Annotated in this window: 52 protein-coding genes and 1 pseudogene (1 of these 53 cut by a window edge); 23 read left to right on the top strand and 30 right to left on the bottom strand. The window is 65.8% G+C overall.

Features of this window, described 5'->3' with window-relative positions; genetic code table 11:
- From ugpC to G3O00_RS03820, 4 genes are all read left to right on the top strand, one after another.
- On the top strand, positions 1-1,021 hold the 3' portion of the coding sequence (ugpC, locus tag G3O00_RS03835) for a sn-glycerol-3-phosphate ABC transporter ATP-binding protein UgpC (RefSeq protein ID WP_206142113.1). The gene continues 173 nt to the left of window position 1, outside the view; the window shows 1,021 of its 1,194 coding nt (coding positions 174-1,194); its start codon lies beyond the left edge, outside the window; its stop codon occupies positions 1,019-1,021.
- A 30-nt stretch (positions 1,022-1,051) separates the two neighbouring features.
- The gene (locus G3O00_RS03830) at positions 1,052-1,987 is read left to right on the top strand and encodes an AraC family transcriptional regulator (protein WP_011356659.1); all 936 of its coding nucleotides are present in this window, start codon (positions 1,052-1,054) and stop codon (positions 1,985-1,987) included.
- The gene (gene xylB, locus G3O00_RS03825; protein WP_206142112.1) at positions 1,984-3,450 is read left to right on the top strand and encodes a xylulokinase; all 1,467 of its coding nucleotides are present in this window, start codon (positions 1,984-1,986) and stop codon (positions 3,448-3,450) included. The genes G3O00_RS03830 and xylB overlap by 4 nt, the downstream gene beginning before the upstream one ends.
- A gap of 130 nt (positions 3,451-3,580) precedes the next feature.
- Entirely contained in the window at positions 3,581-4,606 is a 1,026-nt protein-coding gene (locus tag G3O00_RS03820) for a MerR family transcriptional regulator (protein WP_206142111.1), read from the top strand.
- 139 nt (positions 4,607-4,745) lie between these two features.
- Here the strand turns inward: G3O00_RS03820 and G3O00_RS03815 are convergent, their stop codons facing one another.
- Together G3O00_RS03815 and G3O00_RS03810 are read right to left on the bottom strand one after the other, a co-directional pair.
- A complete protein-coding gene (locus tag G3O00_RS03815) occupies positions 4,746-6,161 on the bottom strand; it encodes a phosphatidylserine/phosphatidylglycerophosphate/cardiolipin synthase family protein (RefSeq protein WP_241024924.1) in 1,416 nt (471 codons plus the stop codon).
- Between the two features lie 522 nt (positions 6,162-6,683).
- Complete coding sequence (locus tag G3O00_RS03810) at positions 6,684-8,096, bottom strand: PLP-dependent aminotransferase family protein (protein WP_206142110.1); 1,413 nt, start codon at positions 8,094-8,096, stop codon at positions 6,684-6,686.
- Positions 8,097-8,180: 84 nt separating this feature from the next.
- Here G3O00_RS03810 and G3O00_RS03805 point away from each other — a divergent pair, with 84 nt between their 5' ends.
- Positions 8,181-8,630 (top strand): GNAT family N-acetyltransferase, encoded by a 450-nt coding sequence (locus tag G3O00_RS03805; RefSeq protein ID WP_174929805.1) that lies wholly within the window; start codon positions 8,181-8,183, stop codon positions 8,628-8,630.
- Positions 8,630-9,244: an NAD(P)H-dependent oxidoreductase gene (locus G3O00_RS03800; protein WP_206142109.1), complete on the top strand. Its 615-nt coding sequence runs from the start codon at positions 8,630-8,632 to the stop codon at positions 9,242-9,244. Before G3O00_RS03805 ends, G3O00_RS03800 begins: the two co-directional genes overlap by 1 nt.
- Before the next feature lie 87 nt (positions 9,245-9,331).
- Here the strand turns inward: G3O00_RS03800 and G3O00_RS03795 are convergent, their stop codons facing one another.
- On the bottom strand, positions 9,332-10,147 hold the full coding sequence (locus G3O00_RS03795; protein WP_011356666.1) for an alpha/beta fold hydrolase: 816 nt from the start codon (positions 10,145-10,147) through the stop codon (positions 9,332-9,334).
- A gap of 13 nt (positions 10,148-10,160) precedes the next feature.
- Entirely contained in the window at positions 10,161-11,456 is a 1,296-nt protein-coding gene (locus G3O00_RS03790; protein WP_174929803.1) for an MASE1 domain-containing protein, read from the bottom strand.
- Positions 11,457-11,805: 349 nt separating this feature from the next.
- Between G3O00_RS03790 and G3O00_RS03785 the strand changes: the two genes are divergently transcribed.
- Positions 11,806-12,762: a hypothetical protein gene (locus tag G3O00_RS03785; protein WP_206142108.1), complete on the top strand. Its 957-nt coding sequence runs from the start codon at positions 11,806-11,808 to the stop codon at positions 12,760-12,762.
- Between the two features lie 12 nt (positions 12,763-12,774).
- On the opposite strand, the gene G3O00_RS03780 is transcribed toward G3O00_RS03785, so the two are convergent.
- Positions 12,775-13,275 (bottom strand): lipocalin-like domain-containing protein, encoded by a 501-nt coding sequence (locus G3O00_RS03780; RefSeq protein ID WP_174929802.1) that lies wholly within the window; start codon positions 13,273-13,275, stop codon positions 12,775-12,777.
- Positions 13,276-13,437: 162 nt separating this feature from the next.
- Between G3O00_RS03780 and G3O00_RS03775 the strand changes: the two genes are divergently transcribed.
- Together G3O00_RS03775 and G3O00_RS03770 are read left to right on the top strand one after the other, a co-directional pair.
- Entirely contained in the window at positions 13,438-14,343 is a 906-nt protein-coding gene (locus tag G3O00_RS03775; protein WP_206142107.1) for a LysR substrate-binding domain-containing protein, read from the top strand.
- Positions 14,344-14,472: 129 nt separating this feature from the next.
- Positions 14,473-14,910, top strand: a complete 438-nt coding sequence (locus G3O00_RS03770) for a GNAT family N-acetyltransferase (RefSeq protein ID WP_206142106.1) — start codon at positions 14,473-14,475, stop codon at positions 14,908-14,910.
- A gap of 33 nt (positions 14,911-14,943) precedes the next feature.
- Here G3O00_RS03770 and G3O00_RS03765 read toward each other — a convergent pair whose 3' ends face one another.
- The 3 genes from G3O00_RS03765 to G3O00_RS03755 all read right to left on the bottom strand — a co-directional run bounded on the left by G3O00_RS03765 (position 14,944) and on the right by G3O00_RS03755 (position 19,934).
- Positions 14,944-15,783, bottom strand: coding sequence for a peptidylprolyl isomerase (locus G3O00_RS03765; RefSeq protein ID WP_206142105.1), 840 nt, complete (start codon positions 15,781-15,783; stop codon positions 14,944-14,946).
- A gap of 353 nt (positions 15,784-16,136) precedes the next feature.
- Positions 16,137-18,071, bottom strand: coding sequence for an SMP-30/gluconolactonase/LRE family protein (locus tag G3O00_RS03760; protein WP_206142104.1), 1,935 nt, complete (start codon positions 18,069-18,071; stop codon positions 16,137-16,139).
- A gap of 558 nt (positions 18,072-18,629) precedes the next feature.
- On the bottom strand, positions 18,630-19,934 hold the full coding sequence (locus G3O00_RS03755; RefSeq protein WP_011356675.1) for a dicarboxylate/amino acid:cation symporter: 1,305 nt from the start codon (positions 19,932-19,934) through the stop codon (positions 18,630-18,632).
- A gap of 605 nt (positions 19,935-20,539) precedes the next feature.
- On the opposite strand from G3O00_RS03755, the gene G3O00_RS03750 reads away from it, so the two are divergent.
- The 3 genes from G3O00_RS03750 to G3O00_RS03740 are packed head-to-tail and all read left to right on the top strand — an operon-like array spanning position 20,540 to position 23,009.
- Complete coding sequence (locus tag G3O00_RS03750; RefSeq protein WP_011356676.1) at positions 20,540-21,685, top strand: glycosyltransferase; 1,146 nt, start codon at positions 20,540-20,542, stop codon at positions 21,683-21,685.
- Positions 21,685-22,251 carry a hypothetical protein gene (locus G3O00_RS03745; RefSeq protein WP_241024923.1) on the top strand — a complete coding sequence of 189 codons (567 nt, stop codon included), beginning with the start codon at positions 21,685-21,687 and terminating at the stop codon, positions 22,249-22,251. The genes G3O00_RS03750 and G3O00_RS03745 overlap by 1 nt, the downstream gene beginning before the upstream one ends.
- A 23-nt stretch (positions 22,252-22,274) precedes the next feature.
- Positions 22,275-23,009, top strand: coding sequence for a polysaccharide deacetylase family protein (locus G3O00_RS03740; protein ID WP_241024922.1), 735 nt, complete (start codon positions 22,275-22,277; stop codon positions 23,007-23,009).
- Between the two features lie 27 nt (positions 23,010-23,036).
- On the opposite strand, the gene G3O00_RS43880 is transcribed toward G3O00_RS03740, so the two are convergent.
- The 4 genes from G3O00_RS43880 to G3O00_RS03725 form a co-directional block, all read right to left on the bottom strand.
- The gene (locus G3O00_RS43880) at positions 23,037-23,159 is read right to left on the bottom strand and encodes a hypothetical protein (RefSeq protein WP_277399244.1); all 123 of its coding nucleotides are present in this window, start codon (positions 23,157-23,159) and stop codon (positions 23,037-23,039) included.
- Between the two features lie 83 nt (positions 23,160-23,242).
- Positions 23,243-24,181 carry an alpha/beta hydrolase gene (locus G3O00_RS03735; RefSeq protein WP_206142103.1) on the bottom strand — a complete coding sequence of 313 codons (939 nt, stop codon included), beginning with the start codon at positions 24,179-24,181 and terminating at the stop codon, positions 23,243-23,245.
- 2 nt (positions 24,182-24,183) lie between these two features.
- Positions 24,184-25,068, bottom strand: a complete 885-nt coding sequence (locus G3O00_RS03730; RefSeq protein ID WP_206142102.1) for an alpha/beta hydrolase — start codon at positions 25,066-25,068, stop codon at positions 24,184-24,186.
- A 29-nt stretch (positions 25,069-25,097) separates the two neighbouring features.
- Complete coding sequence (locus tag G3O00_RS03725) at positions 25,098-26,153, bottom strand: sugar phosphate isomerase/epimerase family protein (RefSeq protein ID WP_206142101.1); 1,056 nt, start codon at positions 26,151-26,153, stop codon at positions 25,098-25,100.
- Between the two features lie 110 nt (positions 26,154-26,263).
- Between G3O00_RS03725 and G3O00_RS03720 the strand changes: the two genes are divergently transcribed.
- The 4 genes from G3O00_RS03720 (at position 26,264) to G3O00_RS03705 (ending at position 28,461) form a co-directional block, all read left to right on the top strand.
- The gene (locus G3O00_RS03720; RefSeq protein ID WP_206142128.1) at positions 26,264-26,869 is read left to right on the top strand and encodes a TetR/AcrR family transcriptional regulator; all 606 of its coding nucleotides are present in this window, start codon (positions 26,264-26,266) and stop codon (positions 26,867-26,869) included.
- A 57-nt stretch (positions 26,870-26,926) separates the two neighbouring features.
- On the top strand, positions 26,927-27,367 hold the full coding sequence (locus G3O00_RS03715) for a hypothetical protein (protein WP_206142100.1): 441 nt from the start codon (positions 26,927-26,929) through the stop codon (positions 27,365-27,367).
- 144 nt (positions 27,368-27,511) lie between these two features.
- Positions 27,512-27,910, top strand: a complete 399-nt coding sequence (locus G3O00_RS03710; RefSeq protein ID WP_206142099.1) for a hypothetical protein — start codon at positions 27,512-27,514, stop codon at positions 27,908-27,910.
- 53 nt (positions 27,911-27,963) lie between these two features.
- Positions 27,964-28,461: a hypothetical protein gene (locus G3O00_RS03705; protein WP_206142098.1), complete on the top strand. Its 498-nt coding sequence runs from the start codon at positions 27,964-27,966 to the stop codon at positions 28,459-28,461.
- 324 nt (positions 28,462-28,785) lie between these two features.
- On the opposite strand, the gene fabG is transcribed toward G3O00_RS03705, so the two are convergent.
- The 11 genes from fabG to G3O00_RS03650 all read right to left on the bottom strand — a co-directional run bounded on the left by fabG (position 28,786) and on the right by G3O00_RS03650 (position 41,646).
- On the bottom strand, positions 28,786-29,526 hold the full coding sequence (gene fabG, locus G3O00_RS03700) for a 3-oxoacyl-ACP reductase FabG (RefSeq protein ID WP_206142097.1): 741 nt from the start codon (positions 29,524-29,526) through the stop codon (positions 28,786-28,788).
- Between the two features lie 78 nt (positions 29,527-29,604).
- Positions 29,605-31,932, bottom strand: coding sequence for a hydantoinase B/oxoprolinase family protein (locus G3O00_RS03695; protein WP_206142096.1), 2,328 nt, complete (start codon positions 31,930-31,932; stop codon positions 29,605-29,607).
- A gap of 21 nt (positions 31,933-31,953) precedes the next feature.
- Positions 31,954-33,507 (bottom strand): hydantoinase/oxoprolinase family protein, encoded by a 1,554-nt coding sequence (locus tag G3O00_RS03690; RefSeq protein ID WP_206142095.1) that lies wholly within the window; start codon positions 33,505-33,507, stop codon positions 31,954-31,956.
- A 30-nt stretch (positions 33,508-33,537) separates the two neighbouring features.
- Positions 33,538-34,062 (bottom strand): hydantoinase/oxoprolinase N-terminal domain-containing protein, encoded by a 525-nt coding sequence (locus G3O00_RS03685; protein WP_206142094.1) that lies wholly within the window; start codon positions 34,060-34,062, stop codon positions 33,538-33,540.
- Positions 34,063-34,133: 71 nt separating this feature from the next.
- Entirely contained in the window at positions 34,134-35,318 is a 1,185-nt protein-coding gene (locus tag G3O00_RS03680; protein ID WP_206142093.1) for an acetyl-CoA C-acyltransferase, read from the bottom strand.
- A 72-nt stretch (positions 35,319-35,390) separates the two neighbouring features.
- Positions 35,391-36,149: an Asp/Glu racemase gene (locus G3O00_RS03675; protein WP_277399243.1), complete on the bottom strand. Its 759-nt coding sequence runs from the start codon at positions 36,147-36,149 to the stop codon at positions 35,391-35,393.
- The gene (locus G3O00_RS03670; protein ID WP_206142092.1) at positions 36,146-36,604 is read right to left on the bottom strand and encodes an acyl-CoA thioesterase; all 459 of its coding nucleotides are present in this window, start codon (positions 36,602-36,604) and stop codon (positions 36,146-36,148) included. Before G3O00_RS03670 ends, G3O00_RS03675 begins: the two co-directional genes overlap by 4 nt.
- Positions 36,601-37,755: an FAD-dependent monooxygenase gene (locus G3O00_RS03665; protein ID WP_206142091.1), complete on the bottom strand. Its 1,155-nt coding sequence runs from the start codon at positions 37,753-37,755 to the stop codon at positions 36,601-36,603. The genes G3O00_RS03670 and G3O00_RS03665 overlap by 4 nt, the downstream gene beginning before the upstream one ends.
- The gene (locus tag G3O00_RS03660; RefSeq protein WP_011356691.1) at positions 37,752-38,612 is read right to left on the bottom strand and encodes a VOC family protein; all 861 of its coding nucleotides are present in this window, start codon (positions 38,610-38,612) and stop codon (positions 37,752-37,754) included. Before G3O00_RS03660 ends, G3O00_RS03665 begins: the two co-directional genes overlap by 4 nt.
- Positions 38,613-38,641: 29 nt before the next feature.
- On the bottom strand, positions 38,642-40,360 hold the full coding sequence (locus G3O00_RS03655) for an AMP-binding protein (protein ID WP_206142090.1): 1,719 nt from the start codon (positions 40,358-40,360) through the stop codon (positions 38,642-38,644).
- A gap of 32 nt (positions 40,361-40,392) precedes the next feature.
- The gene (locus tag G3O00_RS03650; RefSeq protein ID WP_206142089.1) at positions 40,393-41,646 is read right to left on the bottom strand and encodes an alpha/beta hydrolase; all 1,254 of its coding nucleotides are present in this window, start codon (positions 41,644-41,646) and stop codon (positions 40,393-40,395) included.
- 131 nt (positions 41,647-41,777) lie between these two features.
- On the opposite strand from G3O00_RS03650, the gene G3O00_RS03645 reads away from it, so the two are divergent.
- On the top strand, positions 41,778-42,593 hold the full coding sequence (locus tag G3O00_RS03645; protein ID WP_174929779.1) for a TetR/AcrR family transcriptional regulator C-terminal domain-containing protein: 816 nt from the start codon (positions 41,778-41,780) through the stop codon (positions 42,591-42,593).
- A 95-nt stretch (positions 42,594-42,688) separates the two neighbouring features.
- On the opposite strand, the gene G3O00_RS03640 is transcribed toward G3O00_RS03645, so the two are convergent.
- On the bottom strand, positions 42,689-43,867 hold the full coding sequence (locus G3O00_RS03640; protein ID WP_174929996.1) for an outer membrane protein transport protein: 1,179 nt from the start codon (positions 43,865-43,867) through the stop codon (positions 42,689-42,691).
- A 926-nt stretch (positions 43,868-44,793) separates the two neighbouring features.
- On the opposite strand from G3O00_RS03640, the gene G3O00_RS03635 reads away from it, so the two are divergent.
- Entirely contained in the window at positions 44,794-45,828 is a 1,035-nt protein-coding gene (locus G3O00_RS03635) for a helix-turn-helix domain-containing protein (protein ID WP_206142088.1), read from the top strand.
- Between the two features lie 73 nt (positions 45,829-45,901).
- Here the strand turns inward: G3O00_RS03635 and G3O00_RS03630 are convergent, their stop codons facing one another.
- Positions 45,902-46,288, bottom strand: coding sequence for a nuclear transport factor 2 family protein (locus G3O00_RS03630; RefSeq protein ID WP_241024921.1), 387 nt, complete (start codon positions 46,286-46,288; stop codon positions 45,902-45,904).
- A 451-nt stretch (positions 46,289-46,739) separates the two neighbouring features.
- Between G3O00_RS03630 and G3O00_RS03625 the strand changes: the two genes are divergently transcribed.
- From G3O00_RS03625 to G3O00_RS03605, 5 genes and pseudogenes are all read left to right on the top strand, one after another.
- Positions 46,740-47,966: an MFS transporter gene (locus G3O00_RS03625; RefSeq protein ID WP_206142087.1), complete on the top strand. Its 1,227-nt coding sequence runs from the start codon at positions 46,740-46,742 to the stop codon at positions 47,964-47,966.
- Between the two features lie 36 nt (positions 47,967-48,002).
- Positions 48,003-48,230, top strand: a complete 228-nt coding sequence (locus G3O00_RS03620; protein WP_206142133.1) for a hypothetical protein — start codon at positions 48,003-48,005, stop codon at positions 48,228-48,230.
- Positions 48,227-48,733, top strand: coding sequence for a disulfide bond formation protein B (locus G3O00_RS03615; protein WP_206142086.1), 507 nt, complete (start codon positions 48,227-48,229; stop codon positions 48,731-48,733). Before G3O00_RS03620 ends, G3O00_RS03615 begins: the two co-directional genes overlap by 4 nt.
- A gap of 30 nt (positions 48,734-48,763) precedes the next feature.
- Positions 48,764-48,921, top strand: a pseudogene (locus G3O00_RS03610) (CDP-6-deoxy-delta-3,4-glucoseen reductase); the annotation flags it as partial.
- Positions 48,922-49,526: 605 nt separating this feature from the next.
- The gene (locus tag G3O00_RS03605; protein WP_174929774.1) at positions 49,527-50,450 is read left to right on the top strand and encodes a LysR family transcriptional regulator; all 924 of its coding nucleotides are present in this window, start codon (positions 49,527-49,529) and stop codon (positions 50,448-50,450) included.
- A gap of 163 nt (positions 50,451-50,613) precedes the next feature.
- Here G3O00_RS03605 and G3O00_RS03600 read toward each other — a convergent pair whose 3' ends face one another.
- From G3O00_RS03600 to metC, 5 genes are all read right to left on the bottom strand, one after another.
- Positions 50,614-51,774 carry a mandelate racemase/muconate lactonizing enzyme family protein gene (locus G3O00_RS03600; protein WP_174929773.1) on the bottom strand — a complete coding sequence of 387 codons (1,161 nt, stop codon included), beginning with the start codon at positions 51,772-51,774 and terminating at the stop codon, positions 50,614-50,616.
- A gap of 62 nt (positions 51,775-51,836) precedes the next feature.
- Positions 51,837-53,027: a benzoate/H(+) symporter BenE family transporter gene (locus G3O00_RS03595; RefSeq protein ID WP_206142085.1), complete on the bottom strand. Its 1,191-nt coding sequence runs from the start codon at positions 53,025-53,027 to the stop codon at positions 51,837-51,839.
- 37 nt (positions 53,028-53,064) lie between these two features.
- Entirely contained in the window at positions 53,065-54,699 is a 1,635-nt protein-coding gene (gene gshA / locus G3O00_RS03590) for a glutamate--cysteine ligase (protein WP_206142126.1), read from the bottom strand.
- 66 nt (positions 54,700-54,765) lie between these two features.
- The gene (locus tag G3O00_RS03585; protein ID WP_206142084.1) at positions 54,766-56,082 is read right to left on the bottom strand and encodes an LLM class flavin-dependent oxidoreductase; all 1,317 of its coding nucleotides are present in this window, start codon (positions 56,080-56,082) and stop codon (positions 54,766-54,768) included.
- A gap of 59 nt (positions 56,083-56,141) precedes the next feature.
- On the bottom strand, positions 56,142-57,343 hold a 1,202-nt coding region (metC, locus tag G3O00_RS03580), incomplete at its 5' end, for a cystathionine beta-lyase (protein WP_241024920.1).

Here is a 57,343-nt window from a genome sequence, read left to right as displayed (position 1 = left end):
CGGCGAGCTCGTGATCGGCGACGCGGTCGTCAACGACCTGCCGTCGCGCGAGCGCAATGTCGCGATGGTGTTCCAGAACTACGCGCTGTATCCACACATGACGGTGTACGACAACATCGCGTTCGGCCTGCGGCGCCTGAAGGTGCCGGCCGACGAGATCGACCGCCGCGTGCGCGACGTCGCGCGCATCCTGAGCCTCGACGCACTGCTCGACCGCCGCCCACGCGCGATGTCGGGCGGCCAGCAGCAGCGCGCGGCCATCGCGCGCGCGATGATCAAGACGCCGGCCGTGTTCCTGTTCGACGAGCCGTTGTCGAACCTCGACGCGAAGCTGCGCACGCAGTTGCGCGGTGACATCAAGCGGCTGCATCAACGGCTGAAGACGACCACGCTGTACGTCACGCACGACCAGCTCGAGGCGATGACGCTGGCCGACCGCGTCGTGCTGATGCGCGGCGGCCACATCGAGCAGATCGGCACGCCGGCCGAGCTGTACGGGCAGCCGCACACGCTCTTCGCCGCCGGCTTCGTCGGCACCCCGGCGATGAACTTCGCGGACGGCACGATCGAGCGCCTCGGCGCGAACGTGCTGCTCGACTGCAACGGCGCGCGCTGGCCGCTCGCGTCGCCGCGCTTCGCCCGGCTGCATGACGGCCAGAAGGTCAAGGCCGCGATCCGCCCGAACCATTTGCGGCTCGTCACCGAACCGGATCCGACCCCGGGCACGCTCGCGCTGACCGGCACCGTGGAACTCGTCGAGCTGCTCGGCGCCGAGGCGCTCGTCACGCTGGACTGGCGCGGCCAGCCGTGCGCGGCCCTCGTGCCGGCCCCGATGGCCCCCGCGCCGGGCGCCGTGGTAGCGTTCCGCTTCGACGAAGAAGCCCTGCATCTGTTCGACGCCGGCACCGAGCGCAACGTCACGCTGCCGGACGCGAACCCGATCGCGCACGCGGCGCCGCCGGCGGCCGCGACGCGCACCACGCCGCCCGCCGCGACGGGCTGGTCGATGTCCCGTTCGTAGCACGCCGGCACGCCCCCGACGGAGCACACGATGAACCCGGATCTCGAGATCGTTCCCACCCACCGCGACGAATCGTTCCGCGCGTGGATCCACGACTATCCGCATTCGGTCGCGAAGTGGCACTTCCATCCCGAGTACGAGATCCATCTGATCCAGTCGTCGCACGGCAAGATGTTCGTCGGCGATCACATCGGCGATTTCGGCCCCGGCAACCTGATCGTCACCGGGCCGAACCTGCCGCACAACTGGGTCAGCGAGCTCGCCGACGGCGAACGTGTGCCGTCGCGCGACGTCGTGCTGCAGTTCTCGCGCGATGCGATCGAGAAGATGGTCGGCGCGTTCAGCGAGCTGCAGCCGGTGATCGACCTGATCGACGATGCCGCGCGCGGCGTGCAGTTTCCCGACCGCGTCGGCCGCGACGTCGCGCCGCTGATGCTCGAACTCGCGAACGCGCACGGCTGCCGGCGCGTCGAGATCCTGATGTCGCTGTTCGACCGGCTGTCGTCGTGCCGCGAGCGGCGCGTGCTCGCCGGCCCCGGCTACCGCAGCGATGCGCAGCACTACATGTCGTCGACCATCAACCAGGTGCTGTCGTACCTGCAGCAGAACCTGCCCGGCATGCTGCGCGAGACCGATGTCGCCGCGTTCGCCGGGATGAGCGTCAGCACCTTCACGCGTTTTTTCCGCCGCCATACCGGCTCGTCGTTCGTGCGCTACCTGAACCGGCTGCGCATCAACGAGGCCTGCGAGCTGCTGATGTTTTCCGACCTGACGGTGACCGACATCTGCTACCGGGTTGGCTTCAACAACCTGTCGAATTTCAACCGTCAGTTTCTCGCGATGAAGCAGGTGCCGCCGTCGAGGTTCCGCGCGCTGCACCGGCTCAACGAACCGCACGGCCGCGACGACGCGCCGCCGCTTCGGCGTGCGCCGCCACGCGCCCCAGACAGGATGCTTCACACGTGACTTTTCTCGGCATCGATCTCGGCACGTCCGAGGTCAAGGTACTCCTCACCGATTCCCGTTCGGTTCCGCTCGCGACCGGCTCGGCCGCGCTATCGATCAGCCGCCCGCACCCGCACTGGTCGGAACAGAGTCCGCAGGCGTGGTGGCACGCGATGCTCGATGCGATCGCGGCGGTGCGCGCCGCGCATCCGGCCGGCTTCGCCGCGCTGCGCGGCATCGCGCTCTCGGGGCAGATGCACGGCGCGACGCTGATCGATCGCGCGGACCAGGTGCTGCGCCCCGCGATCCTGTGGAACGACACGCGCGCCGGCACCGAATGCGTCGAACTCGAGGCGCTGGTGCCGGAATCGCGCGCGATCACCGGCAACATGGCGATGCCCGGCTTCACCGCGCCGAAGCTGCTGTGGCTCGCGAAATACGAGCCCGCCGTGTTCCGCGCGGTGCACAAGGTGCTGCTGCCGAAGGATTACCTGATCTGGCGCCTGTCCGGCGAATTCGTGTCCGAGATGTCCGACGCGTCGGGCACGCTGTGGCTCGACTGCGCGCGCCGCGACTGGTCCGACCGCATGCTCGCCGCGACCGAGCTGTCGCGCGCGCAGATGCCGCGCCTCGTCGAAGGCAACGCACCCGCCGCGCAGCTGCGCGACACGCTGCGGCGCGAATGGGGCATCGCGGGGCCCGTGACGATCGCCGGCGGCGCCGGCGACAACGCGGCTTCGGCAATCGGCATGGGCGTCACGGGTGCGGGCAGCGGCTTCCTGTCGCTCGGTACGTCCGGCGTGCTGTTCGCCGGCAACGACCGCTTCGCGCCGAACCCGGATGCGGCCGTGCATACGTTCTGCCACTGCGTCGAAAGACGCTGGCACCAGATGAGCGTGATCCTGTCCGCCGCCGCGAGCCTCGACTGGCTCGCCCGTGCGCACGGCATCACCGCCGGTGAGCTGGCCGCGCGCGCCGAACGCGCGGAGCCGGCTCGCGCGCCGCTGTTCCTGCCGTATCTCGGCGGCGAACGCACGCCGCACAACGACGCGCATGCACGTGGCGTGTTCTTCGGGCTGTCCAACGAGCACGCCGCGGACGATCTCGCGTATGCGGTGATGGAAGGCGTCGCGTTCGCGATGGCTGACGGCTACGACGCGCTGCGTGCGGCCGGCACGACGCTCGATGCGGTGTCGTTCATCGGCGGCGGGTCGAAGAGTGCGTTCTGGGCGCGGCTGTGTGCGAATGCGACCGGGCTCGGGATGCGGCGTCATGCGGACGGTGCGGTGGGTGCTGCACTCGGCGCGGCGAGGCTGGCGCGTCTGGCCGCAACGGACGACACGCTTGGGGAAGTCTGCGTCGCGCCGCCCGTCACGGAGACGGTTACGCCCGATGCCGCCACGGTAGATCTGCTGGCGGGGCGACTCGCACGGTATCGGCGGCTGTATCGGGCGTTGCGGGAGGAGTTCGCGGCCGCCGACTGAGCGATGGCGCATGGTTCGCCACCATCGATCCCGCCTCGCACTCGGCCAGAACCTGCGGAAACCCGCTTGACCCGGCCCTTGGGATCGCCTTTATGCTGGTCGCAACGAATCGACGACCTGAAGGTGAGCCATGAGCGATGTCACACGCGGCCTGAGCGCATCGGAAGCCGCGATGCGGCTCGGCGTATCGGTCAAGGCGCTGCGGCTGTACGAGCGGCAAGGACTGGTCACGCCCGGGCGAACGGCGGCCGGATACCGGGCCTACGGTCCGGACGATCTGGCGCGTGCGGCCGACATAGCGGCGCTTCGCGCGCTAGGCTTGAGCCTGGCCCAGGTCGCGAGCGTGCTGGAGGGTGACGCCCGCAGCCTGAGCGACGCATTGGCCACGCATGAAGCGGCGCTCGAACGCGGCATTCAGGATCTGGTCGGCAAGGTCGACAGGGTTCGCTCGATCCGCGCCGATCTCGCGCGCGGCCGCCTGCCCGGCGACGGCGAATTGACGCGCCTGCTCGCTCCAGCCGCCGCGGGCGTTGCGTTCAGTCTCCCCTGGCCGTGGGACGGCGAATGGTTCGAATTTCGCGATATCCGTCCGCTGAACTACATCATCGGTTCGCTGGGCAGCGGCAAGACCCGACTCGCGCATCGGCTCGCCGACGCGTTGCCCGGCGCCGCGTTCATCGGGCTGGACCGGCTGGAAAACGACGGCGCGGCAGCCTTCGCTGCGTTGCAAGCCGATCCGGCGCTGAAGGCTCGGGTCGAACGCACGTCGGCCTGGCTCGCAGGCGAAGGCGCCACGTCATCTCCGGCGCTGACCGTGCTGCTCGCCGGCCTTGAGGCGGACGGCACCGGAGCTTTGGTCGTGGACATGATCGAACAGGATCTCGACCAGCTGACGCAGACGGCGCTGATCGCGTGGCTTCGCCAGCGCGTCCGGGACGGCGGCATGCGGCCGCTGTTCATGCTGACCCGCTCGTCGGCCGTGCTGGATCTGTCGGCCGTCGGCCCCGACGAAGCGATCATTCTGTGTCCCGCCAACCATAGCCCGCCGGCCCGCGTCGCACCGTATCCTGGCGCCCCCGGCTACGAAGCCGTGGCCACCTGTCTTGCGTCGCCGGCCACGCGCGCGCGGATCGCACGGCGGCCGGAGGCGGGGTAACGGCATCGCCCCGACTGGGCGTCATGGTCGGCGATCTGGAAGATCCAGTCGAAGAACCCTTCATGGCCGACTACTGCGCGACACGGTGCGGACGGCAACCCGAACTGGCCACGCAGCTTGGCGACAGGGCACGCCGCGCTCAGAGGAAGCGCCTGACCAGCATCGTCACCCACCGCCAGGCACCGCCGCAGCCGGCGGCCCGGCAGCGCGCGTCGGGATCCGCCAGAAGGCGGCCATTGGCGTCGCTCACCAAACTTGAGTTGCGCAGGAAGTACGCCACGCTGTCTTGCAAGGGATCGAGCCCATCCTCAGGGGTATCTATCCACAGGCCGTTTTCGGTATTCAAGCGGGCCGACAGCGAATCGAAATTGAAACTGCCGAGATAATATCGATGGCCGTCGATGAGGATCAGCTTGGCGTGCATCATGCGGTTCTCCCGGTCGGAATATTCGCGCACCTCGATTCCGGCATTGACCAAGCCGGGCAGATCGTCGGCATAGGCGCGCCCGACCGCGGGGAATTCCTGCGTGATGCTCGCCAGCGACGCGCTCACCAGGATCACGTGGACACCTTCGCGCCGCTTGCGCTCAAGCGCCTCGCGCAGTTCCGGCACCAGGATCAGGTAGGGGTTGATGATCAGGATCTCGTGCCGCGCCGTATCGAACGCCTGCAGCATGTCCTGCAACGTGCCTGGCGAGCGCTTGTCGGGCCAGTCGTGGACATAGCGCAGGCGCTCGCAGGCGATCGGCATCCAGGCGGGATCAAAATTCGCCCCGGGAGCGGCGGGATCATCGGGCGTATCGGAGGCAGTCGGTGTATCGGTAGATGCCAGGTCCGCCGCCCGGGCTGCAGCGTCGGGCGGAGCCATCAACCATTCTCGCCAATAATGGATGCGCACCGGGTCCAGCGTCGCATAACCCTGCGACACGCGATAAGGACTTGCGACTTCGAGGAATTTTTCCGGCTCGGGGCGAACCGCTTCCGGGCTATTCCAGAACAAGGCGAAATGCTGGTACATGGCGTGCAGGGAGGAAGCATCCTGGCCGGCGTCGCCCGACACCATCAGGTCGCGCTCGCTGAGCCAGTTGCGGAAGCTCGCATCCCAGATCGAGGTACTGCCGATCACGGCCGTGTCCCCGACCAGAAACAGCTTGTCGTGCATGCGATGCGAAATCCCGACGAGATCCGATCGTGGATGGAAGATTCGGAGTTCGATGCCGGGAGCCACCTCGTGCAGGGCGACGATGAGCTCGTCCTCGAACGGGTAGTGCGGCTCGGGGCCGATGCCGTCGATCAGCAGCTTGACCGGCACGCCTCGGCGCGCCGCCTCGACCAGATGACGCAACAGCAGGCCGCCGGTCTGATCGATTTCGAAGATGTAGGCGAGGATGCGGATCTGTTCGGCAGGCGTGGAACGGTCGACCAGCGCAATCCGCGACTGCATCAACTGACCGTCGTCGAGACTGGCGACCAGGTCGACACATTGCGCGTGGCCGTGCTGAGAAAAGGCAAATACGCATGCCAGAATGAGCGCCAGGCTTTTCGTTGTGGTCATGATGTGGCGAACGGGTTCGATGTGTCTCGGGCCCTACGTCCTTGAAAGTCTGGAGGGCTGTGTCGCGTTAGCACGGTCGAGTCGCTCACTGTTCTTCGAGAAGGTGAGCAGAACAGCGAGCCCAAGATTGTTACCGTGGACAAGCGCGGCGCGAATCCGGCCGCATCTCAAGCACGCAGTGGACAGGGCATCAGCGCAGTTGCAAGAACGGCTTTCCAGAAAGTCCGATTGTCGTCGATCCATGAGCACTATTCCAACGGCTGCTCATGGCCGGGAGCCGCCCTCGGAGATGCGAGCCAGGCCGGTTACTTCGACTCGGTCGAAAGTCGGAAAAGCATGGTGCCGGCCGTGCGCCCTACGCGAACACACGATCCATCGGACATAAATCCGGACGACGACATCATGGGGTGTTATCGACCATGCGTAGAACAGTCGCGGTAACTCAGTCACGCAATCGCAAAACCGTGGCGCCAGTCGCACGCACTCCGGCGCCCCACGGGTTCGTCATCCGCCACACTCGGTTCACGCGCGCACGAGCCGATACAGTCGTCGAACCAGCGTCAACGCCTGCTGCGCCGACGTCAGGTTCGTGAAGCCGAGCATCATGCCGGGCGGCATCCGGCCGCCCGGGCTCCAGTCGTTCAGCGGCTGGATGGAAAAGCCCTGCGCATCGGCCATACGTGCGACGTGGCGATCGTCGACCGCCGTGCGCCAGTAGGCCACGACATGCAGGCCACCCGCGCGAGGCGGAATGTACAGCGTCTCACCGAACACCTTGCCCAGCGCATCGATCAGCCACGCACGGCGGGTGGCATAAAGCGCACGCATTTTCTTCAGATGGCGCGCGAAATGCCCTTGTTCCATGAAGTCCGCGACGACCGATTGCATCAGCATCTGGCCGCTGCCGCCGAGCCATCCGGCGGTGTCGCGAAAGGCGGCGACCTGCTCCTCGGGCACGACGAGATAACCCAGCCGCAAGCCCGGATACAGCACCTTGCTGAACGATCCGGTGTAAAGCACGCGGTGGTGGCGATCCAGGCTCTTGAGCGCGGGCAGCGGGCGGCCGTGGTAACGGAACTCGCTGTCGTAGTCGTCCTCGACGATCCAGGCCCGCTGCTGGCGAGCCCAGTCGAGCAAGGCCAGGCGTCTCGGCAGCGACAGCGCGACACCGAGCGGGCTTTGATGAGTCGGCGTCACCACCGCAAAGCGCGCATCGGCCGCCCGGCGTCGCCCTGCTTCCACGCACAGGCCGTCGTCGTCGACCGGCACGGGCACGAGCCGCATGCCCGCGTGCTCGAGCACGCGGCGTGCGTGGATATAACCGGGATCCTCGAACCAGCCGGTGTCGCCCGGACGCAGCAGCGTCCGGCAGATCAGATCCAGTGCCCCGCGATACCCGGCGGTGATGAAGATCTGCCCGGCCGAACAATCGATGCCGCGCGACACACCGAGATAGGCGGACAGCGCACGCCTCAGCCCGTCGTGCCCTTGAGGCGGCGCGTAGTCCAGCGACGGGGTCGCCATCGCCCGCACATGACGCCCGGTGAGCCGTATCCACGGCATGCGCGGAAACGCATCGAGCGCGGGAATGCCCATCTGGAACGGCTTCGGCCCGCTCACCGCCGAATCGCCGCGCGGCGGTTCGTCCGGCCGGGGCGCGATGGCGCGCGGCTGCCGGCCATCCGGCAGTTGGGGTGAAACGACGGTGCCGGCCGGCCCGCGTGCGACCAGATACCCTTCGCCGATCAGGATCTGATAGGCCGCTTCGACGGTGCCCCGTGCCAGGTTGAGTTCGCTGGCCAGGCTCCGTACCGACGGCACGCGTTTGCCCGGGGTCAGCTTGCCGGTCTCGATCGCATCGCGGAACCGCCCGACCAGTTGCCGATAGACCGGCATGTCGAGATGACGGTCCGGCATCAGATCGTCGAATTTCATGTCCCAGTCAAATAGTCACTTTTTGGACCTTCAGGATACGCCATCCGATTCGTACAGTAGCGACATTACCGTGGAGCAATCGTGATGCCAGAGATCCATTTGAAACGCGCCGTGACGGACGAGGATTACCGGTCGGCGTTCGACGTGATGCGCGAGCTGCGCCCGCACCTGACCGATGCCGATGCGTTCGTGCGGCAGATGCGCCGCCAGGCCGAACAGGGTTACGTGCTGCTGACCGCGCGGCACGGCAGCCCGGACGGTGCGGTCGTCGCGCTGGCGGGCTACCGTCACCTTGAAAACACGCTGTACGGGCGCTTCGTCTATGTCGACGACCTGGTCGCAACCGAACACGCGCGCAGTCAACGGCTGGGCGAGCGGCTGCTCGATGCGGTGCGCGACGACGCGCGGCAACACGGCGGCCGGCACCTGGTACTCGATACCGGGCTGTCCAACGCACTCGCGCAGCGTTTCTATTTCCGCCAGGGGCTGTTGTCCCGCGGCATGCATTTCAGCCAGTCTCTGCAGGCACTCTGATGAACAACCTTCTTTTTGTCGATGCCAGTCCGCATGGCAGTCATTCGCTGGGCGCACGCATTGCGCACGAAGCCATCGCGCAATGGCAGGCGGCCCGCCCCGATGCGCGTGTCGTGTCGCGCAGTCTCGCTCAACCCGGATTGCCTTCGCTATCGGCCGCCTATGCGCATGCGGTGGTCGCGAGACAGCCGGATGCCGATCCCGCACTGGCGTACTCCGAACAACTGATCGCGGAAGTGGAACACAGCGACGGCGTGTTGATCAGCACACCAATGCACAACTTCACGGTCCCCGCCGCGCTGAAGTTGTGGATCGATTTCGTGCTGCGTATCGGCCGCACGTTCACGGCCACGCCGGAAGGCAAGTTCGGCCTGCTCGCCAATCGCCCCGTGCTCGTGCTGGTACGCTCGGGCGGCGTCTGCACGGGAGCAGCAGCCCGCCAGCCTGATTTCCTGACCCCGTACCTGAAGCAGGTGCTGGCCGTCATCGGCCTGTCGACTGTCGAATTCGTCTATCTCGAAGGCATTGCGCCGGACGACGCAGCCATCGATGCGGTGCGCGGCCAGTTGGCCGCATCGGCCCTGTTGGCTCGACGCACGACGGAAACGGTTTGAATTCGCCACGCCCCGGCACACGCATGCGTGACCCGATGCGTACCGGGAGCAGCGAATATCGGGCATCCCGAGCCGGGCACTTCGCCGTCACGACTCCAGCCGCCCCATCCTGCGCGCCATCGCCGGGCTCACCGCATGCACCGGATCGAACCCGAAGAAGTCGAGCACATGGCGCGCGACGTCGTCGCGATCGTTGTCCGCGCAGATCATGTGGTAGCTGTTCTCCAGCACGATCCCGCGCGCGTCGGGCATCTTCTCCAGCAGGAAATCGGCCGAGCGCAGGCTCGTCAGCTCGTCCTCGCGCGCATGCAGCACGAGCGTCGGGCACGGCGTGCCGGCCGCGGCCTCGAGCGCCCAGTCGCGCATCCGGTCGACCTGCCGCACGCACGCGAGCGGCACCCACGCATAGTGGAAACTGTCCTCGCGTTCGAACTTCTTCTTCACGATCGCGCGGATCGTCGCGTTCTTAATGCCGAACGGATCGCCTTCCTCCACACGCATCCGCTCGGCCACACCCGGCACGCGATACAGCACGTGCCGCAACGCGCGGTACCACGGCGTCGACCAGCCGTCGATGAACACCGGCGTGGCCAGCAGCGCGAGCCGGCCGCGCGCATGCTGCACGCGATGGCACAGCAGCAGCGCGACCAGCGCACCCATGCACATGCCCGCGACATGCAGCGTGTCGTACTCGTTTTCCAGCGCGCGATACTGTTCGGTCACCGCATCGAGCCACGCCTCCGCGCGCACGCCGACCAGATCCTCGGGGCGCGTGCCGTGCCCCGGCAGCGTGATCATGTGCGTATCGGCGCCCGCGCGCCGCATCGCCTTGTGCAGCGAACCGAGATCGTATTGCGTGCCGCCGAGCCCGTGGATCAGCAGGACGCCCGTGCGGCCTGTCATGACGCGCGTCCGCTCATTCGTCCGCCGCCGGCCACACGCGCTCGATCTGCCAGACGCCCGCGACCACCGTCACGTCGACATTCGAATCGAGCAGCGGCGCGCCGTGATCGGTGATCGTCTGCGTGCCGCCGTCGCGCTGCACGATGCGCAGCGACAGCGACGCGCGATCCTCGCCCGCGATCTCCGCATCCCAGTAGTCGCGCAGCGCATCGCGGTCGCCTGGCTGCACGCGTTCGAGCACGAGCGGCACGCTCGCGATCTGCGACGCATCGACGCCGACGCCGAACACACGCTCGACGTCGCCGCTCCAGTCGATCCGCCCCGACTCCGGATCGAGCACGTACGCGATCTGGCCGGCACTCGCGAGCGCGAGCTCCATGTTGTTCTGCAGGACTGCCGCATGTTCGTGCACGCGTTCGCGCGTCGTCTTCAGCGTGCTCACCGTCAGCACCAGCAGCGACGCGACCGCCAGATACAGCTGCGCTTCGAGCAGCGCACTGCCGTAGTGCTCGTGGAACGACGAGAACGGGCCGTCGCCCTGCGCGGTCTGCTCGATCACGATCAGCGCGAGCACCAGCACCGACGACGAGCCCGCGCGGCCGCCGAGCAGCAGCGTCACCGCGACGGTGAGGAACAACGGGATATACGTCAGCGCGAAGCCCGCGCCCGTGCCGAATCTCTGCGACGTGTCGCCGTCGAAGATCACGAGCGCGGCGCCCACGACCAGCACGAACGAGACCATCCCGAGCACCAGGTCGAAGCGCTCGTGGTCACCCGAGCGGTGCGCGCGAAAGCGCGACCATGACGCGAGCACCGGCGTGACCAGCAGCACGCCGACGAAATCGGACGCGGCCCACACCGACCACACGTCGAAGAACGGCGCGCCCTTGACTACCGTGTACCAGGCCGCGCCGCCGATCGCGCCGACCACGCCCGCGATCAGGCCGGCGAGGATCACCGAGCGCAGGAAGTACAGCCCTTCGAGCGAGAAGCGCACGCGCTGGACGAGCCACACCGCGAGCGCGGCCGCGCCGACCTCGTCGACCGTGAACAGCACCGCGTTGACCAGGTTGCCGTGTTCGATGCCGGTCAGCACAAGTTGCCCGACGAGGAACGCACCGGCCAGCGTCAGCCATTCGCGCATCGGCCGCAGCATGAACGCGCCGACCGTCACGCCGGCCGGCAGCCAGATATAGCCCGTCAGCCGGACGGGGCCGTTGAACTCATGCGAGATGTAGCCGGTCGCGAGATACAGCGCCGCCCAGAGCAGCGCGGCGACGAGGCCCGGCCGCGATCGTTTGGTGTCCATCGAGAATCCCTGTGTGCTGCGCAGTGCAGGCAAACGCATCGCCGCGTCGGAAGCGACGGCGCATGGGGCCAGCAGGTGCGCGATGTGCGAATGATATGCGGACAGGGCGGGCCGGGGAATACCGGGGGCCGGAAGCGCGTGCGGGGCGCCGGCGCGCCCGCAAGCTGGCGGTTGTGACCGGGCAACGATCGGAAAAGTTCGGCGTGGGCCGGGTACGGCCGGGACACGTCAGAACGTCGTCTTGGCCGGATGGCCAAAATCGCCCGTGGCCGGTGGATCGTATCTAGCATGAAAGACATCCGAAAGAATTTGCTTCCGGTATCGTCCACGTCATCCGCCCACTGTCCACATGACCCTACGCCATGAAAACCGTACCGGCCCGGCCGATCCCGGCCCCCTCTGCGCGATGAGCCGCTTTCGCGCCACCTACGACGGGCCCGCGCTCGAATCGTCCGAGATGGACGTGCGCGAACTCGCGCCCGCGCTGCTCGCCATCGGGGATCTGCTCGACGCGTCGACCCGCGCGCTCTGCGGCAATCAGGTGCGGCCGCAAGTGAACGTGCGCGGCAGCTTCAAGACCGGCAGCTTCGGCATCGACTTCACGCTCGCGACCTCGCTGCTCGGCCGCATGCGCGACATGCTGAGCGGCAACGAGGGCACGGCGCTCGCCGATGCGGTCACGATCCTGACCGCACTCGGCATCGCCGCGCCGAGGGCGGGAAAGGGGCTCTTCGCCGTCCTCAAATGGCTGCGCGGGCGCGAGATCCTGCAGGTGCAGATGCAGGACCACACCGCCATCCTGCACGTCGAAGGCGACGCACTCGAAATCGACCTGCCCGTCCTCACGCTGCTGCGCGACGTCGGCGTTCGCCGCGCCACCGAGCACGTGCTGGCACCGCTCGCGCGCGAAGGCATCGTGGTGTTCGCGGTCGGCACCGACACGGAAATCGTCGAAACGGTCGACCGAAGCGAAATCGCGTGGTTTCACGCGCCCGAACCCGCCAACTCGCTGATCCTCGACGAGCATTGCAGGATGGCGTTCTCGATCGTGTCGCTCGCATTCAAGGACGACAACAAGTGGCGGCTGCACGACGGCACGTCGACGATTCACGCGGCGATCACGGACGCCGGCTTCCTGTCGCGCGTGAACAACAGCCAGATCAGCTTCAGCAAGGGCGACGTGCTCGTGTGCAAAGTCCGCATGCAGCAGTGGCAAACCTCGGACGGAGCAAAAACCGAATACGAAGTCACGGATGTCCTCGAACATCGCCCGGCCGGCCTGCAGATTCAGTTGCCGGGGCTGTAACACCCTCCCGCCTCAATCCACCCGCCGCCACACCGAGATCGGTATGTCGCCGTTCGCACGCGGCGGCACGCGGTAGCTCAGCTCCCCATCCTTCAACTGATAGCGTCGCGTCTGCGTTTGCCCGATCCAGTTCGGGTACGACGCATTGACGATGTGAAACGCGAGCTTGTGATTCGCCGGATCGACGGTGAGCGTGCCGTAGTGGGTACTCGAGCCGAGCACGGCCTCCCGGAATTCGTCCGGCGTGCCGGTCGCCTTGTCGTTCGACACGAAGCGCGGGCGTTCCGACTTGAAGATCTGCAGCGAGTAGTTCCCGTGCATGTCGATCAGCAGCAGCCCCTTCGGATCGGCGCCATAGTCGCGGCCGACCGTGCCGTCCGGATGTTGTACGTCCGCCGCGACCAGCGTCCACGTCCCCGCGAGCGACGGCGCGGCCGATGCGTCGCCCGGAATCATCGATGCGGCCAGCAGCATGCCGGGAAAGCCTTGGCGGAATATCGAGCGGATGTTCATTCACTGTCCTCGTGAGAAAGAAGGGAAGCCACCTCACGGGGATCCGCAGCCGCATATCGCGCGCATCCCCGTGAACCGGAACGACCGGTTCAGTTGATGGTAGCGACGAGAATGTGCAATAAATACGATAATTCGAAATCGACTTATAAGAAAAACCGAATCATGACGCTCCCGAATCTCGACATGGATGCGCTGCGCACGCTGATCGCTGCGGATCGGCTCGGCAGCCTCAACCGCGCCGCCGACCGGATCGGCCGCTCGCAATCGGCGGTCAGCCAGCAGATGCGCAAGCTCGAAACGCAGATCGGCCAGCCGCTGTTTCGCCGCCAGGGGCGCGGCCTCGTGCCGACCGAGGCCGGCGAACTGATGCTGTCCTATGCGCGCCGCATTCTCGAACTGAACGACGAGGCGGTCGGCGCGATCCGCGGCGCGGCGATCGAGGGGGCCGTACGATTCGGGCTGCCCGGCGACTTCGCCGAATCGTGGCTGCCCGTCGCGCTCGGCCAGTTCAAGCGCACGCATCCGGGCGTGCGCGTCGACATCGTCGTCGACGGCAACGGCGCGTTGCTCGACCGGCTCGATGGCGGCGAACTCGACATCGTGCTCGCGATGGGCCGCGGGCATCGGGCCGACGCCGAGCATCTGGTCACGCTGCCGATGGCGTGGATCGGGCCGCAAGGCATCGACGTGCGTCCGCGCGCCGGCGTGCCGCTGGATCTTGCGCTGTACAAGCCGCCGTGCCTGTTTCGCAAGGCCGGCACCGATGCGCTCGACAAGGCCGGGATCCCGTGGCGGCTCGCTTACACGACCGGCAGCCTGCAGAGCCTGTGGGCAGGTGTTGCGGGCGGACTCGGCATTACGGCGCGGACGATGGTGGGTGTGCCGCCAGCACTGCGGCAACTCGGCGAGCGCGACGGCCTGCCGCCGCTGCCGTCAGTCGACGTGTGCCTTCATGCGGGCGAAGGCGATGCGCCTTCCGCGCTCGTGAGCCTGAAACGCGTGGTGGTCGACACGCTGATCGCCAATCTCGCGGATACGCAAAAGATATCCGGCCGGCACGCCGCATGATCGGCCACGCATGCGCACCGGCTTCGGCGCTGCGCCCTTTGACCGGCTGCCCACTATCGGGAATGATGCGCTGCGGGGTTCAACCTTCCCGTCGACGATCCCGCATTCCCGAACGAACGAGCCCGCCCGATGACACACGCAATCCGCCTGCGCCCGGCGTCTGCCGCCGACCTGCCGTTTCTGCTGACGCTCCGCCGCCTCACGATGACCGAGCACCTGCAACGCGTTGGCGCGCCGACCGATGACGACGCGCACGACCAGCGCATCCGCGCGCATTTCGACGATGCAATGATCGTCTGCGAAGGCGATGACGCCATCGGCTTGCTGAAGGTGACACGCGCCGCCGATGAGTGGCACGTGCACCAGATCCAGATCCTCCCCGCACACCAGGGCCGGGGTATCGGCGAAGCCGTGCTGAACGCAATACTGAACGACGCGGCACGCGCACACGTGCCGGTGTCGCTCAGCGTGCTGCATGGGAACCCGGCGCGGCGGCTCTACGAACGGCTCGGCTTCCGCAGCGAATCGGAAACCGAAACAAGCGCGAGCATGATCTGGCGCGCGTGACGTCCGGCGCTCCGACGCCGCCGCGTTACTGCATTACTGCGTGATCTTCGCGTCCTTCAGCAAGTTGCCGATCATCTGCGCACTCGCCTTCTCCACAGCCGCCGCCTGCAGTTGCTGCTGAAGCCCCGGCTTCGCGGTCGCGAAGCCCGGCACCTGCGTCGGCCGTTTCGCATCCAGCTTCACGATCGCCCGCACGCCGTCGACCGGGATCGAATCGCTCGTCACCGCACCGACCTTCAGTTTCTCGAGCGCCTGCGCGACCGGCAACGGCAGGCCGGACGTCTTGCCTTCCGTCACCGGCGTATGGAAGCTCACCCACGGCAGCTCGCCGCCGGTATCGCGGCTCGGCGCCATGCTGTATTGACGCGCCAGCCCTTCGAACGACTTGCCCGCCTTCAGCTCGCTCAGCACCGTCGCGGCCGTCACCGGATCCTGGACGATGATCAGGCGCGGCTTGTACTCGTTCTTGCCGAGCGCGGCCACGAGTTCGTCGTAGCGCGCCTTGACCTGTTCTTCGGTCACCGGCTCGGGCTTCACGTTGTCGCGCAGGTAAAGCTGCACTTCGGCATTCGCTTTCGCCTGCTGCACCGCCGCCTTGACCTCGGGCTTGTCGGCGTAGTTCGCCTTCTCGGCGGCCTGCTGAACCAGCACGCGTGTGATCAACTGATTCTTGATCGCCTGGCGGATCTGCGGCGAGTCGGGTTGCCCGGACGCGCGCAGCAACGTATCGACGTCGGCCTGCATGATCGGCGTACCGTTGACGGTCGCAACGGTTGCGGCGGCCGGTGCCGTCTCCGCGTGAGCAGTACCGCTCAATGCGCCAGCCAGCGCAGCGATCAGCAACAGGCGGTTCGGTGTGGTTTTCGTCTTCATCTTTTCGTCACTTCGGCTCAAAAAACGCGGCATGGGGAAGCCGCGCAGATTCACCGGCGCTGCAATGCGCCAGTGCAACCAGTCAGTCGATTCTGGTCATCGTCGTGCGCACGCGCAGTGCCGCCGATGCCGCTGTCATTGTGCACGGAACCGGTTTTCCGCGTCGGGAGGTTGAGGACAGCCGCCAAGGAGCGGTGAGGCGAGCGTTGCGCACGCCGGCCATTACGAGCGCGTGATGTGGAAATTCTGTGGAAGCGCCGTGGAAATCGCGCGAAACCGCGATGAATCACATCATGGCTTCGCGCGCCCGGCCGCCGAACGAGATCGAGGCGGCCAAGTGCGCATCGTCAAAGTCAGGGCGTCCACCGGTACACGGTGATGCTGTTGCCCTTCACGTTGTTCTTCATCACCACGTACTCGCCGTTCGATCGACGATACGCACGAATGCTGTACATCGCATCGATCGCGCTGCTGGTATCCACGGTCGCGGGGCTCGCGTTGACCAGCGTGGTGTCGAGATTGCCGGTGGTGAGGTTGAACGCGTCGACGTTCGGCCACAGCGGCCCGCTGCTGCTGAACCAGTAGCCGACGAACAGATGGTTGCCCACCGCGTCGATCGATTTCGCGCCGCTGTGCGGCAGCGTGATCACCGGGTCCGGCTTCGTCGTGTTGCCTGCGCTCCAGCCGTGATACACCTCGATGCGCGTGCCGATCGACGTCCAGTCGTTGCTCCCGATGGCGCCTTGCGCGAGCACCATCGTGTCGCTGTCCGCGAGATAGACGATGCGCGTGAGCGGCTGAATGCTGGCGGGCACCGGGGTAGCGACGCCCGGCCCCCACGACGGCTTGCCGCTCGCGTCGAAGCCGGTCAGCGGGTAATGGGTAATCGCGCCGGTCTTGTCGAGGCCGGCCCACACGCCGCCCTTGCTGTCGATGCTGAAGCCGCTCGTCACGCGCCGCGTCGTGTTGAACGCGGGGCCCGGGATCGCGCCGTCCGGAATCGCGATGTAGCCGTTCGCCGCGTTGAAGTGGAAGAAATAGAAAATCGGCGGGTTCTGGCCGGCCGCGACGAGAATCCGGTTCGCGCCCACCGACGTGAGCAGCCCGAAATGCTCGTCGCGCTGCGTGTCGCTCATGTTGATGCGCGGATCGGCCGGATACGCGAACGGATCGACCGTGTTCGCGACGAACTTGCCGCCCGCGCTGCCGCTGTATATGTGCGTGCCGCCATAGAACAGCGCGCCGTCCGTGACCGGGTCCGGCGCGGCGATCCCTTCGAAGTTCAGCGACTGCAGCGTCCACCGCAGGCTGCCGGTGCTGCTGTATGCATGGATGTCGGTCGCGCCGTTGCGGCCGAGGTCCCAACTGCCGCCCCATGGATTGTTGAGCACATAGAGATTGCCGCCGGTGTCCTTGCCGAGCCCGACGATGCGCGTGAAGCGCTGCGCACCGACCTGCCCCTTGATGCCCGTCGTCGTGTCGAGATAACCGCCGCGCACGCCGAACGTGCCCGCCAGCGCGGGCCGGCCCGCCACCGTATAGCGCTTGATGTTCTGGTCGGGGCCTTCGTCGCCCACCAGCAACTGTCCGGCCGCCGCATCGAAAACCAGCGCCGACGGCTGCGACCCGGCCGGCATCCGGATCGTGTTCAGCAGCGCACCGGCCGGGCTGAAGCCGACGATCGAGCCCGCGCTCTTCTGCGCGACCCACACGTTGCCCGCGCCGTCCACCGCGAGCGCGCCCGGCGCCGCTACGCCGAGGTCCCGCTGCCACACGCCGTCGGTGGTGAACACGCGCACGCGATTGCCGTAGAAATCGCTCGCATAGAGCAGCGAGCCGGCCGTCGCGAGCCCGGTGACGACGTCGATGCGCGGCTGGTTGGTCGCCGCACTGACCTGGATGACGCGGTCGCGATACCTCGTCGCGCGGTTGTAGCGCCCCACCGCGCCGCTGCCGTAGGTCTTGCCCGGCTGCAGCGCGACGAACAGCGAGGTCGCATTGCCCGTGATCGCGCTGCCCTGGAACTCCGAGTGCGTGCCGATCGAGCCGATGCTCTTGCCGTTCTGGTAGATCGCGACACCGCCCTCATCCTCGTCCCACATCGACGCCGTATAGATCACGCCTTCGGGTGCGACCCACATCGCGCGCGCAACGTTGCCGACGTGGGCCGCGAGCGTGCCATACGTGTTCGCGAGCCAGTCGGTGGTGTTGCCTGCGTGAGCGGAGGGGGTAATCGCGGCGATCGCTGCGGCGAGAAGCGCAGCCTGAAACCGTTGTCTGGCGACCATGACGGATGCTCTCCTGAATGGTGCGAACATTCACATGAAGGGCCGGCCGGATGGTTTGAAAACCGCAATGCGTAAATTCTTCCCCTGAATCATCCGGCGCAGTCGGTATTACGTGCAGCATGCGTTCGATAATGCGCAGCGCGAGAATAGCGTTATATAAATCGAAAAAAATTGCGAAGCGTTCGTGCTGTTGTGCTTTTCACGAGTTCGGCTTCGATGGCATTGCCCGTGGTGCCCATGCGCGCCGGCGGCGAGCGCGACGATGTGACTGCGCGACAGTGAATGGTCACTTACACGTCGAATCGGGGATCGGGAAAATCAGGTTTGTGGCTGTCTGCGGGAATATCGCCGTGCGTTCAACGACGACGGATTGAAACGGTGAGCGCCGGTGTCAATCAGGGATTCAGTGAATCAGGGAAAACCACCGCATTCAATACGGAATCACGGCCCCAAAACAAAATCGCCGGCCTGAATCCTTATCGAATCCAGGCCGGCGATCATCGATTACCGGGGAGCAGGCAACGCGCCACTACCGCTGCGCTGCCGCACTGCCGTGCATCATGCCGATGCCGAGGTCTCCGGCACCTTTACCTTCATCGCGCGTCCGTTGCCCGGATCGTTGTCGTCGCGCGGATCGTCGAGCTGCCCTTCCCACTTCGCGACCACGGCCGCCGCGATCGAGTTGCCGACCGCGTTGGTGGCCGAGCGCCCCATGTCGAGGAACATGTCGACGCCCATGATCAGCAGCAACCCGGCTTCCGGCATGTTGAACTGGTTGAGCGTCGCCGCGATCACGACCAGCGATGCACGCGGCACGCCCGCCATCCCCTTCGACGTGACCATCAGCATCAGCAGCATCGTGATCTGCGTACCCAGCGGCAGATGGATGCCGTACACCTGCGCGATGAACAGCACCGCGAACGTGCAGTACATCATCGAGCCGTCGAGGTTGAACGAATAGCCGATCGGCAGCACGAAGCTCGAGATCTTGCGGTTCACGCCGAAGCGGTCGAGCGCGTCCAGCAGCTTCGGATACGCGGCTTCGGAGCTCGCCGTCGCGAACGACAGCAGGAACGGCTCGCGAATCAGCCGGATCAGCGTGAACGCACGCTTGCCGAGGAACGCCACGCCGGCGAGCGTCAGCACGCCCCACAGCAGCGCCAGGGCCAGATAGAAGCTCGCCATGAACTTCGCGAACGTGAGCAGGATGCCGAGCCCCTGGGTGGTGATCGTCGACGCCAGCGCCGCGAACACCGCGACCGGCGCGAACCACATCACCGCGCCCGTCACCTTCAGCATCACCTGCGCGAGATCGTCGATCACGCCGGTCAGGCGCTTGCCCGACTCGCCGAGCGCGGACAGCGCGGTACCGAAGAAGATCGAGAAAACGACGATCTGCAGGATTTCGTTGTTCGCCATCGCCTCCGCGATCGACTTCGGCACCAGGTGGACCACGAAGTCCTTCAGCGTGAAGGCGCCCGTCTTCAGGCCGAGGGACGCATCGGACGCCGGCAGCGGCAGGCTCAGATGGCTGCCAGGTTGCAGGATTGTTGCGGTCAGCAGGCCGAGCAGCAACGACGTGAACGACGCGATGAAAAACCAGCCGAACGCCTTGACGCCGACGCGGCCCACGGCACTGCCGTCGCCCATCTGCGCAATGCCGACGGTCAGCGTCGCGAATACCAGCGGCGCGATGATCATCTTGATCAGGCGCAGGAACACGTCGGACAGCAACGACACGTAGCCGGCGACCTCCTTCGCCATGTTCGGGTCGGGAAACGCGCTATGACAGGCGTAACCCACTGCGATACCAAGAATCATCGCGACAACGATGTACTTGGTGATGTTGTGCTTCTTCTTCATTAGTAATCCAAATCACAAAGCGTATGTTGCTAACGGCTGGCACATCTTTCGCGCCCGGCTACGAATCGAAACCCACGTCTCTCTGGGTGCGACGAGCCCGCCCTGGCGGTCGCCATGGCGGACAAGGGGGGGCATTCTAACGCAAATGGCAGCCCGGCTTTCAAATCTGAAAGTCGAGCGGGTTGATCTGCGTCCGGATGGCGTCGAAAAGGAGGGTTTTGTCGCGATCCTGCCCGCTTCCTGCGCGACCACGCGGGCAATCGGGCCACATTGCCGGTCGTGCCGGGCTTGCCACGGTTCACGCGGCGGCGACAGGAACCGCATCGTCGGGCTCCCCCCCTCCTCCCCGGCGGCACCGCGCTGCGTGACAACACGGTGAACGATCGCGACACATTTCCACAAAGATGCGCAGACCTTGACACTACGGCGCGTAATGCGTCTGTAATATTTGGAAACGATTCGCAGTGGCGCCCGGCCCGGGCGTCGATGCGCGATCACGCATCGACAACGCGGGACCAGGTTCGAGTCATTGCTTTCGACAGGCGGACGCGCTCGTTTTTTCAGCAGTCCTGCCCAATGAATGATCGAGGAAAGGCGGCATCGTGATGAACATTCTGTATACCAACTTCCACGGCGACTACGGCGGCGGCCAGGACACCTACGTCCGCGATCTCGCCGCCGCGATGAGCCGGCACCATCGCGTGACGGTCGCGTCGCCGGAAGGCAGCCGCCTGTCGCGATTGTTGAAGGACAGCCCCGACGTGGCCATCTTCGACATGGAATTCAAGCCGCGCTGGAACCGGCTGTACCAGGAGATCGTCCGGCTGCGCCGGCAGATCGTCGCCGAGCGCTACGACGTCATCCACGTCAACGGGTCCGCCGATCACCGGCAGGTGATGCTCGCGCTGCTCGGCTGCCGGTATCGGCCGGCGGTCGTGCTCACCAAGCACAACACCTATCGCGCCGACAGCTTCGGCAACGTGCTGCGCGCGCGCCTCGCCACCGACCACACGATCGCGGTCAGCGACTACGTGGCGGGCATGCTCGCGCTCCGGTCGCCGTATGGAAACGTCACGGTCGTCAAGCACGGCGTGCGCCGGCAGGCCGCGGAACGACTGGCCAGCGACGAAATCCGCCGCCGCAAGATCGCGCTGTTCGGGCCGTCCGGCGCGGACGCGATCGTGCTCGGCAGCAGCGCCGGCACCGCGCCGGAGAAAGGCTGGATGGACCTGATCGCGGCGCTGGGCCGCCTGCCCGAACACGAGCGCGAGCGGTTTCGCGTGCTGCTGGTCGGCGCGGAGCCGACCGCCGAGCAACGCGAGCAGATCGCGCACCACCGCATGGCCGCGCGCACCGCGTTCACCGGCCGCCTCGACGACGTGCGGACGCCGTTCTCGATCATCGACGTGTCGTTCGTGCTGTCGTACCACGAGAGCCTGTCGTATGCGTGCCGCGAAGCAATGTCGCTCGGCTGCCCCGCGATCGTGACGCGCGTGGGCGGGCTGCCCGAGAACGTCGAGCCGGGCGTGGACGGCTGGGTCGTCCCGCCGCGCGAGCCCGAAGCGATCGAGGCCATCCTGCGCTCAATCATGCGCGAGCCCGGATGCGTGCGCGCGATGGGACGCAGCGCGCGGCTGAAGGGCAAGCGCGAATTCTCGTTCGAACGATTCATCGACGCGACGCTGTCCGTCTATCAGAAATCGATTCGCCACAACCCGTATCGTCGGGTGACATCCATGAGGTCCGTTTAATGGCAATGAACATCTGGAAGAAGTACTGGGACCTGCGCACGCAGGAGTGTCCGTGTGACGTGCACTTCGTCGAATGGCTGGAAACCGCGCGCCTCAACGGCATCCGCATCTATCACTTCGGCACCGGCGGCCACCACCATGTCGGCGTGGAATGCGCGCGGCCGCACCTGAACAACACCGTCTTCGGCGTGACGGCGTCGCCGAAGGAATACAAGTCGTACGTCGATCTCGTCACGCGGCAGCCGGAGGTGAGCAAGACCTACCTGGCCTATTTCGGCGACATCTATACGAGCAATTCGGACCTGCTGCCGGCGTTCGACGTCGTCACGCTGTTCCATCTGTGCGAATTCCGCGACGAGACGAACAGCCGCTACGGTGCGAAGACCGACGCCGACGTGCTCGACCTGTTCGCCCGCCATACCGCGCGCGACGGCCACCTGCTGTTCTACAAGGGCTCGTCGGCGTACCGGAAGGCCGAGCCGATCATCGAGCAATGGGCGGCGAATGCCGATTTCGTCGAAATCGGCGACTTCAAGACCCTGCGGATTTTCCGCAAGGCCGCGTAATTCCCCGTTCTCGCGACCCGCTCATGCTGCTGCCAGCCATGCGCTACCCGATCCTGATGTATCACCAGATCCGCACGCTGCCGCCGCCGACCGACCGGCTGCGCGGCCTGAGCGTCGCGCCCGATGCATTCCGCCGCCAGATGACGCTGTTCAGGCGGCTCGGCTATCGCGGCCTGAGCATGCGTGAGCTGCAGCCGTACCTGCGCGGCGAGCGCAGCGGGAAGGTCTTCGGCATTACGTTCGACGATGGCTTTCTCAACGTGCTGACGCATGCGATGCCCGTGCTCGATCAGCTCGGCTTCACCGCGACCTGCTACTTCGTCGCTGGCCGGTTCGGCCGCGAGAACGACTGGGATGCGGGTGCCGATACCGCACGCTCGCCACTGATGACGTGCGCGGACATGCTCGCCTGGCGCAATCATGGCCACGAAATCGGCTCGCATACGCTCGATCACGTCGCGCTGTCGCACGTGCCGGCACACGTGTCGGAGGTTCAGATCACCGAATCGAAGCAGCGGCTCGAAGCGTTCGGCGGCCAGCCCGTCGAATCGTTCTGCTACCCGTACGGCGACCTGGACCCGCGTGTGCGCGACCAGGTCGCGGCCGCCGGTTACCACAACGCGACCACGACCCGGCGCGGCTGCGCCGATGCGTACGACGACCGGTTCCTGTTGCCGCGGATTCCGGTCGCGGGCGGTGTCGGGGCGATGCGGCTGTGGTTCAAGTGTGCGAAGGCGCGGGTTCAGCGGCGCAAGTAGTTCACGCAGCCTCGACCGTCACCCCGGCTAATCCGGCCGCTGCCTGCAAAATGCCAGCAGACCGGCCAGCGCGATTCCCATAAACAGGATCCATCCCGGCGCAAGCATCGTCCAGCCTGCGGCGATGCTGCCGATGAAGTTGCCGAGCATCCCGCCGATCGCCCACGAAATCGCGCGGCTGCCGGCCCGTACGACCACGCACGCACGTCATACATCCCCCTTCGTCCACGCGCTCACTGCTGGAACGCCCGGCGCATCTGCGCGCCAGCCACATCGAACACCTGGCGGGCCGCCGGCGTCACGCCGACCATATGGATGCACGCATGGATCATCCCCGGCAGCACGACGCAGTCGACCGGCACACCGGCCTCCCGCAATCGCGCCGCATACGCGTGCGCGTCGTCGCGCACCGGATCGTACTCGCACGCCAGCAACGTGGCCGGTGGCAGACCCTCGAGCGAAGCCGCCCGCAACGGCGACACGCAGGGTGAGCTGCCGTCGGCAGGATCGGCCAGGTACAGGTCGAAGCAGTACTGCATGATCTCGTACGTCAGGTAGTAGCCCTGCCCGCAAGTCCGATAGGACGTCGTGCTCATCGACGCATCCAGCGGCGGGTACAGCAACAGCTGATGCGCGATCGACGGGCCGCCCCGCTCCCGTGCGACCAGGCAGGCAGCCGCGGCCAGGTTGCCTCCGGCACTGTCGCCGCCGACGGCGATGCGAGCCGGGTCCAGCCCCAGGCCGGCCGCCTCGCCGAACACCCAGTCCAGCGCATCGCAGAAATCCTCCAGCGGCACCGGGAACTTGTGCTCCGGCGCGAGCCGGTAATCGACCGACAGCACGACGCATTGCGTCGCGTTGGCCAGCGCACGGCAAGGATTGTCGTAAAGCTCGAGCGTGCCGAGGCACCACCCGCCGCCGTGGGCATAAACGATCGCCGGCTGCCGTGCCGCGCGCGCCGATGTGGCCGCCGGCCAATAGGCCCGCACGCGAATCTGCCGCCCGTCGCGCGTGGGCACCGCGAAGGTTTCCGTACGGTCGACCGCTTCCAGCGGTCCATGCCAGCCCGTCAGTGTCGTCTCGGTCGCCTGCCGCAACGCGTCGAGCGACGAAGGCGGCTCGGCCAGGGCCAGGCGCGCCAGCAGCGCGGCGATGTGGTCGTCGAGCGGCATGATCAGCGGCTCCGTTCCAGGAACGGCAGCAGATGGCCGATGAACGCGTCGGGCGCCTCTTCCATGATGAAGTGGCCGCAATCGGGCACGACCGCGCCCTGCAGATCCGTCGCGTTGTCGCGCATCGTGACCAGCGGTGCATCGCCGGTCGCATGTTCGGCACCGATCGCGAGCACGGGCATCGTCAGCTTGCGCTGCGCCCGCGCCTGGTTCTGCCGGATCGTCTCCGGAATCGCGCGGTAATAGGCGAAGCCGCCGCGCAGGCCGCCCGGTGCCGAATAGGCGTCGATATACACATCGACGGCCACGCAATCGCGCCGGAACGACCAGCGGTTGAACATGAACTCCAGATAGGCCCGTTCACGTCCGGCAATCAGCGTCTCGGGCAGATCGGCCAGCTGGTTGAACATGAAATGCCACAGGAAGATGTTCTCTTCCGGCGGAGCGAAGATCGATGGCGCGGGCGCCAGCCCGGGGATCACCGCCTCCGTGAGCGCCAGCGACTTCACCGCTTCGGGCCGATCGCTCGCGAGCGCATAGGCCACCCACATGCCGACGTCGTGGCCGGCCACCTGGTACACATCGAAGCCAAGCTGCACCATCACGCGATGCAACGTCGCCGCCGTGTGGCCCGTGTCGTAACTCGCCTGCGGCCGGTCGGAATAGCCGGTGCCGGGCGGATCGACCGCGATGGCCATGAAGCCGCGCGCGGCGAGCGCCTGCATCACATGACGCCAGGCGTACCAGGTTTGCGGCCACCCGGGAATCAGCAGGACCGGGGTGCCTGCGCCGGCCGTGACGCAATGAATGCGCTGGCCGTCGACGCGGACGTATTGATGGGAAAAACGTTGAGCGTCGACTGACGACGACTGAAGTTGAGCGGACATATCGATGATTCCTCGCAATGGGGGCCGGCTCAGGCGATGCCGAGCATGTCGTGGATTTGCCGTTGATCGACCGCGGCACCGGCGAAGTCGTCGAAGATGCGCTCCGTCACCCGGATGATGTGGTCGTTGATGAACGCGACGCCTTCGCGTGCGCCGTCCTCCTGGTCCTTGAGGCAGCATTCCCACTCGAGGGTCGCCCATCCTGTGTAGTCATACTGAGCAAGTTTCGAAAAAATCGCCTTGAAGTCGACCTGACCGTCGCCGAGCGAACGGAAACGGCCCGCACGCTCGAGCCATGAGCTATAGCCGCCGTAAATGCCCTGCCGGCCCGAAGGCAGGAACTCGGCATCCTTCACATGGAACATGCGGATGTGGTCGCGGTAGATATCGATGTACGCGAGATAGTCCAGCTGCTGCAGCACGAAATGGCTCGGATCGAACAGCATCTTGCAGCGCGCATGCTGGCCGACCAGCGCATGGAAGCGCTCGAAACTGACGCCATCGTGCAGGTCTTCGCTGGGATGGATCTCGTAGCAGAGGTTGACGCCGTTTTCATCGCAGACGTCGAGAATCGGCCGCCAGCGGCGCGCCAGCTCGTCGAAGGCCGTCTCGATCAGGCCGGCGGGTCGTTGCGGGAATGGAAACAGGTAAGGCCACGCGAACGAGCCGGAAAACGTACCCATGTCGGTCAGCCCCAGGCGGCGGGACGCCCGCGCCGCCAGCGTGAGCCGATCCAGTGCCCACGCGGTGCGCGCGGCCGGGTTGCCGCGCACGGCCTCGGGCGCGAAGTTGTCGCACATGGCGTCGTACGCCGGATGCACGGCGACCAGTTGCCCGAAGATGTGCGTGGTCAGTTCGCTGATCTCCAGCCCGTGGCCGGCCAGCATGCCCTTCACGTCATCGCAATAGGCCTGGCTTTCCGCGGCCGTCTCCACGTCGAACAGACGGTCGTCCCACGCGGGAATCTGCAGCGCCTTGAAGCCGACGCCGGCCGCCCATTGCGCGATATTCGGCAAGCTGTCGAACGGCACCGCATCGTCGGCGAACTGCGCGAGATGGAGACTGGGGCCCTTGAGGGTACGCATGATCAATTCCTATTGTTTGTTGATCGACAAAGAATAGAATAGCGGAACGGCGCGTGTCAACACGGCGCGCGATAAAATCGGCGCACGATGTGACGACGGACGAAAGGGATATGGCGGGACGACCGAGAGAATTTGATCGCGACATGGCGCTGAAACGCGCGATGCTGGCGTTCTGGCGACACGGCTACGAAGGCACGTCGATGTCCGACCTGGTCGAAGCGATGGGCATCGCGTCAGCGCGCATCTATGCCGCCTTCGGCAGCAAGGAAGCGCTGTTCCAGGAGGCCGTGGCGCTCTACGAGCAAGGCGAAGGCGGCTTCGCCGATCGCGCGTTCGCCGAGGAAACCGATGTCCGCGCGGCTGTCGAGCGGATGCTGCGCGATGCGGTCGCCGCCTATACCCGACGCGGCCAGCCGCACGGCTGCATGGTGGTGTCCGCCGCCACCAACTACTCGGCCGAAAACGAAAGGGTGATGGAATGGCTGGCCGCCCATCGGCGCGCACGCACGCAGTCGATCGTCGAGCGCCTGCAGCGCGCCGCCGAACAGGGGCAACTCGCGCGGGGCACCGACATCAAGGCGCTGGCCGATTTCTATGCGACGCAGTTGCACGGCATTTCCGTTCAAGCCCGCGACGGGGTATCGAAGGAGCGGCTGCTCGCCGCTATCGGGGCGGCGATGATGCCGCTTGCGATGGCGGTGCGTGATGGGGTGTGAGGCGGCACGACTGACGGGATAAGGGTTCTGAGATCGACAATCAGGTACACGACCGCAATGGACCACGATATTCAGACCATGCTCCGCCGCTATCGCGAACGAGAGATCGACCTGCATCGGTTACGCGCATGGCTTGACGGTGAAAGAACGCGTGTGGACGCACAAATCCCCCGCGGCGAATGGCTGAAACTCAGGCGAGGGAGTGAAGCGCAAAGCAACGGGGCGATCGCGCGCCTGCTTCCGGCCTGCATGCACTGTCTCGGTGTCGGCGAGCCCAAAGCGTTCGCATCGCATCAGGAGTATCAGCAATACGCCTATCGTCGCGACGTGGCCGTTGCAAACAACCTCCTCTCCGAAATTCCCCAGCCTCATTTTTCTTCCGAAGGCCCCGATTCGGCAGGTTCGGTCATGTACTGTCGCTGCACCTTCTGCCGCTCGATCTGGGCACTCGTCGAGCCCGAGAAAGCGGAATGCGGATCATGGAACCGAATCATCTAGGTGCGGAATCCGCAATCCGACATCTCCATCCAGGCGCTATCGCAGACGTGTATGCTAATCGTCGGTTGGGTCTCGGATCGCTTCCGATTCAGCACGCTTGTGTAGGTCGCAATTCTGCATTCAAGGAATGAGAGGCTGATATACGTGATCACCGTGCAAAGGATTCGATACCTCCCGGACATCACAGGTTTGATTGTTCTAGCAGTCCTCGTGGCGGTCCTGTCGATGTTCGTCCCGCCCGCTGAAATCCCTCGACCGCTATGGGTTCCAATCTACGCGGCCTGGGCTGTGTGTGCGATTTTCATTTGGCGCAAGGTTGAATCGACAAACAAGCTCTGGCTTTTGATCGGGTTGTATTCAGTAGGTGGCGCGGCTATCTGGTACGCCGTGACCCGGGCTATCAGTCGCTGGATTTTCGGGAGCGTCGAGGCCGAGCTTTCCCAAGTCTTCGATCTACTGGTTGCACTGACGATCTCCCCTGGCCTGACGTTTGTTGCGATCGCAGGCTGGGTTCGTGCACTGATACGGCGAAAGCAAGGCTGAGATCATCGGAGAAATGCTCGACACTGCACTCAACCAGCGGCAAAGGCGGGAAAATGCAAACAGCTGATGACGGACACCTGTTCATGAGACATCTGAGAGCAGCCTTCTCCGAACGCGTAAGGCCGACCTCAGTCGTTCCAGCCGTCTCATCCAACACGAATGACTACAGCGATGCATTGCACTTCTCAAACCTGTTCTGGGATGAGACGTCTGCTCACGACTGGACAACGTACGCGGATGCTATCTACAGATTCACGCCCGAAGCGTTCTGCTACTTTTTACCCGGCATCATGCGCGTTTCGGTCGAGGACAATCAGGTTGCACTGACAGTCGTCGAGAGTTTGATCGGGTCGCTGGACAGGTCGCCGGTTGCGGAATACTGGGACGACTATTTTCTGCAGCGCTGGCCCAAACTGACAGACATCGAGTGTGATGCCGTGATCGAGTGGATTGGGTGGCTAAACGAACATCCGCTGTCACCATTCGCGAAAGACACGATTCTCCGAGCGTGTGAAACCTTGGAACTGGTGAAGATGCACCGGACGGCGTAGCCGCTACACGAAGGTATTGCTCGCACGAACGATCTGACGGACCACGGCAGCAATATGCCGGACGGCTTACCGGGGGCACCAACCTGAGTGGCAAACCGGCTGCCAGACTTTGCCATATAGCGAATTGTCCGCGATGCCGCGGCATATAGACGAGCGTATCGATTAACGACCTCCGCCCAACGCTCATCCGCCGCGGCTTCCCTCGCTTCATCCAGAAGCTTGAGCATCACCTCCCGTAGGGACAAAGGCAGCGAGCTTGCCCCGACGTTGTCATCGGTCGTTTCAATCCCGCTCAAAACAACAACGCCCGCCCCGCGCTTGCTCCTACACCGACAACCCGCCCGACACCTCGATCGCCGTCCCGTTCACGAAACTGGCTTCGTCCGACGCGAGGAACGCGTAGACGCTCGCAATCTCGCTCGGCGTACCCAGCCGCCGCTGCCAGCATGCGTCCCGAAACCCGTCGAGCACCTTGTCCGGCATCGTCTTGAGGATGTCCGTCTCGATGAAACCCGGGCACACCGCATTGACGCGAATGCCCTTGGGACCGAGCTCCCTGGCCCACGTCTTGGTGAAGCCGATCACGCCGAATTTGCTGGCCGCGTAGTTCGTCTGGCCGAAATTCCCGTAGATGCCGACGACGCTCGACGCGTTGAGCACCACGCCGCGCTTCTGCTCGATCATCGTGTCGACGACCGCCTGCGTGCAGTTGAACACGCCCTTCAGGTTGACGTCGATGACCTTGTCGAACTGTTCCTCGCTCATGTTCACGAGCCGCGCATCCTGCGTGATGCCCGCGTTGTTGACGAGAATGTCGATCCGGCCGAATTGCGCCTTCACGTTCGCGATCACCGCGTCGATGCCGGCCCGGTCGGTCACGTCGAGCGTATGCGCGACCGCCGAATGGCCGCGCTCGCTCAGGTGCCGCGCCTCGTGTCGCACCGCGTCTGCGGAACGGTCGCACAACACGACGATCGCCCCTTCGCTCGCGAACGTCCTGGCCGTTGCCTGCCCGATCCCCGCCGCGGCGCCCGTGATGATCGCCACCTTGTCCTTGAGTTTCATTTACTTTGCCTCGTTACCCGAAAGAGTCGCGTCGCGCGGCCGCCGCCTGCCGGCAGGCCGCGCGACGCCCTGTAGCACCTATGCCGACGCCGTATCCGCCGCACCGAGCGTGGTCATCCCGCTGATCACGTCGACGTGATCCTTCGGTACCAGGCCGGAGTGCACCGTCGTCCAGCAGCTCGGGCAGAAGTGTTCGCGGAACACGACCTCCGAATCGACGTAATACGACGGATCGACACGCACGTTCGAGCTGCCGGAGACCGGATCGGAATCGCGGCACGCCAGCGACAGCTGCTTGTCGTGATCGCTCAGTTGATGCCCGCAGTGCCGGCAGACCACCACCGATCCGCCCGCCACCGCCGCAAGGCCGAGGTTGTCGTCGATCGCGCGCGCCTTCTCCGGATCGAAACGGCCCGTCAGCTGCTTCGGCGCCGGCTCCGCATATTTCTGGCGCTCGCCGAGAATCGCCGCGCGCCGGTGCTCCGTTCCGCCGACGTCGACCTGACCCGCCGCGTCGACGATCACGCCGTAGACGAGTTCGGCCGCACCAGCGCCGATCTTGCCGTTGCGCAGGTCGGTCGCGACCGCCTGCGCCTCGCGGCGAATCGGGTCGCCGTAGCCGCCACCACCCTGGCAATGCAGATACAGGACGTCGCCTTGCTTCAGCTCGCCTGCCGTCATGCACTGTGCAGTCGTCAGCTCGCCGCCGAGCGCGAACAGGTCGGTCGGCACCTCGCCCTTTGCAAACATGGCTTCGAGCGGCACGTCGCGCACCACGACGTTGTGCCCGGTATTGCCTGGATGGCCGCCGGCGAGCCCCTGGTTCTGCGCAGTCGCCATCCCCGAGCTCGAGAGCACCATCGCCATCGGCAACGACGAGCCGTACGGCGTGATCGCGACCGACGCGCTGACGCCGCCGCGATGCCGGCCCGGGCCGCCCGAGTCCGGTTCCTCGCGACGCCAGAGCACGACCAGCGGATACAGCAACTCGGTCATTTCGACGTCGGGCAGCTTGCCCATCGGGATGCAGAACAGACCGCCCGTATCGATGCCGTCTGCAGCCGGACGCGCGCCGTAGCCGCCGGCCATCGACTCCATCACGACATCGACGAACGGCGCATGGTGCTTGCCACGCTGGTCGACACCGGCGAGCACCGCCGTGTTCCAGGTGCCGCAACAGGTCGCCTGCACGTTCGCCTTCATGTCGACCGTGCAGTCGAGCATCTGCGACAGGCACTGCGCGGCCAGGTTGCCGATCGCCCACGCGGTCGCGATCGGCGCCTTGTTGATCGCCGCGGGGAACGTCGCGTTGTTCATCGTCCCTTCCGGCGTGACGATGTCGAAGCAGCGCATCAGGCCGCCGGCCGCCCACGGAATATTGCCGGCCAGCGTCGGCAGCAGCGCGAGCATCACGCCGCCGCGCGACCCTGCATACGTGCAGTTGATGACGCCGGCCTGCGGTGCGGTGCCGGTGAAATCGAACGTCAGGTGATCGTCGCGCTTCGTCATCGACAGCGTCAGCTTGTGCGGACGCCGGTCGCCGGCCTCGGACTGATCCATGTAGCTCGTCGCCTGCCACGTCCCGTCCGGCGCGTTGCGAAGCTTGTCGCGCAGACGTCGCTCCGCGTCGTTCATCATCCGCTTCATCACCGCCTTGACCGTGTCGGGGCCGTACTGCTCGATCAGCGCGAGGATGCGCTTGCGCCCGACCAGATTCGCACCGATCTTCGCGCGCAGATCGAGGCCGATGAGTTGCGGCACGCGCGAGCGACGCACCCACATGTCGGCCACGTCGCGTTGCAGCTCGAAGTTCCGGACGATCTTGATCGGCGGCGTCGGCAGCGATTCCGAAAACACGTCGGGCGCGGCGATCGGCATCGAGCCGGGCGCCACCCCGCCGAGATCCGGCTCGTGGCAAATCGCGCTCGTCCAGCCGAACAGCTTGCCGTCATGGAAGATCGGCGAAAAAACCAGCACGTCGCTCTGGTGCAAGCCGCCGCCGATCCACGGGTCGTTGCACAGGAACATGTCGCCGTCCTGGATGCCCGGATTGTCGGCCCGGTTCTGCAGCGTCCAGTAGATCGCGAGATCGATCGCGCCGGCCAGCATCGTGTTGTAGAGGCCGATCTGCACCTCCTGTCCCGCTTCGTCGTTGATCGTGAAGTCGTAGTCGTTCGCTTCCGAGACGACCGGACTGCCCGACATGCGCTTCAGCGTCTCGCCCATCTCGTCGGTGATCGACCAGAGGCGATGGCGGATCACCTCGTAAGTCAGCGGATGCAGCGCGTCGATCACATCGTCCGACACGGTGTGCGCCTTCAGCGACGGCGGCAGCGACCGCAGCAGCACCTCCGGTGCAACGGGCCGGCTGACGAAAATTTCGGAACCCGGAATCGTGGATTGCATGACAGTTCTCCTATTCGCGGGTCACGCCGCGTTCATCTTGATCGACAGGTTGCCCAGGTGGTCGATGACGCCCCGCATCCCGTTCGGGACCACGACCGTCGTCGTCGGCACCTGGATCACGGCCGGCCCCTCCACCACATGCCCGGCACGCAGCAGCGTGTAGTCGTAGGCCGGGGTATCGACGAATCCGTCGTGTGCATCGAGGCAGATCGGGCGCCGTTCGATCACCGCATGCTCGACCGGCATGCCGTTCGCGGCTTCGATCTCCGGGAGTTCCGGCGAGATCGGCAGGATGCCTTCGCCGCGAACCCGGTAGGTCAGGACCTGAATGCCTGCATCGCGGAAGCCGGAACCGGCGCCGAACAGCTGCGCGTAGAGTTCCTCGAACTTGTCGACGGCATCCTGCAGCGATTCGACGGTGATCGGGCCCGACGCCAGCGGCGTCGACACCTCGCCCATCTGCATGCCGTAGCGCATGTCGATCTCGCGATAGAGCTTGGTCTCGACGAACTTGATGCCCTGTCGCTCGAGCACCGTGCTGACTTCCTCTTCGAGCCGCCTGAAATTCTCGGCGACGCGCACCGGATCGATCGGCGCGACCGCGGGATCGGACAGCTCGCGGATCACGTTGACCTTCGAAGCCGCCAGCCCGAATGCGGAGAATGCCGACGCAACCGGACCGAGCGGCACCAGCACTTCGCTCGCGCCGACCGCGAACGTGTACGCCGCACAGTGAGCCGGCCCCGCACCGCCGAACGCGTAGACGACGAAGTCGCGCGGATCATGCCCGGCTTCCACCGCGATCTTGCGGAGCAGGTCGCCGGTCTGCGCGTTCTGCACCGCGTAAATCGCCGCGGCCGCTTCCTCGACGCTCAGCCCGAGCGGCTCCGCGATCCGGCGCCGGATCGCATCGCGCGCCAGTTCGATCGACAGCGGGCGCTTGCCGCCCAGCAGCCCGCGCGACGGCAGGATGCCCAGCACGAGGTTCGCATCGGTGATCGTCGGCTCCATGCCGCCGGCGCCGTAGCATGCCGGCCCGGGCGCAGCCTGCGCGCTCAGCGGGCCGACCCGCAGATTGCCGCCCGCGTCGATCCACGCAATCGCACCGCCGCCGGAACCGATCGCCTCGACGCGCAGCGTCGGCACGTTGACCGGCGACTGGTTGATGATGGTCTGCGCCGCGCGCACCGGCTCGCCGTCGACGATCAGGCCCGCGAGGAACGTCGTACCGCCCACGTCGGTTGCCATCACGTTGCGATGGCCGAGCTGGCCCGCGAGCTGCATCGCGCCGACCACGCCGCCGGTCAGCACCGAGCCGACCGTCGTGATCGCGGTGGCCGGTGCTTCGGCCGCCGTGATTGCCCCGCCCGAGCTCTGCATCACGAGCAGCGGCCCGACGAGCCCTTCGCTGCGCAGCCCCGCTTCGAGATTCGTCAGGTAATCGCGCAGGCCCGGGCCGATCTGCGTGCTCATGATCGTCGTCGCGTGGCGTGCATACTCGCGGATCCGCGGGCTCACGTCCGACGACAGCGCGACGTAGATATCCGGCGCTTCTTCCCGGATGATGTCGCGCACACGCTGCTCGTGCGACGGATTCCGGAACGATCAGAGCAGCGACACGGCGATCGCCGACACTCCTTGTGCCACGCAGTCACGCACCGCTTCGCGCACTTCCGGATCGTCGAGCTCGACCAGCACGTTCCCCTCGCGATCCATCCGCTGCGTCACTTCCTTGATCAGGCGCTTGGCGACGAGCGGCGCGGGCTTGGCATGGCCGAGCACGTTCTGCAGTTCCATCGACGAGCGGCCGAGGTAGCGCCCCTCGACGTTCATGATCGCGATCGAATCGCCGTGCCCGCGCGTCGTGATGAACCCGACGGGCGGCACCTTGCCCATCACGAGTGCATTCAGCGACGACGTCGTGCCGTGTGCGATGTGATCCGTGTGCTGGAGAAACTCGGCGCGCGACATCGAGAATTGCTCGGCCAGCAGGCCCAGCACGTTGAAGACACCGGCCGAATAGTCGGGCGGCGTGGAAGGCGTCTTGGCCGACACGATGACGCCGCGGTCGTCGACCGCTACACCATCGGTGAAGGTTCCGCCTACATCGACTCCTACTACGAATCCCATTTCACGTCTCCTTTGAATACCTTGTGAATCGCGCCGGGGCGGAACGCGATCTGCTTGTTTGCACTGCCGGTTCAACACACCTCGAACAACGCGGCGGCCCCCATCCCGCCACCGACGCACATCGCGACCACGACATGCTTCACCCGCCGGCGCCGCCCTTCGAGCAACGCGTGCCCGACCAGCCGCGAACCCGTCATCCCGTACGGATGCCCGATCGCGATCGCTCCGCCGTTGACGTTGTAGCGGTTCGGATCGATACCGAGCCGGTCCCGGCAATAGAGCACCTGGCACGCGAACGCCTCGTTCAGCTCCCACAGGCCGATATCGTCGATCGTCAGGCCATGCTGCTTGAGCAGCTTCGGAATCGCGTAGACCGGGCCAATGCCCATCTCTTCCGGTGCGGTCCCGGCAACGGCCATTCCTCGGTAGATGCCTAGCGGGGCGAGCCCGGCACGCTCGGCCGAGCGCGCATCCATCAGCACGCACGCGCTCGCGCCGTCGGACAGCTGGCTCGCGTTGCCTGCCGTCACCGCGCCGCCGGCCAGCACCGCCTTCAGCGACTGAAGCCCCTGTAACGTCGTGTCCGGACGGTTGCCTTCGTCTTTCGACAGCGTGATCTCGCGCACGTCGATCGCACCGGTCTGCTTGTCCGTCACCCGCGTCGAGACCGTGATCGGGACGATCTCGTCGTCGAACAGGCCGTCGCGCTGCGCCGCCGCCGTCCGTTGCTGCGATGCCAGCGCATACGCATCCTGCTGCTCGCGCGTAATGCCATAGCGCGTCGACACGCACTCCGCGGTCTCGAGCATCGGCATATAGGCGTGCGGCGCATGGCGCAGCACTTCGGCGTCTTTCTCCGCGTACACCCAGTCGTAGTACCGATCCTGGATCGCGGAGATGTTTTCCTGCCCGCCGGCCACGACGACGTCCATGCCGTCCACGACGATCTGCTTCGCGCCGGTTGCGATCGCCATCAGGCCCGATGCACACTGGCGATCGATCGACTGCGCGGCAACGGTATGCGGAAGCCCGGCCGCGAACAACGCGTTGCGCGCGATATTCGACCCTGCGGTGCCCGCCGCCAGTACCGTGCCGACAATGACGTCCTCGATTCGCCCCGGCTCGACGCCGGCACGCGCCACCGCATGACGAATCGCGTGCCCCATGAGACTCGGCGACTTCGTTGCGTTGAACGCGCCGCGATAGGCTCGACCGATGGGCGTTCTGGCCGTCGAGACGATGACTGCTTCCCTCATTTCATCCACTCCTGCAAATAGGATTCCGTACTATGCGGCGGGCTATGTCCAGATGATTCGAACGCGATTCGTCTATCGATAAGCGCCGCTCAGCAGCGCACCGGCATTCGGCACGACCGGTTCGAGCCCCAGGTGATCGAGCATCCGTCGTGTCGTGCAGATGGCGGTGGACGTCACCGGAACACCGAGGGCATCCTCGACGATCTGGATCGACGGCAGCGACTGCATCTGGACACAGGCGGACAGCACGACGACATCGGCATTCGCGATGTTCAGCTTCTTCACGTCGTCGACCAGGCGTGCCGGGTCGCGCAGGCCGACCTCGAGGTTGTCCGGAATCTCGAACGCGAGCGAATCGATCACTTCGATGCCCTCGTTCTCGACGTACTCGACAACCCGATCGCACAGCGGGCGCATATACGGCGCCAGCAACGAGATCTTCTTCGCGCCCATGATCTTCAGCCCTTCCACCAACGCGCCGGCCGACGTCATGACGGGCGATTGGCAGTGATTCTCGCGGGCCACCGCCGTCAGCTCGCGCTCGACTTCGCGGTGGTAGCCGTTGCCCATCGCCATGATCGCGACCAGGCAGGCCGTGCTCATCACGTCGACCCGCGCATCGGCCAGTTCCGCCGCGCAGCGCAGCCCTTCGCGGTTCATCGCCTCGAGTTCCTCGCGCGTCACCTTGTGCATCCGCATCCGGCTGCTGTGAAACGTGAAGCGCTCGGGGCGAATGCCTTCGCGCGCACGCAGCATCGCGGGAATTTCGGTTTCCATCGTCGTATTCGAACTCGGGACGATCTGGCCGATTCGATAGGTTCTTACGGTCATGCGGGTTCCTTGGAAGTCAGATACGGTTCGAGCGCCGCACGCAATGTGGACGGAATCTCGATGCTCTCCCGAACGCCCTCGCGGATGGCAATCGGCGTGAACTTGCCTTCGAACGCGAGGCGGCCGTCAGCGAGAAAAGCGCGCGCAACCAGGTCGAACGTGCGCGTGCGGATCTCGCCCACTTCGACACGGATATCGACGACGTCTTCGGGATAGAGCGACGCGTGAAACGTCAGGCTCATGTGCTTGCACGGCAAGCCGACCCCGCTCTCGCGCCCTTCCTGCCCGCCGGCCCCGTAGCCAATGCGTCGATAGAAATGCATGACGGCGCCGAGCAGGTAGTCGGTGAAGCGGCCCGTGAACACGACGCCGGCCGGATCGCAGTCGGACCAGCGCGCGATGCGCCTCACCGTGAACGGCAGGTCGGCCACCACGATTTCGGAGCTTTCGTTCACAGGACCCCCGCACTGCCGGCCAGCCGCTGCACGAGTTCGGGAAACTCGCTGCGCAGGCGCGCATCGTCGATCCGCCCGGTGCGCGTCATGAACTGGTAGACGAATTCCTCGGGCGTGTAGTTGTCCATCCACGTCGCGACGTCCTCGTACCACATGTACGAACGTTCGGACGCATCGATCAGCTTGTTCTTCTGCGGCTTGTGATCCTGCTCGAACGCAGCGAGCCCGCGTGCCGCATCGCCGTCGCATTCGAGCAGCGCCCGTGCCAGCGCGATCGCATCCGTCATCGCGATGCGCGTGCCCGAGCCGATCGAGAAATGCGCGCTCGCGAGTGCGTCGCCGATCAGCACATGGCGGCCGCTGACCCACTTTTCGTTGCGGATGACCGGGAACTGGCGCCACACGGATTTGTTCGAGATCAGCGGCAAGCCGCCGAGCTCGGGTGCGAAAATCTCCTCGAACAGGTGCTGGCGATCGTCGTCGGTCAATTCGCCCAGGCGGAGACGATGCCACGTTGCGTCGTCGCACTCCGCGACGAACGTGCTCATGTCGTCGCTATACGCGTAGTAGTGCGCAACAAAATGGCCACCATTGAAGGTCCGGAAGACCAGTGCAGGCGCCTCGAACACGCGCTTCGTGCCGTACCACGCAAAGTGGTTGCTCAGCGAGCGCTGCGTGGTGCCGAAGGCATCCGGATACTGCCGGCGCACCACCGAGTTGATGCCGTCCGCGCCCACCACGACATCCGCATCGTCAAGGCCGAACGTCGCGAGATCGAGGGTCGTCTCGATCCGGCGGCCGAAATGGATGCGAACGCCCGCTTCTTCCGCTTCGCGCTGAAGGACCTGCAGCAACGCGAGGCGCGGAATGGCACCGCCCTTCACGTTCAGCTTGATCTCGATCGGCTCCTCGCGCTGGACGATGATTTGCCGATCGTTGTAGCGCATCGCATCGCACAGCGCGTGGTAGGAGCGCTCGTCGGCTTCCTGCAACTGCAGCATGCCGGTATCCGCGAGCACGACACCGAACCCGAACGTGGCGTCGGCGACGTTCTGCTCGATCACATCGACCTGCCAGTCGGGGGCCGTTCGTTTCAGCAGGAGCCCAAGATAAAGCCCGGACGGGCCGCCCCCTACGATCGCGATCTTCATTGCTGCCCCCGCGGCGTGATTTCGAGCGTATAGCGGTCGAAGGTCTTGACGTTCCCGTCGAATCCGCCCGTCAGCGACGCGTTCCAGAGTGCCGGCACGAACCCCAGTGCCTTGCGGTCGAACACGATCGCATCGGGCGAGCAGATCTTCCAGTAGCCGTGGGTCGGGCCGTCGACGTGGTAGCGCGGGTTGTTCTTGCTCGATTCGACGAGCGGTTCGAACTCGGGCACGTCGAGCACATAGAGCACCGCTTCCGTGCCGTCGTTCTCGCCGTTCGATTCGCCGATCCCGTGCGCCTTGTCGCGCCAGACCTGGTCGATCGACTTGAATTCGCCGGTGCCCGCGAGCATCGCGTCCTCAGCCTTCATCGCAGCGTCGAGCGTGCGTTTCGCATCGTCCGCGTCAAGCAGGTTCATCGGGCGCTGCTGCAGCGTGATCTCGAGGTAGTACCCGTTCGGGTCGCTGAAATAGATCGACTCGATCAGTTCGTGGCGAATCTGGTAGATCAGCGGAATGCCGTGCGCCTCGAGCCGGTCGCGCCACTCGATCAATTCCTCGTACGTGTCGACCGCCCACGCGGTATGCGTCGCTTCGAAGCGATAGTCGGCGACGGCGCGCGTGTAATCCGGCTGCTCCGTGTCGATGTAGTAGAAGAACGCGATGGTGCTCCCCTTGCCGCTTTCGAAGAAAAAGTGGAGGAAGTCCGGATGGTTTGCCGGCCCCCAGCCGCGCGCCGAAATCGCGTGAACGAGCGGCAGCCCGAGCTTGTCGCGGTAGAACTCGACGGTTTCCCGAAGTTTCCAGGTAGGCCGGGCGGTATGGTGCACGCCCTTCAGAACCGGTTGCGTGGAAGTCACTGTGTTCTCCAGTAATGGGTCAATCAGATTCACGAGCTTTTTTCGGAACCGACGACTTGCCGCGCGACCATGTCGCGCAGCGACTGACGGCTGAGCTTGCCCGACGCGGTCAACGGGAATGCGTCGACCACCTCGATGCGCTCCGGCCACTTGAATTTCGCGAGGCCGTATTCCTTCAGGTAGGCGCCGAGCTCCGGAAGCGTGGGCGCGGCATGCCCGTCACGCAGGATCAGCACGGCACACAGGCGTTCGTCGAATACCGGATCGGGATACGGCACGGCGACGACCTGTGCGATCGACGGGTGTCCGGCCACGGCCATTTCCACTTCTTCGCAGTTGATCTTTTCGCCGCCACGGCTCACGAGATCCTTGAAGCGGCCGCGGAACACGTAGTAGGTCTTGCCGTCGATGACACGCGCCTCCATCAGGTCGCCCGACCGGTAGTAGCCGTCGCGCGTGAAGGTTTCCTTGTTGCGCTCTTCGGCGCGGAAATAGCCGTGGATCGTGTACGGCCCCTTGAACGCCGGTTCGCCGATTTCGCCGGGCCGGACCGATTCTTCCGTGCCGGGGCCAAGCAGGCGGATACGGTCCCACGCGCTGACGGGGCGGCCGTTGGTCGTGTCGAGCGCTTCCTGGGAATCGTCCGGGTGCGTGAACATGATCACGCCCTCGGTGATGCCGAAGATGTGGAAGACGGGCACGCCCAGCAGCGCGCGCAGCTTCGGCGCGCTGTTGGCCGCAATGACGCCGCGTGCGTTCGACAGGTCGATGCGCCCCGACTGAATCGCCGTCTCGATGCGCGCGATGATCGGCCCGCCGAGCATCAGCCAGGTCGGCCGCGTCGTCTCGATCAACGCGATCAGCGTCTCCGGTGCCAGATCCGGCGGCACGGTCACCGTGCCGCCCGTCATCAGGAACGGGCCGAAGCAGCAGCCCATGTTCAGGTTGTGCACCATCGGCTGCGGCATGAACAACACGTCATCCGGCTGGAAGCTGAGCCATTCCGCCACCGCACGCATGTTGTAGAGATATTCGTTGTTGAAACGCGGGATGATCTTCGGCACGCCCGTCGTGCCGCCGGAAAGCTGGAACACGGCCACCTGGAACGGATCGAGCCGGACTTCCGCCAGCCGCGCCGCGGCCGCTTCATCGTCGATCGAGTCGATCAGCTGCTCGAGATGCAGCACGCCGTCACGCGGCTCGCCACGCGCCTGCAGGATCAGTTTCATCGTCGGTGCGCGAGACTGGATGTCCCGTGCAAACGCGATATCGTCGAATTTCGGATCGTCGCCCTGGACGAAATGGAGCTTCGCTTCGGCCAGGTTCGCGAGATAGCCGATCTCGTGCTCCCGATGCGCCGCCAGCGTACAGATCGGGATCAGGCCGGCCTTCACGCAGGCGAGGAACATCACGACGAGCTGGGCGCTGTTCCCGAGCTGGAACACCACGCGATCGAGCGGTTCGAGGCCTTGCGCCAGCAGGGCCGCGCCGAGCCGGTTCGACTTCGAGTCGAGTTCGGCATACGTCATGCTCAATGCCGGCCCGACGAGCGCGAGGTTGTCGGGATAGCGTGCGGCAGTCGCGCGAAACCCGTCCGCGAGTGTTTCGAATCCGAGCACGCCTTCCGCCACGTAGCGGTCAAGATCGTCCTGAGCCGGATACACGACACCCGGAATCGGGTTGAGCACGTGCGCCGCACGGGTGGCCGACGAAGTGCCTGTTTCCTGAGGATTACGTACCGAGTCCATCCTTACCGTCTCCATGATTTTGTAGTGTCTTGTCAGAACTTCGCGTTGAGCCAGGCCTGCAGGTGCTGGCCCGCCAGCACCTGGCCCGACACTTCGCCGTCGTCCAGCGGCAATCCGTGGTGATTGCCGCGTACACGGTGACGCGCCTTGTCGGCAGTCGCGAACGACGCGAACATCGCATCGACGTCGCCCGGGAACACGCAGTTGTCACCGGTGTATTCGATCAACAGGGTCGGCTGCACGATCGACGGCGCGCACTTCGCGAGCGATGCATTCGACGACAGGCCGGACCAGGTCGACAGCCACGATTCCGGCGTCACCAGCCGGCCGAAGCCGACGCTGCCCAGGTTGGATACCGACGGATCGGCGCCCCACAGCGAGCCGACCAGGCGATCGGACGGTTCGAGCGACGTGTCCCAGCAGCGGAGATCGGCGTCGGTGCGCCACACCGTCAGGATCGGGCCGTGACTCGCGAGTTGCTTGTCGGGTCGCGTGGGGGCCTCTTTCAGTCGCGTGCGCGCCGATTGCCGGCGCTCGACCAGTTCACGCGCGCGCTCGTCGAGCCGCGCGACACGCTCGCGTTGCGCACGCCGGTAACGCTCGATGAATTCGGGCGTATAGCGGGAGGATTCGGGGGGCCGGCGAAAGCCGTTTGCCGCGCTGAACGGGTCGAGCTCCGCAGCACACGAGAACGGATCGTTCTCGTCCGTGACCGACGGGTCCAGCGCATTCATCAGCAACACGCCTTGCCCCGGGTGGGGCGACACGAACGCGATGCCGTCCGCGACCGGCATGACCGCGGTGTCGAGGCCCGTCGGACGACCCGCCGGCGTACGGCGAATGCGCTGCTCTGCCGGGAGTTGCGATTGCTGGTTGTAGAACGCGAACAGCCCGGCACCGCCCGAGTTGCCAGCCAGCACGATCGTCTCGAAACCCAGTTCGCGAAGCTGGCGCATGCCCGCCGCGACATCGTGCAGCGCAATCTCGTGCTCGAGGCGCAGATCGCTGCCGATCGAGCGTGGCGCCTGCACCCAGCAGGCCCATCCGGCATCCAGCGCTTCAGGCACCAGGTAGTGCGTCATCACGAATTCGCGGGGGTGCATGATGAATACGACCTTCCGTACGGGGGCTCGGGAGAAGAGCACGCCCAGCGTCGCCTGCCCGTCCTGCGTCGTCAACGGGAAAGGTGTCGTGGTATAGGGAGCCTGCATCCGCGCAGGCGTCCACGACGCCCCCCGCAACCCGGCAGTCACGGCGACTTTTCCGTTCGAACCCTGCTGTTTCATGGGTGCTCCGTCTTCCTGTTTCGATGATCCGATCTTATTTGAGATAGTCTCAATTTAAGATTAATTGAGACCACCTCAAATATCCACGAGCTAAGAATAGTGCTAGAGTTGAGACGGTGTCAATTTAAAGCGTGCGGCCCGGGCGCTATCGTTTACCCTGCTCTATGAAATCAACCAAAATCGCGCCAGAAGAAGCCGCTCCGTCCACGCCCCGGCGCTCCGGCAGACGCCCGAAAAGCGACACGCCGGGTTCAGGGCTGTCGCGCGACGCCGTCATCCGCAGTGCAATCGAACTCGCACAGAAGGAGTCGATCTTCGACGTGTCGATGGTTCGCGTGGCGCGCGAAATGGGCGTTGCGCCGGGGCTGGTTCACTACTACGTCGGCAGCAAGGACGACTTGCTCAGCGCCGTGCTGAACACGGCTTTCCACGAGCGCGTCCTCGCACTTCCGGCCGTGACGGGCGACTGGCGCGTCGACCTGGAAGGCGTCTGCCGTTCGTCGCTGGAAGTCCTCGCACGCTGGCCGGGCATCGCGAACTACATCGCGACGCAAAACCGGTTCAGGCTGTTTCAGCGCGTACAGCCGGGCGAGACGGATTACGGCCTCGCGTACTTCGATCACCTCGGGCGAATTCTCGAACACGCCGGCTTTGCGCCCGAGCAAGCGGCACTCGCGTACGACTTGACGATGATGTTCATGACGAGCATCAGCGTCGAATTCGCCAACCGGCAGGCGCCTGGCGAACACAAGGAATTCATCGTCCGTCACGTCTCCCAGTTCGACCGGACGACCATTCCGGGCGCCGCCTTCCTCGTCGAGCCCTTCGCGAACATCGACAGCGAGAAACGGCTCGACGCCGGCCTGAAGCTCATGCTGGACGGATTCGAAACGTGGCTGTCGAAGCCGGCGGGCGAATCCCGGGCGCCCCGCAACGCGCGCCGGTAACGACGAGACGCCGGGCCGATCAAACCGGCCGCGGCGTCTCGTCCCGTGTCTGCTCCCGCACCGTCACACGCGGTGCCGGGCGTCGACGCGGAGGCTCAGAACTTGTGCGTGTAGCCGATCGTGTATCCCTGGTAACTTGCCCGGATGTTCGTTCCCTGGCTCGGCCCCGTGCCGATGATCGTCGTCGGGATGTCGTACTCGAAAGCGGCGGTCACCAGGTTGTTCTTGTCGATGGCGTAGGTCGCGCCGAGCGTCACGGCGCGCGAGCTGATGCCCGGGCCATACATGTTCGCAATCGTATGGTCGGAATCCACGTTGTTGTTCGCGAAGCTGTACCCGGCCCGAACCGTCCATTTCGGGTTGAGCTCGTAGGAAACGCCGATGCGGCCGACGTTCTGGCTGCGATAACCCCACGAGTTCGTGCTGTTGTAGCCCGCGGCCCCCGACCACTGGATCCGGAGATAGTCCATCGCCAGCGTCAACCCGGGAAGCGGCCGAATCGCCACGCCGGCGCCGTACCGCGCCGGGCTGTCGATGTGCCCTCCGCTGGAAGCGAGCACATCGTCCTTGTAACCCGACAGCGGCGTAAACCACGTCTTCGTGAAATAGGAGGCGCCTACCGACACCATCGGCACCGGTGTCCAGAGCACACCCACGCCCGCACCGATACCCAGTGCATTGGCATTGCCGTGACTGGGCACGGGTTGCAGCGCACCGTCCGCGCCCGGTGCGACGAGGCCGTTCAGGCGCAACTGCTCGACACCCACCACCAGCGACGCACCGATCGAGAGATCGGACCGCGGCTTGTACGTAATCGTCGGGCTGGTATTGACGATGACGAGGCTCGCTTTCGCATTGCCGGCGCCCGGAACGGGCAGGACGGGCCGGCCATAATTCGACGCGGCGCCCGCGCCCGTCATGGCCACGCCGAACGTCCACTGCGGCGCGATCTGGTAGTTGAAACCGAAGCCCGGCGATACGACGATCTTGCGGGAAAACAGGTGATTGTCCGGCGAACCGAACGTCGAGTTCGCGGACACCGGTAACGCCACCATGTAGAAATCGACTCGCGAGCCCAGCTCCGCGAGCCCCGCAGGGTTGTCCACCGCCGACGCGACATCCTGCGGGAACGCAATCGCGGCCCCGCCCATGCCCGACGACGACGCGCCGTTCCCGGTGAAATACGTGCCGTCGGTCGCAAACGCGCTCGTTGCCGCAGCCAGTGCGGTAGCCGACAACGCCAGACCTACATTCCGTCGTGCAAGACTGCTCATCCTTGTCTCCATACCTCGATATGTTTCTGTTGTGGTTCGGTCAATAGCAAGCACTACTGAATGGATCGCCCATTGCACCGCCGCGGGCTCATCTCGTTGTCATGCCTCTGCTCTGCCGGATCGTGGACTCGACGAACCTCACGCCGTCACGATCGGGGCACGCTCCCTTGCGCTGAAATTTGACTGGGTATCAATTTTCTCGAAATGTAGCAGAATTGATAGGGGTGTCAAATACTATCGAGGTCGGCACAAACCCTTACGCCGTTCCGGATTCGTGCAGGGAATCGGCGCGGCCGGCCGTCAACCGCCCGGCGCGCTCATCGCATGTTGTCCGGGATGACTCGCCCTCTGGCGAACCGATGCGCGTGGGTCGCCGTATTCAAGCGAAGCTGAACCGACAGTGGCGGAAGGGAGGCGGATGCGGTATCTGTCCCTCGAGCCGTTGCGTCACTTCCAGCAGTCGGCAAGGGAATCCAGATGTGAGAAAGCAAAGTTTTCGCAGCTGGCCCGATTGCAGACATCTATCGAGCACGCAATTTTCAATATCAGAGAGTTTGTTCCGGCACATGTCCGGAGATACAGCGGAAAGCCCACTACCCCGATTCTTCAACGTGCGCCACGCATCCGACGAAAGATAATCGAAAGAAACATCAATTCTCAATAGCTCTTAAAAATAAAAAAATCGTAATCGCCCTTTCACCACCGGGCTCTATCGAAGGCCAGGGCTGCTCCTCAAGCTATCTCATACGATTGAACCCCATTACGAATGGTACAAAAAACCTCAATCCCGTCGCAATTAAAACCTCCAAAGAAATTATATGGATAGAAGAAAATACATATAACCAACCACCCCTCCACCCATCACACTCCTTTAATGAACCCCTCTATAATTCAGCAAACCAAAGTGCGATATTGAGGGCCACAAGATGAGCAGCTCGACCCATCCGCCTTTCCGTTTCTCCCTGCAGGATTATTCACCTGCCGAACGTCTCGACGCATGGCAGACCCAGTATTCGATTTCAGAGTTTGCTTTAACTGCGCCGATTGACCCGAAAATCGACTACCAGTTTATCGGCTACACGCTTGGCAACATCTCGATCGGCAAGTGGACCTACCATCATCCGGGGAGCGCGGCTGTGCCGCTCTCGTACACGCTCAACCGTTCGGCGGCGTTCATTCGGCGAGACGGGGTGGACAACTATTCGTTCAACCTGCGGGATGCGGGAAGCGTGCGCGGGGAGATCGATGGACGGCCGGTGTTCGTCCAGCCCGGAGATATCCTCGTCGTCGACCAGGCGCGTCCTTATCACCGTGAAATCCAGGCAGGCGACGCAGTCACGCTGCTGGTCGCGCGCGACATGCTGCCGGACCTGCCGTCGAGCGTTCACGGCACCCTCTTCAACGGCGGAATCAGCCAGCTCCTCGACAGCTTTCTGAGGAGCCTGCTCGACAGGATCGGCACGCTGTCGCAGTCGGAAGCGCTGCATGTCGAGCAGGCGACGCTGAGCCTGGTGAAGGCGATGCTCAGCCCGACCGCTCAAGAGATCTCGAATGCACGCAACGAGTTGCTGTCGACCCTGTACGTGAAGATCAAGGCGTACATCCGGCAGAACCTCGAATCACCGGACCTGTCGCCGGATCGAATCTGCAAGGAAATCGGCATCTCGCGCTCGAGTCTGTACCGGCTATTCGAGCAGGATGGCGGTGTCGCGAATTACATCCGCAAGCGCCGCCTGCTCGCGATTCACCGCGCGCTGATGTCGCCCGAGAGCCCTCGTCACCGGATCGGCGATCTCGCGTACCGGTACGGCTTCAACAGCAACACGCAGCTCAGCCGCGCGTTCAAGCTGGAGTTCGGTCACGCGCCGAGCGAGACGCGTATCGTTGCAGGGAACCCGCAGCATCGCTTGCAACGACACACGGATATCGACTACAGCGGCTGGCTCGCGCAGATTCGCTGAACCGCGTGGCGAACCCGGCGCACGACGGCCCGGCGTGCGGTGCACCGGGCCGTACGCGCCTCCTGCCGGGCGATCAGGCGAACGCTTCCACGGCCGCAGCCGTGTCCTCGAAGATCCGGTAGTGGCGGATCACGTTGCCCTCGATGCGTGCAACGACGGCAAATTCGCTCTTGAAGGTCCGGCCCGTCTTGCGCACACGATGTTGCATGTAGCCGTATGCGAACACGGTGTCGTCGGCTTCGGCCCATTTGCGGATCTCGAACTGCTCGGTCTCGAATTGCTCGACCAGCGTGCCGAGCAGGCGTTCGACACCGGCCTTGCCGACGAAGCGCCCATAGATCGGCAGGCTCTCGGGGCCCTGCGGCTCGAACACCGTCGCATCGTCGATGACCTCGAGCGCGCCCGGTACGTCACCGGCGCCGACCTTCGAGAAGAACTGTTGCAGCGGATTGAGTGCCATACGCACCTCCATGAATGGTGAACGGCAAAGCGGGATTGCCGAGACTGGCGCCCACCGCGACGCCGGAATGTCGTCGTGTCGCCGGCCAGGATTCGCGCAGCGCGAACTCGCCGTCGAGATGCGCCCGGCGGGCCGCGTCGACAGGCGAGTGCCGGCTGCATGTGATCGTATGAACAGTGCGGCCGCAACCGTTAGCGGTTTTGTCCCAACAAACCGACGATCCGTTTCTGTGCGTTCGTCCGCACCGCGCGTCGCGCAGGTGGGACGCACTGTCAATCCATTAAGACGCACCGGCTAACCGTCGCGCCTCGCGTTCGGTAGATTTCCCTCCATCGCCGACTTCACGGCGCGGGCCACCTCACGTGCGTTGCCGTTGCCCGGGGCGGGCCGCGCGACCCGCGTGCGCCGCGCCGCCTGCTGTCTTCATGCCGGTTCGCTACCCGTCACCATCATGAGCCTCGAACAACTGTCTCCGCTACAGCACGCCCCGCAGGCCCACGCGGCACCCGCCCACGCCACGCTGACGCGTCCCGTCACGCTGCTGTTCGCGACGACGGCGGGATTCGCCGTCGCCAACGTCTACTACGCGCAGCCGTTGCTCGACACGCTCGCGCACCAGTTCGACATCTCGCGCGCCGCCATCGGCGGCGTCATGACGACCACGAGCATCTGCTACGGGCTCGGCCTCGTGCTCCTCGTACCGCTCGGCGATCTGTGGGATCGGCGCAGGATGATCCTGATCCAGTCGGTCGTCTGCGCGCTCGCGCTGCTGTCGATCGCCACCGCCACGCGCGCATCCGTGCTGTTCGCCGGCATGGCGCTGATCGGCTTTCTGAGCGTCGTCACCCAGGTGCTCGTGTCGTTCGCGGCCGGGCTCGCCGAACCGGCGGAACGCGGGCAGGTGGTCGGCACCGTGACGAGCGGCATCGTGCTCGGCATCCTGCTCGCGCGCACGTTCTCGGGTGCGATCGCCGACCTCGCGGGATGGCGCGCGGTGTATTTCACGTCGGCCGGCGTCATGCTGCTGCTCGCCGTCGTCCTGTCGCGCGTCCTCCCGCACCATCGTCTTCCGGGTGTCGCCGAACCGTATCCGCGGCTGATCGCGTCGGTATTCGCCCTCTTCGTGCAGGAGCGCGTGCTACGTGTGCGTGCCTTCATCGCCTTCCTGCATTTCGCGGCCGCGATGACGCTCTGGACGCCGATGGTGCTGCCGCTCAGCGCACCGCCGCTATCGCTGTCCCACACGGAGATCGGGCTGTTCGGGCTCGCAGGCGCGGCCGGTGCGCTCGGCGCCGCACGCGCCGGCCGTCTCGCCGATCGCGGCTTTGCGCAATGGACGTCCGGGATCGGGCTCGCGCTGATGCTCGTGTCATGGCTGCCCACCGCGCTCATGAGGCATTCGCTCGTGGCGCTCGTCGTGGGCGTGGTCGCGTTCGACCTCGGCCTGCAAGCGGTGCACGTGACCAACCAGAGCCTGATCTACGGCATGCGCCCCGACGCGCGCAGCCGCCTGACGGCCGGCTACATGCTGTTCTACGCCGCCGGCTGCGCGTGCGGCTCGATCGCATCGACCACCGTGTATGCGCGCGTCGGCTGGGCCGGCGTCTGTACGCTCGGCGCCGCGTTCAGCGCGATCGCGCTGCTGTTCTGGTATGCGACATTGCGCCCGCATGCGTGATGTCCGTTTCTTTCCTCCACCCACCCCACTGACAGCATGGACGCCAAACTCTCACACGACTTCATCGGCATCGAAGCGGTTCCGCAGCGTTTCGAGGGCGAACCGGCGATCGTCGTCGCGCACTCCGGCACGGTCAATACCGTCGACGACGACGCGTTGCAGGCGATCGGTGCGCGCCGCTCACGCTATCCGTTCCGGCTCCAGGTCGACGCGGCATCCGGCGCGTGCGCGGCGCGGGTCAGCACACTCGGAGCAGTGCGATGAGCGCCCCGATCGACGCCACGCGTGCGGAACGGTGGACACTGCTGGCGATCGGCGTGGCCAGCTTCGAACTCGTCGCCGGCGCACTGTGGATCCAGCTGGCGTGGCAGGAGGATCCATGCCCGCTGTGCATCATCCAGCGCTACCTGTTTCTGCTGATCGCACTATTCACATTCGTGGCGGCAGCGGGCGGACGCCGCGTCGCGCTGCTGCGTGTTCTTTCGTTGACCACGGCACTGGCCGGCGCGGCGGTCGCCGTACGGCACATCTACGTGCAGGCTCACCCGGGCTTCAGTTGCGGCTTCGATGCATTGCAGCCGGTGATCGACAGCCTGCCGCCGGCCCACTGGCTGCCGCCGGTCTTCAAGGTGGGCGGGTTGTGCGAAACGCTGTATCCCCCGATTCTCGGGCTGTCATTGCCGATGTGGGCGCTGTTGGGATTTTCCGCGATTGCGGTAGCGCTCGGCTGGCGGATACGGGCGCAAGCGGTCATCCGCGCCGCCTGATTCCTCCCCCCGACGTGCGGACGCGCGGAGATCGAGGGCTTGCCCGATCTGTCGGGCCACCAGGTGTACGCGTGCGGCGCTCCGGTGATGGTCGAATCCGCGCAGCGCGATTTCATTCGACATCATCGGCCGGCGGACGCGAGTTTCTGGCGGATGCGTTCTCGACATCGATACCGATGCCGGTGTAACGGGTTTGAGGTGCCGGTCAGCACCGCCACTGAAATCTATAAGAAGGTGGGCGGCCAAGCGCTCGAAGTGAAGTGGCGATCGAGTCGGGTACCTTTCATGCGACTACGACGACATCGGGATGTCGATCGAACGTTGTGTCAATTGCCTCCACGTTCCAGCATTGATCCCTTCTTTCCATCAAGGCGACTCAAATTTCGTCATTGATTCGCGGAATCCCGTCGTTAAATCAAAAACAACCAATCAGACAACCGATAACATCCTGTTGCCGGTCAATAGCGCTCGTGAACACGGTAATCCGCGCTTCCCGGAAATAGATAAAATCCGCTTGAAGAGCTAGGTAAAATCCCACTTGTGTCTGCTCACTCGCCACCTCAAGGTGAGGAAAAATAATCGAACAGACCGACGGGTGTTCCATCCGAATGACAAAGCGATACATGGCTGCTACGCGGCCACCGTTCGCGAGATGACAGAGTGAAGGAGATACCGGCAGCCCTCAACAGGCGGCTCGGCCCATCGTCGACATGCGGGCCGGCAAGCCCATGCGCTACATCCCGCTTGCCCAATAAATCGTTCATCGCTATTGGTCGCATTTCAAATAAAGAGAATGTCCAATTCCCCCCCCGATCTACGCCAGTGGTACTACTTCGTGGCCGTTGCCGAGGAGCGACACTTCGGCCGGGCTGCCGTGCGCCTTTCAATTACCCAACCCCCGCTCTCGCAGGCGATCCGTTCCCTGGAGCGGGAGCTCGGCGTAGTCTTGTTCGCGCGCACGAACCGGACGGTTGCGCTCACCCCGGTCGGCGAGGCATTGCTCCCCGAGGTGCGCAAACTGCTCGCCGAGGCCGAGGCGCTTCCCCGGCTCGCACAGAGTCTCGCGCGCGGCGAAACCGGGAAACTGTCATTCGCATTCGTGTCGATTGCCGACTACGGGCTCCTGCCGTCGCTGCTACGCGAATTCGGTGCCCGCTATCCGCTGGTGCGGCTGCAACTCACCGAAGCGACTAGCGACGTGCAAATCGATGCGCTGGCCGCCGGCCACATCGACGCGGGCCTGATCGTCCCGCCGGTACCGCCACGCCATGCGGCCGAACTATCGTATCTGCCGGTCGTGAGCGAGCCACTCGTGCTCGCGATTCCGGCTGCCGCGTCGAACGCCCCCGAGGATGTCCCCATTCATCTGCCCGACGTCGCCGCGCTTCCGCTCGTGATTTTCCCGCGGCATCTCGCGCCGGCGTTCTACGACACCATTATGGAGTGCTACAGTTCCGTCGGCATCGTCCCGCGCATTGGCCAGGAAGCGATCCAGATGCAGACGATCGTCAGCCTCGTTTCCGCCGGCATGGGTGTCGCCGTGGTTCCGCAATCGCTGCGTAACCTGCGACGGACCGGCGTCGTCTATCGCCCGCTGGCACACGGGCCATCGACCGTTGAAACGGGTCTGGTATGGCGGAAAGACGATATCGGGCCCGTCCTCGCCAGCTTCATCAACATCGTGCGGACACTCGCGCCTCACACGACGCACATCTGAGCGCGTCGAGCGTCAACGCGCGAGCCTGATTCGCCGGCCGCTCACGGTTCGAGCATCGGGTGCGCGTGGATCGTGCAGCCGTGCGCACTTGTCTCCAGCGACTGCGAGTACGCCGCAGCCTGCCCGCGCGCGTCGGCGGGCAGACTATGACGCCGGCTACCGGTCAGGCCTTGCCATGCCCCTGCGATCCCGGGCCTGACGAGAATTCGCGCACGCCGTCGCGATTGATGCCGAAGCCGAGGCCCGGCGCATCGGGCAGCGCCAGCATCCCGTTCTGCTCTGCCGGCAGGCCGGTAAACAGGTTCCGGCAGATCTCGACCGCGACGACGTGCCACTCGACCGAGCCGCCATTCGCGAGCCCGCCGTGCAGGTGCATGTTGTGGAACGGGAACGTGCCGCCGTTGTCGATCGGCACGCCGAACGCCTGCGCAAGCGCGGCCGCGCGCATCGCCACCGAGAAGCCGCCGCACACGCACACGTTCGGCTGCAGGATGTCGACGGATTCGTTGACGAGGAAATCCCGGAACCGGAACAGTTGCCCCTCGCTCTGCCCGGTCGCGACCGGAATGCCGCCGCGCTTTCTCAGGTCGGCGAGCTTGGCGGGGTCGTTGTCCGCGATCGGCTCCTCGAAGAAGCCGATGTCGCAATCGGCCACGCGCTCGGCGAGCCGCAGCGCGTGATAGTGATCGAGCCCGCAATTCGCGTCGATGTAGATCTCCGCGGCGTCGCCCACCGCGTCGCGCACGGCGCGCACGCGCGCCACGTCGTCAGCGACGACCTGCTCGAGCGGCCGTCCTTCGTTGCGGCGCGCGAGCGCGTGATAGCCGACGATCATCTTGATGCGGCGATGCCCGGCGGCAACGAGGGCGCGCGCGGCATGCACGAGTTCCGCGCGCTCGACCGACGCGAAACCGAACGTCGTGTAGAGCGGCACCACCGGGCGCGCGCCGCCGAGCATCTTCCATACCGGCATGCCGGCGATCTTGCCGATCGCGTCCCAGACCGCGATGTCGATCGCGGAGATCACGTGTCCCGCGTAGCCGGTCTGCCCGCGCGGGCACAGCAGCCAGACCAGCTTGTCGAGAATGCGTTCGCGCTCGACGATGTTCATCCCGACCAGGTTCGGTGCGGCAACGTGGTCGATCGCGGCGGCCACGACGGCCTCGTCGGTAATCGCCGTGAAGCCGTGGCCGACCACGCCCTGCGACGTCTCGATCTCGACGATCACGCCCGACAGCCTGCCGGACAGCCGGACGCCGGCGATCTCCGCGTCGCCGCGCGCGAACACCGGCGTCGCGGTGATTTTCTCGATGGTGTGCTGCATGTCTTCTCCGTTTTTTTCGATGGTGACTACAGGACTGCGTCGGGCCGCGTCGTCGCGCGGCATCACCGGCCCTCCGCGCGACGCAGCACGAACGTGAGCCCGATGCCGGTCAGCAGCCCCCAGAACGCGCCGCCGATGCCGAGGAACGCGTGGCCGGCCATCGTCACGAGGAAGGTCAGGATCGCCGCTTCGCGCGCGTCCTTGTCGGTGAATGCGTTGAGCAGCGCACCGCCGAGCGCGTTCATCAGCGCGAGGCCAGCGACGGCCTCGATGATGATCGGCGGCGCGACCGCGATGAACAGCGTCGCGGCGCTCGCCGCGAGCCCGTACACGATGTACGCGGCACCGCAGACGATGCCGGCCCAGTAGCGCCGCGATTCGTCGGGGCCGGCCTCCTCGCCCGCGCACAGCGCGGCGGTAATCGCGGCCAGCCCGATCGGCGGCCCGCCGAACGGCGCCGCGACCAGGCTGCACAGCCCCGTGGCGGTAAACAGCCGCGACGCTTCGGGCCGGTAGCCGTTGACGTTGAGCACCGCGACGCCCGGGATGTTCTGCGACGCCATCGTCACGATGAACAGCGGCACCGCGACGCTCACCATCGTCGACGCGGAGAACACCGGCCCGACGAGCGCGAGATGCGGCAGCATGCCGGCCGCGCCGACGCCGCCCGTGCGCGCGATGAACGCGATCACGACCAGCGTCGCGAGTGCCGCGCACGGCACCGCGAGGATCTTGCGGACCCGCATCATCACGACCCAGACGAGCAGGATCGGCGCGACGTACAGCGGATACTGCGCGATCGCATGCACCGGCGCGACGCAGAGGTTCAGGATGATCCCCGCGAGCATCGCGTTGGCGATCGGCAGCGGAATCTTCGAGATCGCGCGGCCGAGCGGCCGCCACAGCCCGGCCAGCGTGAGCAGCACGCCGGTCAGCACGAGCGCGCCGACCGCGGCCGGATAGCCGCCCTTCACTGCGCCCAGGCCGAGCAGCAGCGCGGCGCCGGGTGTCGACCACGCGACGCTGACGGGCATCCTGGTCCGGTAGCTGAGCACGATGCCGGCCAGCCCCATCACGATCGAGACGGCCATCAGGCCCGACGCGGCCTGCGCGCGCGTCGCGCCAACGTTCGTCAGCGCATTCACGATCAGCGTGAACGTCGACGCGAAGCCGACGAACGACGCCAGCGCGCCCGCACCGGCTGCGCGCGCCGAGAAGCCGCGCTCGGTTTTCATGTCCGCGATACTGCTCATCTGTCCTCCGAGGAATGGATTCGATGCGGTGGCCCCGTCAGCGCGCGTCGCGCGCCGGCTCGCCGCATTCCTGGTTCAGCGTTCCCGCGTGATACGCGGCGAGGAACGCGTCGAAGTTGCCGATCTGCGTGCGCTCCAGGTCGGCCTGCCGACCCAGCGATTCGGCTGCCGCCGCGTCGAAGCGCACCTGCACGTCGGGCGGCAGCGGCCGCGCGCGAAACGCTTCGGTATGCGCGAGCGATTGCCGCATCCCGAATGCGAAGCACGCGCCGCGCGGATCGCCACGCAGCGCGTGCAGCGTATCGAGCACGTGCGCCGACGGCGTCGCCCGCGGATCGTCGAGCTTCGCGTATTGCGCGTCGAGCGCGGCGGTCGTGCGGGTGTCGCCGCGTTGCAGGTCCAGCACGCCGGCTGCCTCGTTGATGCGCGCGAGCAGCTCGTGCGCCCAGGTACGCAGCGCGATGCGTTCGTCGCCGCGCTGCAGCTCGAGCCCCGGGCGCCGTCCTTCCCGCGCGACCGTCGCGAAGTTGCGCCGGCACGTGTCCCGCTCGGCGTCCGCGAAGCACGGGCTGTCGTCGAGCGCGCAGAACAGCAGGAATGCGTCGACGAAGCGCAGCGTCGTCTCGGCAACGCCGTGCGGCGCGAACGGGTCGATGTCGAGGCAGCGCACCTCGACGTATTCGACGCCACGGCTGCGCAGCGCATCGAGCGGCCGCTCGCCGCTGCGCACCGTGCGCTTGGGGCGAATCGACGAATAGAACTCGTTCTCCATCTGCAGCAGGTGCGTGCTGAGCTGCAGCCACTCGCCGTCGCGCTTCGCGCCGATCGCCTGGTACTCGGGGCAGGGCTGCGCGACCGCGCGCGCGAGCCCTTCCAGGTAGGCCGGCAGGTTGTCGAGGCACGGCGCGAACGCGCCCTGCACGCGGTTCTGGTAGCCGAGGTCGCTCATGCGCAGGCTGGTTGCGTACGGCAGGTACAGCGTCTGCGCATCGAACGCGTCGAGCCCGTGCCGGTCGCCCGCGACGAAGCCCGCGCACAGCGCCGGCGATGCGCCGAACAGGTACAGCAGCAGCCAGCCATAGCGATGGAAATTCCGGATCAGCGCGAGGTAGCCCGCCGAGCGGGCATCGCGCATGTCGCGACCGGCCTCGTGCCCGCACCCGTCGCGCACCTCGCGCAGCAGCGGCCACACGGCATCGGCGAGCGAATAGTTGTAATGGATCCCGGCGATGCACTGCATCGCCTTGCCGTAGCGGAACGCGAGCCCGCGCCGGTACACGTGCTTCAGGATGCCGATGTTCGACGTGCCGTACCACGCGATCGGAATGCGGCGATCGTCGTCGAGCGGGCACGGCATCGACTGGCTCCACAGCAGCTCGTCGCCGATCGCATGGCATGCGAAGCGGTGCAGCTCGTCGAGCCGTTCGATCACGTCGGCCGCATCGTGCTGCGGCGGCGTCACGAATTCGAGCAGCGGCTCCGCGTAGTCGGTCGTGATCGACGGATGCGTGAGCGCCGCGCCGAGCGCACGCGGGTGCTGCGTCAGCGCGAGCCGGCCGGCGGCATCCACGCGCAGCGTCTCGCGCTCGACGCCGCACAGCCCGTGGCCGAGCAGCGGCAGGTGCGCGGCATCGCTCAGCACGCCGAGCCGGCGGCGGTACGGCGTCGTCATCCACGTCTGTCTGGGTGAGTCATGGGTCATCGCGGTCTCCCGGAACGAAATCTGGCGACACGCCGCTCAGTCGAGCGGGCTCTTCGGCCGCGGCAGGCCGATGTGCTCGCGCAGCGTCGTGCCTTCGTAGCGCGTGCGAAACAGCCCGCGCCGCTGCAACTCCGGCACCACCATCGTCACGAAGTCGTCGTAGCCGTCGGGCACCGTGTAGAACACGACGATGAAGCCGTCGCAGGCCTCCGTCATCAGCCACTCCTCCATCTGGTCGGCGATCTCGGAGGCGGTGCCGACCATCTCGCCGGTACCGGATTCGGCCGCGCGCTTCGCGAGCTCGCGCACCGTCAGCCCCTCGCGCCGCGCGAGCGCCGCCCATTCGCGCTGGTTGCCCTGCCCCTGCTCGGTATGCGGCAGCTCGGGCAGCGGCTTGTCGGGATCGAACTTCGAGCAGTCCACGCCGAGCCGGATCGACAGGTTCGGGATGTTGCTGTCGACGTGCACGAGATCGTCCATGTAGCGCTTCTTCGCCAGCGCCTCGGCGCGCGTGCGGCCGACGTACACCTGGTTGGCGGGCAGGATCTTCACGTGGTCGGGATTGCGCCCGGCCGCGACGGCCCGCGACTTCACGTCGCGATAGAACGCGCGGCCCGTCTCGATGCTGCGCGCGTTGCCGAACACGAGATCGGCCGACCGCGCGGCCATGTCGCGCGCCTCTTCCGACGCGCCGGCCAGCGCGATCACCGGCCAGCCCTGCACCGGCCGCGCGATGTTCAGCGGCCCCTTCACCGAGAAGAACTTGCCCTTGTGGTTGAGCGGCCGGATCTTGTCGGGATCGGAGAACACGCCCGTCTCCTTGTTCATCACGAGCGCGCGATCGGACCACCCGTCCCACAGCCCCGTGACGACGTCGAAGAACTCCTCCGCGCGCTCGTAGCGCTCCGCGTGACGCAACGCAGTCTCGAGCCCGAAATTGAGCGCGGCCTCCGGGTTGACCGTCGTGACGATGTTCCAGCCCGCGCGCCCGCCGCTCAGATGATCGAGCGATGCGAAGCGGCGCGCGAGCAGGTACGGATCCTCGTAGCTCGTCGTGCCGGTCGCGATCAGGCCGATGCGGTCCGTGCACGCGGCGATCGCCGACAGCATCACGAGCGGGTCGTACGACGTGATCGTGCCGCTGCGCTTGAGCGCGTTCGGCGGCATCGGCATCACGGCCAGGTGGTCGGCGGTGAATACCGCGTCGAAGCACGCATGCTCGAGCTTCTGCGCGAGCGACCGGATCACCGGCCAGTTGAAGTTCGCGAGCGTCGGCGCGCTCGGATGCCGCCACCATGCCGTGTGCAGGCAGATGGGTCGCATGAATCCACCCAGGCAGAGTTGCTTCGTCATACGGGTTCCTCGTGTTTGGAAGGCTGCGCAATGCGTGCGGGCTGTGTGTGACTGGCCGGTCAGCGCGCGTCGTTGAAGCGGGCGAAGCCGGCCTCGAGATCGCCGATCAGGTCGTCGGCGTTCTCGAGGCCGATGTGAAAGCGCACGCACGGGCCGCCCGGGTCCCAGTGCGATGCGGTGCGGTACGCCGTGCAGTCGAACGGCATCGCGAGACTTTCATAGCCGCCCCACGAATAGCCGAGCCCGAAGTACGCGAGCCCTTCGAGCAGCGCGGTGACGGCCTGCGGCGGGGCCGGGCGCAACACGACGGAGAACAGCCCCGTCGCGCCGCCGAAGTCGCGCGCCCACAGCGCATGGCCGGGATCGTCCTCGAGCGCCGGATAGCACACGCGCCGCACCTCCGGGCGCGCAGCGAGCCAGCGCGCGACGCGCAGCGCGTTCGCCTGGTGCTGGCGAATCCGCACGCCGAGCGTGCGAAGCCCGCGCAGCGCGAGAAACGCATCGTCCGAGCCGATGCACTGGCCCGTGTCGCGCTGGTACTGTTCGAGCGCCGGCAGCGCGCGTGCGGAGGCCGACACCATCCCGATCATCACGTCGGCATGACCCGCGAGATACTTGGTGCCGGCCTGGATCACGAGGTCGGCGCCGTGCGCGAACGCGTCGAAGAACAGCGGCGTCGCCCACGTGTTGTCGAACAGCACCACGAGCCCGCGGTCGTGCGCGAGCGCGGCAAGCGCCGGCACGTCGCACATCTCCATGCTCTGCGACGCGGGCGCCTCGAGATACAGCGCGCGCGTGTTCGGCTGGATCAGCGCGTCGAGCGTGTCGACCGACGCGCATGGCGCGAAGTACGTCGTCTCGATGCCCGCGCGCCGCAGCACGCCGTCACACAGCTGCCGCGCGGGCTTGTACACCGCGTCCGTCATCAACAGATGGTCGCCCGCCGCGAGGCACGACGACAGCGCGGTCGTGATCGCCGCGAGACCCGACGGACACAGCGCGACGCCTGCGCCGTGATCGAGCGCGCGCACCGCGTCCTGCAGCGCGGCCGTGGTCGGCGTGCCGCGCCGGCCGTACACGTACGGCTGCGTATAGCCGAGCAGGTCGGCCACGCTCGGCGCGAGCACCGTCGAGCCGCGATACACCGGCGGATTGACGAAGCCGTGATGCGCGGCCGGTGCGCGGTCGCCCGTGACGAGCACGGTGTCGACCTGCGCGTCGGCCTCCGGACGGTTCGGGGCGGGCCGACGCGCAGGTCGAA

The sequence above is a fragment of the Burkholderia sp. Ac-20384 genome, assembly GCF_017104605.1.
Lineage (GTDB): Bacteria > Pseudomonadota > Gammaproteobacteria > Burkholderiales > Burkholderiaceae > Burkholderia > Burkholderia lata.
Note: the sequence above shows the minus strand (reverse complement) of the source record. Positions and strands in the feature narration are given on the sequence as shown.

Bases quoted from the DNA above. Each gene is read 5' to 3' on its own strand.
- G3O00_RS03685 (WP_206142094.1), bottom strand. From the start codon at position 34,062: ATGGGATTCGTAGTAGGAGTCGATGTAGGCGGAACCTTCACCGATGGT.
- G3O00_RS03725 (WP_206142101.1), bottom strand. From the start codon at position 26,153: ATGCGTACCCTCAAGGGCCCCAGTCTCCATCTCGCGCAGTTCGCCGAC.
- G3O00_RS03820 (WP_206142111.1), top strand. From the start codon at position 3,581: ATGAGCGATGTCACACGCGGCCTGAGCGCATCGGAAGCCGCGATGCGG.
- G3O00_RS03640 (WP_174929996.1), bottom strand. From the start codon at position 43,867: ATGAGCAGTCTTGCACGACGGAATGTAGGTCTGGCGTTGTCGGCTACC.
- G3O00_RS03730 (WP_206142102.1), bottom strand. From the start codon at position 25,068: ATGTCCGCTCAACTTCAGTCGTCGTCAGTCGACGCTCAACGTTTTTCC.
- G3O00_RS03780 (WP_174929802.1), bottom strand. From the start codon at position 13,275: ATGAACATCCGCTCGATATTCCGCCAAGGCTTTCCCGGCATGCTGCTG.
- G3O00_RS03760 (WP_206142104.1), bottom strand. From the start codon at position 18,071: ATGGTCGCCAGACAACGGTTTCAGGCTGCGCTTCTCGCCGCAGCGATC.
- G3O00_RS03650 (WP_206142089.1), bottom strand. From the start codon at position 41,646: ATGAAACAGCAGGGTTCGAACGGAAAAGTCGCCGTGACTGCCGGGTTG.
- G3O00_RS03805 (WP_174929805.1), top strand. From the start codon at position 8,181: ATGCCAGAGATCCATTTGAAACGCGCCGTGACGGACGAGGATTACCGG.
- G3O00_RS03775 (WP_206142107.1), top strand. From the start codon at position 13,438: ATGACGCTCCCGAATCTCGACATGGATGCGCTGCGCACGCTGATCGCT.
- G3O00_RS03605 (WP_174929774.1), top strand. From the start codon at position 49,527: ATGTCCAATTCCCCCCCCGATCTACGCCAGTGGTACTACTTCGTGGCC.
- G3O00_RS03740 (WP_241024922.1), top strand. From the start codon at position 22,275: ATGCTGCTGCCAGCCATGCGCTACCCGATCCTGATGTATCACCAGATC.
- G3O00_RS03745 (WP_241024923.1), top strand. From the start codon at position 21,685: ATGGCAATGAACATCTGGAAGAAGTACTGGGACCTGCGCACGCAGGAG.
- G3O00_RS03795 (WP_011356666.1), bottom strand. From the start codon at position 10,147: ATGACAGGCCGCACGGGCGTCCTGCTGATCCACGGGCTCGGCGGCACG.
- G3O00_RS03655 (WP_206142090.1), bottom strand. From the start codon at position 40,360: ATGGACTCGGTACGTAATCCTCAGGAAACAGGCACTTCGTCGGCCACC.
- G3O00_RS03815 (WP_241024924.1), bottom strand. From the start codon at position 6,161: ATGACCACAACGAAAAGCCTGGCGCTCATTCTGGCATGCGTATTTGCC.
- G3O00_RS03765 (WP_206142105.1), bottom strand. From the start codon at position 15,783: ATGAAGACGAAAACCACACCGAACCGCCTGTTGCTGATCGCTGCGCTG.
- G3O00_RS03755 (WP_011356675.1), bottom strand. From the start codon at position 19,934: ATGAAGAAGAAGCACAACATCACCAAGTACATCGTTGTCGCGATGATT.
- G3O00_RS03770 (WP_206142106.1), top strand. From the start codon at position 14,473: ATGACACACGCAATCCGCCTGCGCCCGGCGTCTGCCGCCGACCTGCCG.
- G3O00_RS03585 (WP_206142084.1), bottom strand. From the start codon at position 56,082: ATGACGAAGCAACTCTGCCTGGGTGGATTCATGCGACCCATCTGCCTG.
- G3O00_RS03665 (WP_206142091.1), bottom strand. From the start codon at position 37,755: ATGAAGATCGCGATCGTAGGGGGCGGCCCGTCCGGGCTTTATCTTGGG.
- G3O00_RS03810 (WP_206142110.1), bottom strand. From the start codon at position 8,096: ATGAAATTCGACGATCTGATGCCGGACCGTCATCTCGACATGCCGGTC.
- G3O00_RS03615 (WP_206142086.1), top strand. From the start codon at position 48,227: ATGAGCGCCCCGATCGACGCCACGCGTGCGGAACGGTGGACACTGCTG.
- G3O00_RS03595 (WP_206142085.1), bottom strand. From the start codon at position 53,027: ATGAGCAGTATCGCGGACATGAAAACCGAGCGCGGCTTCTCGGCGCGC.
- G3O00_RS03800 (WP_206142109.1), top strand. From the start codon at position 8,630: ATGAACAACCTTCTTTTTGTCGATGCCAGTCCGCATGGCAGTCATTCG.
- gshA (WP_206142126.1), bottom strand. From the start codon at position 54,699: ATGACGACGCCGTACCGCCGCCGGCTCGGCGTGCTGAGCGATGCCGCG.
- G3O00_RS03830 (WP_011356659.1), top strand. From the start codon at position 1,052: ATGAACCCGGATCTCGAGATCGTTCCCACCCACCGCGACGAATCGTTC.
- fabG (WP_206142097.1), bottom strand. From the start codon at position 29,526: ATGAAACTCAAGGACAAGGTGGCGATCATCACGGGCGCCGCGGCGGGG.
- G3O00_RS03630 (WP_241024921.1), bottom strand. From the start codon at position 46,288: ATGGCACTCAATCCGCTGCAACAGTTCTTCTCGAAGGTCGGCGCCGGT.
- G3O00_RS03715 (WP_206142100.1), top strand. From the start codon at position 26,927: ATGGACCACGATATTCAGACCATGCTCCGCCGCTATCGCGAACGAGAG.
- G3O00_RS03625 (WP_206142087.1), top strand. From the start codon at position 46,740: ATGAGCCTCGAACAACTGTCTCCGCTACAGCACGCCCCGCAGGCCCAC.
- G3O00_RS03680 (WP_206142093.1), bottom strand. From the start codon at position 35,318: ATGAGGGAAGCAGTCATCGTCTCGACGGCCAGAACGCCCATCGGTCGA.
- G3O00_RS03695 (WP_206142096.1), bottom strand. From the start codon at position 31,932: ATGCAATCCACGATTCCGGGTTCCGAAATTTTCGTCAGCCGGCCCGTT.
- G3O00_RS03735 (WP_206142103.1), bottom strand. From the start codon at position 24,181: ATGCCGCTCGACGACCACATCGCCGCGCTGCTGGCGCGCCTGGCCCTG.
- G3O00_RS03750 (WP_011356676.1), top strand. From the start codon at position 20,540: ATGAACATTCTGTATACCAACTTCCACGGCGACTACGGCGGCGGCCAG.
- G3O00_RS03785 (WP_206142108.1), top strand. From the start codon at position 11,806: ATGACCCTACGCCATGAAAACCGTACCGGCCCGGCCGATCCCGGCCCC.
- G3O00_RS03600 (WP_174929773.1), bottom strand. From the start codon at position 51,774: ATGCAGCACACCATCGAGAAAATCACCGCGACGCCGGTGTTCGCGCGC.
- G3O00_RS03705 (WP_206142098.1), top strand. From the start codon at position 27,964: ATGCAAACAGCTGATGACGGACACCTGTTCATGAGACATCTGAGAGCA.
- G3O00_RS03620 (WP_206142133.1), top strand. From the start codon at position 48,003: ATGGACGCCAAACTCTCACACGACTTCATCGGCATCGAAGCGGTTCCG.
- G3O00_RS03790 (WP_174929803.1), bottom strand. From the start codon at position 11,456: ATGGACACCAAACGATCGCGGCCGGGCCTCGTCGCCGCGCTGCTCTGG.
- G3O00_RS03720 (WP_206142128.1), top strand. From the start codon at position 26,264: ATGGCGGGACGACCGAGAGAATTTGATCGCGACATGGCGCTGAAACGC.
- G3O00_RS03675 (WP_277399243.1), bottom strand. From the start codon at position 36,149: ATGACCGTAAGAACCTATCGAATCGGCCAGATCGTCCCGAGTTCGAAT.
- G3O00_RS03635 (WP_206142088.1), top strand. From the start codon at position 44,794: ATGAGCAGCTCGACCCATCCGCCTTTCCGTTTCTCCCTGCAGGATTAT.
- G3O00_RS43880 (WP_277399244.1), bottom strand. From the start codon at position 23,159: ATGCTCGGCAACTTCATCGGCAGCATCGCCGCAGGCTGGACGATGCTT.